This window comes from Streptomyces sp. NPDC053076 (genome assembly GCF_044546845.1).
In the GTDB taxonomy this organism is placed as follows: Bacteria; Actinomycetota; Actinomycetes; order Streptomycetales; family Streptomycetaceae; genus Streptomyces.
Genome location: NZ_JBITZL010000004.1, coordinates 782,649 through 838,061 on the forward strand (window position 1 = coordinate 782,649; position 55,413 = coordinate 838,061).

55 protein-coding genes and 2 pseudogenes (2 of these 57 running past the window's edge) are annotated in these 55,413 nt (G+C 70.5%); 26 read left to right on the forward strand and 31 right to left on the reverse strand.

All coding sequences use genetic code 11. The annotated features are described in order from the left end of the window. The 3 genes in view from ACIGYR_RS20775 to ACIGYR_RS20785 are tightly spaced (at most 3 nt apart) and all read right to left on the reverse strand, a layout consistent with a single transcriptional unit that may run on beyond the window. Positions 1-4,650: the 5' portion of a putative T7SS-secreted protein gene (locus tag ACIGYR_RS20775; RefSeq protein WP_399597468.1), read on the reverse strand. Its footprint begins 57 nt before the window's first position; the window shows 4,650 of its 4,707 coding nt (coding positions 1-4,650); the start codon lies at positions 4,648-4,650; its stop codon lies off the left edge, out of view. Between the two features lie 3 nt (positions 4,651-4,653). After that, a complete protein-coding gene (locus ACIGYR_RS20780) occupies positions 4,654-5,310 on the reverse strand; it encodes a hypothetical protein (protein WP_399597465.1) in 657 nt (218 codons plus the stop codon). Continuing rightward, complete coding sequence (locus ACIGYR_RS20785) at positions 5,310-5,828, reverse strand: hypothetical protein (protein WP_399597463.1); 519 nt, start codon at positions 5,826-5,828, stop codon at positions 5,310-5,312. Before ACIGYR_RS20785 ends, ACIGYR_RS20780 begins: the two co-directional genes overlap by 1 nt. Before the next feature lie 236 nt (positions 5,829-6,064). On the opposite strand from ACIGYR_RS20785, the gene ACIGYR_RS20790 reads away from it, so the two are divergent. Beyond that, positions 6,065-6,328 carry a type II toxin-antitoxin system RelE/ParE family toxin gene (locus ACIGYR_RS20790; RefSeq protein WP_399597460.1) on the forward strand — a complete coding sequence of 88 codons (264 nt, stop codon included), beginning with the start codon at positions 6,065-6,067 and terminating at the stop codon, positions 6,326-6,328. A 114-nt stretch (positions 6,329-6,442) separates the two neighbouring features. After that, positions 6,443-6,667: pseudogene (locus ACIGYR_RS20795) on the forward strand (hypothetical protein); the annotation flags it as partial. Between the two features lie 435 nt (positions 6,668-7,102). Here the strand turns inward: ACIGYR_RS20795 and ACIGYR_RS20800 are convergent. Continuing rightward, positions 7,103-7,633, reverse strand: coding sequence for an NUDIX domain-containing protein (locus ACIGYR_RS20800; RefSeq protein WP_399597458.1), 531 nt, complete (start codon positions 7,631-7,633; stop codon positions 7,103-7,105). Position 7,634: 1 nt separating this feature from the next. Next, the gene (locus ACIGYR_RS20805) at positions 7,635-7,763 is read right to left on the reverse strand and encodes a hypothetical protein (protein WP_399598681.1); all 129 of its coding nucleotides are present in this window, start codon (positions 7,761-7,763) and stop codon (positions 7,635-7,637) included. Here ACIGYR_RS20805 and ACIGYR_RS20810 point away from each other — a divergent pair. The 6 genes and pseudogenes from ACIGYR_RS20810 to ACIGYR_RS20835 all read left to right on the forward strand — a co-directional run. Continuing rightward, positions 7,759-8,025 (forward strand): annotated as a pseudogene (locus ACIGYR_RS20810) (SAM-dependent methyltransferase); the annotation flags it as partial. The gene ACIGYR_RS20805 and the pseudogene ACIGYR_RS20810 sit on opposite strands and share 5 nt — an antisense overlap. Before the next feature lie 31 nt (positions 8,026-8,056). Further along, positions 8,057-8,602 (forward strand): HAD domain-containing protein, encoded by a 546-nt coding sequence (locus ACIGYR_RS20815; RefSeq protein WP_399597455.1) that lies wholly within the window; start codon positions 8,057-8,059, stop codon positions 8,600-8,602. 288 nt (positions 8,603-8,890) lie between these two features. Next, on the forward strand, positions 8,891-9,160 hold the full coding sequence (locus ACIGYR_RS20820) for a type II toxin-antitoxin system Phd/YefM family antitoxin (protein ID WP_019434848.1): 270 nt from the start codon (positions 8,891-8,893) through the stop codon (positions 9,158-9,160). Further along, positions 9,153-9,416: a type II toxin-antitoxin system RelE/ParE family toxin gene (locus tag ACIGYR_RS20825; protein WP_399597452.1), complete on the forward strand. Its 264-nt coding sequence runs from the start codon at positions 9,153-9,155 to the stop codon at positions 9,414-9,416. The genes ACIGYR_RS20820 and ACIGYR_RS20825 overlap by 8 nt, the downstream gene beginning before the upstream one ends. A 90-nt stretch (positions 9,417-9,506) precedes the next feature. Then, positions 9,507-9,719, forward strand: coding sequence for a hypothetical protein (locus tag ACIGYR_RS20830; protein WP_399597449.1), 213 nt, complete (start codon positions 9,507-9,509; stop codon positions 9,717-9,719). 78 nt (positions 9,720-9,797) lie between these two features. Then, positions 9,798-10,379, forward strand: a complete 582-nt coding sequence (locus ACIGYR_RS20835; RefSeq protein WP_399597446.1) for a Uma2 family endonuclease — start codon at positions 9,798-9,800, stop codon at positions 10,377-10,379. Positions 10,380-10,480: 101 nt separating this feature from the next. On the opposite strand, the gene ychF is transcribed toward ACIGYR_RS20835, so the two are convergent. Next, positions 10,481-11,569 (reverse strand): redox-regulated ATPase YchF, encoded by a 1,089-nt coding sequence (gene ychF, locus ACIGYR_RS20840; protein WP_399597443.1) that lies wholly within the window; start codon positions 11,567-11,569, stop codon positions 10,481-10,483. A 500-nt stretch (positions 11,570-12,069) separates the two neighbouring features. Between ychF and ACIGYR_RS20845 the strand changes: the two genes are divergently transcribed. Continuing rightward, positions 12,070-12,486 carry a DUF6542 domain-containing protein gene (locus ACIGYR_RS20845; protein WP_399597440.1) on the forward strand — a complete coding sequence of 139 codons (417 nt, stop codon included), beginning with the start codon at positions 12,070-12,072 and terminating at the stop codon, positions 12,484-12,486. 259 nt (positions 12,487-12,745) lie between these two features. Here ACIGYR_RS20845 and ppgK read toward each other — a convergent pair whose 3' ends face one another. Beyond that, positions 12,746-13,492, reverse strand: a complete 747-nt coding sequence (gene ppgK / locus ACIGYR_RS20850) for a polyphosphate--glucose phosphotransferase (protein WP_399597437.1) — start codon at positions 13,490-13,492, stop codon at positions 12,746-12,748. 29 nt (positions 13,493-13,521) lie between these two features. Beyond that, on the reverse strand, positions 13,522-14,538 hold the full coding sequence (locus tag ACIGYR_RS20855) for a 4-hydroxy-3-methylbut-2-enyl diphosphate reductase (protein WP_391840293.1): 1,017 nt from the start codon (positions 14,536-14,538) through the stop codon (positions 13,522-13,524). 224 nt (positions 14,539-14,762) lie between these two features. Between ACIGYR_RS20855 and ACIGYR_RS20860 the strand changes: the two genes are divergently transcribed. The 4 genes from ACIGYR_RS20860 to ACIGYR_RS20875 all read left to right on the forward strand — a co-directional run bounded on the left by ACIGYR_RS20860 (position 14,763) and on the right by ACIGYR_RS20875 (position 17,542). Then, complete coding sequence (locus ACIGYR_RS20860) at positions 14,763-15,305, forward strand: MOSC domain-containing protein (RefSeq protein WP_399598625.1); 543 nt, start codon at positions 14,763-14,765, stop codon at positions 15,303-15,305. A gap of 62 nt (positions 15,306-15,367) precedes the next feature. Next, positions 15,368-16,576, forward strand: coding sequence for an exodeoxyribonuclease VII large subunit (gene xseA / locus ACIGYR_RS20865; RefSeq protein WP_391840287.1), 1,209 nt, complete (start codon positions 15,368-15,370; stop codon positions 16,574-16,576). Continuing rightward, entirely contained in the window at positions 16,573-16,809 is a 237-nt protein-coding gene (locus ACIGYR_RS20870; protein WP_391840286.1) for an exodeoxyribonuclease VII small subunit, read from the forward strand. Before xseA ends, ACIGYR_RS20870 begins: the two co-directional genes overlap by 4 nt. A gap of 142 nt (positions 16,810-16,951) precedes the next feature. Then, complete coding sequence (locus ACIGYR_RS20875) at positions 16,952-17,542, forward strand: malonic semialdehyde reductase (RefSeq protein WP_391840284.1); 591 nt, start codon at positions 16,952-16,954, stop codon at positions 17,540-17,542. A gap of 74 nt (positions 17,543-17,616) precedes the next feature. Here the strand turns inward: ACIGYR_RS20875 and ACIGYR_RS20880 are convergent, their stop codons facing one another. Beyond that, positions 17,617-18,144 carry a DUF4245 domain-containing protein gene (locus ACIGYR_RS20880; RefSeq protein WP_391840282.1) on the reverse strand — a complete coding sequence of 176 codons (528 nt, stop codon included), beginning with the start codon at positions 18,142-18,144 and terminating at the stop codon, positions 17,617-17,619. A 128-nt stretch (positions 18,145-18,272) separates the two neighbouring features. On the opposite strand from ACIGYR_RS20880, the gene glpX reads away from it, so the two are divergent. Continuing rightward, complete coding sequence (gene glpX, locus ACIGYR_RS20885; RefSeq protein ID WP_391840280.1) at positions 18,273-19,307, forward strand: class II fructose-bisphosphatase; 1,035 nt, start codon at positions 18,273-18,275, stop codon at positions 19,305-19,307. 296 nt (positions 19,308-19,603) lie between these two features. Here glpX and ACIGYR_RS20890 read toward each other — a convergent pair whose 3' ends face one another. Then, complete coding sequence (locus ACIGYR_RS20890; RefSeq protein ID WP_391840278.1) at positions 19,604-19,978, reverse strand: WhiB family transcriptional regulator; 375 nt, start codon at positions 19,976-19,978, stop codon at positions 19,604-19,606. A gap of 182 nt (positions 19,979-20,160) precedes the next feature. Further along, positions 20,161-20,850 (reverse strand): DUF1707 domain-containing protein, encoded by a 690-nt coding sequence (locus ACIGYR_RS20895; protein ID WP_391840276.1) that lies wholly within the window; start codon positions 20,848-20,850, stop codon positions 20,161-20,163. A gap of 320 nt (positions 20,851-21,170) precedes the next feature. On the opposite strand from ACIGYR_RS20895, the gene ACIGYR_RS20900 reads away from it, so the two are divergent. The 4 genes from ACIGYR_RS20900 (at position 21,171) to ACIGYR_RS20915 (ending at position 27,661) form a co-directional block, all read left to right on the forward strand. Next, the gene (locus ACIGYR_RS20900) at positions 21,171-22,841 is read left to right on the forward strand and encodes a fumarate hydratase (protein WP_391840274.1); all 1,671 of its coding nucleotides are present in this window, start codon (positions 21,171-21,173) and stop codon (positions 22,839-22,841) included. A gap of 251 nt (positions 22,842-23,092) precedes the next feature. Continuing rightward, complete coding sequence (locus ACIGYR_RS20905) at positions 23,093-24,490, forward strand: class II fumarate hydratase (RefSeq protein WP_399597428.1); 1,398 nt, start codon at positions 23,093-23,095, stop codon at positions 24,488-24,490. Between the two features lie 84 nt (positions 24,491-24,574). Next, entirely contained in the window at positions 24,575-25,264 is a 690-nt protein-coding gene (locus ACIGYR_RS20910; RefSeq protein ID WP_399597425.1) for a DUF402 domain-containing protein, read from the forward strand. Between the two features lie 288 nt (positions 25,265-25,552). After that, positions 25,553-27,661 carry a SpoIIE family protein phosphatase gene (locus tag ACIGYR_RS20915; protein ID WP_391840268.1) on the forward strand — a complete coding sequence of 703 codons (2,109 nt, stop codon included), beginning with the start codon at positions 25,553-25,555 and terminating at the stop codon, positions 27,659-27,661. A gap of 66 nt (positions 27,662-27,727) precedes the next feature. Here ACIGYR_RS20915 and ACIGYR_RS20920 read toward each other — a convergent pair whose 3' ends face one another. Next, entirely contained in the window at positions 27,728-30,118 is a 2,391-nt protein-coding gene (locus ACIGYR_RS20920; RefSeq protein WP_399597422.1) for a transglycosylase domain-containing protein, read from the reverse strand. A gap of 213 nt (positions 30,119-30,331) precedes the next feature. Between ACIGYR_RS20920 and ACIGYR_RS20925 the strand changes: the two genes are divergently transcribed. The 5 genes from ACIGYR_RS20925 (at position 30,332) to ACIGYR_RS20945 (ending at position 35,180) form a co-directional block, all read left to right on the forward strand. Continuing rightward, a complete protein-coding gene (locus tag ACIGYR_RS20925) occupies positions 30,332-31,267 on the forward strand; it encodes an SPFH domain-containing protein (protein WP_391840265.1) in 936 nt (311 codons plus the stop codon). After that, positions 31,264-31,515: a hypothetical protein gene (locus ACIGYR_RS20930; RefSeq protein ID WP_391840263.1), complete on the forward strand. Its 252-nt coding sequence runs from the start codon at positions 31,264-31,266 to the stop codon at positions 31,513-31,515. Before ACIGYR_RS20925 ends, ACIGYR_RS20930 begins: the two co-directional genes overlap by 4 nt. 115 nt (positions 31,516-31,630) lie before the next feature. After that, a complete protein-coding gene (locus tag ACIGYR_RS20935; RefSeq protein ID WP_391840261.1) occupies positions 31,631-32,155 on the forward strand; it encodes a PadR family transcriptional regulator in 525 nt (174 codons plus the stop codon). Then, the gene (locus tag ACIGYR_RS20940) at positions 32,152-32,841 is read left to right on the forward strand and encodes an ABC transporter ATP-binding protein (protein ID WP_391840259.1); all 690 of its coding nucleotides are present in this window, start codon (positions 32,152-32,154) and stop codon (positions 32,839-32,841) included. The genes ACIGYR_RS20935 and ACIGYR_RS20940 overlap by 4 nt, the downstream gene beginning before the upstream one ends. After that, positions 32,838-35,180: an ABC transporter permease gene (locus tag ACIGYR_RS20945; RefSeq protein ID WP_399597416.1), complete on the forward strand. Its 2,343-nt coding sequence runs from the start codon at positions 32,838-32,840 to the stop codon at positions 35,178-35,180. The genes ACIGYR_RS20940 and ACIGYR_RS20945 overlap by 4 nt, the downstream gene beginning before the upstream one ends. 140 nt (positions 35,181-35,320) lie before the next feature. Here ACIGYR_RS20945 and ACIGYR_RS20950 read toward each other — a convergent pair whose 3' ends face one another. Continuing rightward, complete coding sequence (locus ACIGYR_RS20950) at positions 35,321-36,268, reverse strand: LysR substrate-binding domain-containing protein (protein WP_391840255.1); 948 nt, start codon at positions 36,266-36,268, stop codon at positions 35,321-35,323. A gap of 138 nt (positions 36,269-36,406) precedes the next feature. Between ACIGYR_RS20950 and ACIGYR_RS20955 the strand changes: the two genes are divergently transcribed. Then, positions 36,407-36,961, forward strand: coding sequence for a peroxiredoxin (locus tag ACIGYR_RS20955; RefSeq protein ID WP_391840253.1), 555 nt, complete (start codon positions 36,407-36,409; stop codon positions 36,959-36,961). A gap of 3 nt (positions 36,962-36,964) precedes the next feature. Continuing rightward, positions 36,965-37,498: an alkyl hydroperoxide reductase gene (locus ACIGYR_RS20960; protein WP_391840251.1), complete on the forward strand. Its 534-nt coding sequence runs from the start codon at positions 36,965-36,967 to the stop codon at positions 37,496-37,498. A 22-nt stretch (positions 37,499-37,520) separates the two neighbouring features. On the opposite strand, the gene ACIGYR_RS20965 is transcribed toward ACIGYR_RS20960, so the two are convergent. The 6 genes from ACIGYR_RS20965 to ACIGYR_RS20990 form a co-directional block, all read right to left on the reverse strand. Further along, on the reverse strand, positions 37,521-38,846 hold the full coding sequence (locus ACIGYR_RS20965; RefSeq protein WP_399597411.1) for an AI-2E family transporter: 1,326 nt from the start codon (positions 38,844-38,846) through the stop codon (positions 37,521-37,523). Positions 38,847-39,063: 217 nt separating this feature from the next. Beyond that, the gene (locus ACIGYR_RS20970; RefSeq protein WP_391840247.1) at positions 39,064-39,783 is read right to left on the reverse strand and encodes a transglycosylase SLT domain-containing protein; all 720 of its coding nucleotides are present in this window, start codon (positions 39,781-39,783) and stop codon (positions 39,064-39,066) included. 384 nt (positions 39,784-40,167) lie between these two features. Further along, positions 40,168-41,493, reverse strand: a complete 1,326-nt coding sequence (locus ACIGYR_RS20975) for a PhoH family protein (RefSeq protein ID WP_399597409.1) — start codon at positions 41,491-41,493, stop codon at positions 40,168-40,170. A gap of 349 nt (positions 41,494-41,842) precedes the next feature. Continuing rightward, entirely contained in the window at positions 41,843-42,616 is a 774-nt protein-coding gene (locus ACIGYR_RS20980) for an isoprenyl transferase (RefSeq protein ID WP_391840243.1), read from the reverse strand. Between the two features lie 831 nt (positions 42,617-43,447). Beyond that, a complete protein-coding gene (locus tag ACIGYR_RS20985; RefSeq protein ID WP_399597404.1) occupies positions 43,448-44,233 on the reverse strand; it encodes a class I SAM-dependent methyltransferase in 786 nt (261 codons plus the stop codon). 312 nt (positions 44,234-44,545) lie between these two features. After that, complete coding sequence (locus tag ACIGYR_RS20990) at positions 44,546-45,418, reverse strand: LLM class flavin-dependent oxidoreductase (RefSeq protein WP_391840239.1); 873 nt, start codon at positions 45,416-45,418, stop codon at positions 44,546-44,548. Between the two features lie 86 nt (positions 45,419-45,504). Here ACIGYR_RS20990 and ACIGYR_RS20995 point away from each other — a divergent pair, with 86 nt between their 5' ends. Beyond that, on the forward strand, positions 45,505-45,882 hold the full coding sequence (locus ACIGYR_RS20995) for a DUF192 domain-containing protein (RefSeq protein WP_399597400.1): 378 nt from the start codon (positions 45,505-45,507) through the stop codon (positions 45,880-45,882). Positions 45,883-46,018: 136 nt separating this feature from the next. Here the strand turns inward: ACIGYR_RS20995 and ACIGYR_RS21000 are convergent, their stop codons facing one another. The 12 genes from ACIGYR_RS21000 to ACIGYR_RS21055 all read right to left on the reverse strand — a co-directional run. Further along, positions 46,019-46,639 (reverse strand): OmpA family protein, encoded by a 621-nt coding sequence (locus ACIGYR_RS21000; protein ID WP_399597398.1) that lies wholly within the window; start codon positions 46,637-46,639, stop codon positions 46,019-46,021. Between the two features lie 7 nt (positions 46,640-46,646). Beyond that, entirely contained in the window at positions 46,647-47,228 is a 582-nt protein-coding gene (locus tag ACIGYR_RS21005) for a hypothetical protein (RefSeq protein ID WP_399597396.1), read from the reverse strand. A gap of 16 nt (positions 47,229-47,244) precedes the next feature. Continuing rightward, a complete protein-coding gene (locus ACIGYR_RS21010) occupies positions 47,245-47,859 on the reverse strand; it encodes a pilus assembly protein TadG-related protein (protein WP_399598623.1) in 615 nt (204 codons plus the stop codon). Beyond that, positions 47,856-48,053: a Flp family type IVb pilin gene (locus ACIGYR_RS21015; RefSeq protein ID WP_399597393.1), complete on the reverse strand. Its 198-nt coding sequence runs from the start codon at positions 48,051-48,053 to the stop codon at positions 47,856-47,858. Before ACIGYR_RS21015 ends, ACIGYR_RS21010 begins: the two co-directional genes overlap by 4 nt. 113 nt (positions 48,054-48,166) lie before the next feature. Beyond that, positions 48,167-48,931, reverse strand: a complete 765-nt coding sequence (locus ACIGYR_RS21020; RefSeq protein WP_399597390.1) for a response regulator — start codon at positions 48,929-48,931, stop codon at positions 48,167-48,169. Positions 48,932-48,942: 11 nt separating this feature from the next. After that, positions 48,943-50,163, reverse strand: coding sequence for a sensor histidine kinase (locus ACIGYR_RS21025; protein ID WP_399597387.1), 1,221 nt, complete (start codon positions 50,161-50,163; stop codon positions 48,943-48,945). A 443-nt stretch (positions 50,164-50,606) separates the two neighbouring features. Continuing rightward, on the reverse strand, positions 50,607-51,494 hold the full coding sequence (locus ACIGYR_RS21030; RefSeq protein ID WP_399597384.1) for a DUF5936 domain-containing protein: 888 nt from the start codon (positions 51,492-51,494) through the stop codon (positions 50,607-50,609). 13 nt (positions 51,495-51,507) lie between these two features. Then, on the reverse strand, positions 51,508-52,452 hold the full coding sequence (locus tag ACIGYR_RS21035) for a type II secretion system F family protein (protein WP_399597382.1): 945 nt from the start codon (positions 52,450-52,452) through the stop codon (positions 51,508-51,510). 8 nt (positions 52,453-52,460) lie between these two features. Then, complete coding sequence (locus tag ACIGYR_RS21040; protein ID WP_391840224.1) at positions 52,461-53,798, reverse strand: CpaF family protein; 1,338 nt, start codon at positions 53,796-53,798, stop codon at positions 52,461-52,463. Between the two features lie 18 nt (positions 53,799-53,816). Further along, positions 53,817-54,161 (reverse strand): TadE/TadG family type IV pilus assembly protein, encoded by a 345-nt coding sequence (locus ACIGYR_RS21045; protein ID WP_399597379.1) that lies wholly within the window; start codon positions 54,159-54,161, stop codon positions 53,817-53,819. Position 54,162: 1 nt separating this feature from the next. Beyond that, positions 54,163-54,543, reverse strand: a complete 381-nt coding sequence (locus tag ACIGYR_RS21050; RefSeq protein WP_391840221.1) for a TadE family protein — start codon at positions 54,541-54,543, stop codon at positions 54,163-54,165. 7 nt (positions 54,544-54,550) lie between these two features. Further along, positions 54,551-55,413, reverse strand: the 3' portion of a protein-coding gene (locus ACIGYR_RS21055; RefSeq protein ID WP_399597376.1) for a CpaE family protein. Its footprint extends 382 nt past the window's final position; only the last 863 of its 1,245 coding nucleotides appear in the window; its start codon lies off the right edge, out of view; it ends in the stop codon at positions 54,551-54,553.

A 55,413-nucleotide genomic window follows, 5' to 3' on the forward strand; every position in this document is an offset into this window, starting at 1 on the left:
CCGGAGCTTATCGATCACGCCTGGTCCGGGCGGTCCGTCGAACTGGAAGTACGGCGTGCGGCCACTTTGGATCGCCGCCTCGAACGTGGCTTGCGCCTGCTTGCGGAACTTCTTGTTCAAGGTGAAGTCCGCGGGCTTCGCCTGGGCCACGTACTCGTCGCTGATCGCGTCGAACTCGCGTCCGTCCGGGTCGTTCGCGAACCTCCTGCGGGGCTCTCCGCCGAGCTTCTCGGCCAGCTTGTCGGCGTCGGCGTCGGGTTTGTTGACCTCGTGGAGTTCGCCGAGCCCCCCGTTGTCCTCGTACGGCGCGAGGCCCAGCGGATCGCTGAACCGGTGCGGGTTGTGCACGTACGCCGTCGGGTTGGGCGCGGGCGCGAGGCCCAGCGGGTCGGGCGTGATGTACCGGGCGGTCTGCGGGTCGTAGTAGCGGTGGTGGTTGTAGTGGAGGCCGGTCTCCGGGTCGAAGTACTGGCCGGGGAAGCGCAGCGGTGTGTACGCGGACGCGTCGGCGTTCCACGTCGTGACACCCCACAGCGTGGTGCGGCTCTGCCAGGCGATGCGCCCGTCCTCGCCGATGAGCTCGGTCGGGGTGCCGATGAGGTCGGTCGCGATCGCGAAGAACCGGGCGTCGATCTCCCGCCGGGTGGCCGCGTCGGTGAGCCGTTCGGTCTGGGCGACAGGGGTCAGGCCCTCGTGGTCCCAGCTCAGCGTGGTGTGGTGGGACAGCTCGCCGGGGATCTCCGTGGTCTGCTCCGCGAGCACGGGACCGTCCCAGACGAAGCGCGTGCGCTCGGCCACCGCTCGGCCGTCGGCCGTCATGCGCTCCTTGGCGATGCGCCGGCCGAGCGGGTCGTACCGGTAGCGCCACAGGGTGCCGTCCGGGGTCGTGACGCCGGTGAGCCGGTCCTCGGCGTCGTACGCGTACGTCCACACGTCACGCTTCTTCGACAGCCGGGTCTTCGAGCGGCGGATCAGCCGGCCGGCGTCGTCGTACACGTAGCGGTTCGCCCCGGCCTCCAGGACCCGGGTGCCGGTGTAGGAGCGCTCACCGCGCGCGTCGCCGCTGGCGTGGCGGTCCGGCCAGGCGGCGGAGATGTTGTTGCCGCCGCTGTCGTACGCGTAGGACTCGCTCCACCGGTCGGCCGTGACCGCGGTGACCCGGCCCGTCGCGTCCAGGCCGAAGCGGCGCGGGCCACGCAGGGTGTCGTCGACCGCGATGAGATGGCCGTCCTCGCGGTACGCGTACGTCCGCAGGTTCAGCCGGTGGCCACCGCGCGCGATCTCCTGGGCGGTGAGCCGGCCCGCGGCGTTCCAGTCCGACGTCAGCGTCAGCGTGTCCCCGACGCTGCGGGTCAGCTCGCGCCCCGCGGCGTCACGCGTGAACACGAGGTCGTGGCCCGCGACGGTCAGCGTGGCGGCACGGCCCCCGCCGTCGTGCGTGTACGAGGTGACATGGCCGCTCGGGGTGACGCGCCGGGTGCGGCGCCCGGCCGCGTCGTACCGGAACGACAGCGCACGCCCGTCGACGAGTTCGGTCTTGACGTGGCCCCGGTGGTCGTACGCGTACGTCAGTTCCGCGTCGGGCCCGATGGCCCGCAGCAGCCGGCCCGCGGGGTCGTACTCGTACGTCGTCACGGCGCCGCCGGCGTCCTTGCGGACGACCTGGCCGAGCACGTCCCGCTCGTAGTGGACGGCCGTGCCGAGCGGGCTGGTACGGGTCAGCACCCGGCCGAGCGGATCGACGTCGTAGGTGATGGTGCGGCCGTCGAAGTCGGTCTCGGCGACGAGGTTGCCGGCCGGGTCGTAGGTGTAGCTCCACCGCAGGCCCAGGGGGTTGCGGACCTCGGTGAGCCGCAATTCGGTGTCGTGCGTGAACTCGTGGCGGGTGCCGTCGGGGTCGGTGCGGGCCGTGAGCAGGTCGAAGTGGGTGTACTCGAAGGTCGTGGTGCGGCCCCCGGGGTCGGTGTGGCTGAGGCAGTTGCCCTCGCCGTCGTACGTCCACCGCTCCACCGCGCCGTCCGGGCCCGTGAACCGCGCGAGCCGGCCCTCAGGGGTCCACTCGAAGCGGGCGGTGCCGCCGCTCGGGCCGGTACGCTCGGTGATCCGGCCGAAGGCGTCCCGCACGTACGACGTCGTACCGCCGTCCGGAGCCGTCTGGGCCATAAGGAGGCCCGCGGCATTGTGGCGCAGCAGGGTCGTCGCGCCCGGGGGTCCCCCCGCTCGCGGGGCAGGGCCGGTGACCGAGGTGACGTGGCCGAGCGCGTCGTGGGTGTAGCGGGTGGTGCGCCCGGCGGGGTTGGTGACCGCGACCCGGTTGCCGCGTTCGTCGAACTCCTGCGTCCAGCGCAGCCCGCCCGGCTGGACCAGCTCGACCGGGCGGCCGTCGCTGCCGTAGGCCGCCGTCTGCACGCTGCCGTCGGGGCGGGTCGTCGAGACGAGACGGCCCTCGTCGTCCCAGCGGAACTCGGTGCGCCCGCCTGGGCGTCCCCCCGCTCGCGGGGCAGGGTCGGTACGGGACAACAGCCGGTCGTCGCGGTCGTAGGCGTAGCGGATCGTCGCGCCCGTGGGCCAGGTCTCGGCGACGACCTGGAGGTGGCTGTTGACCGTGTAGCGCCAGGTGTGGCCGAGGGAGTCGGTGACCGTGGTGGTGGTCAGGCCGGTGTCGGGGTGCGGGTCGCTGTAGTGGAACTCCGAGCGCAGGTGCCCCTCGGCACCGGTCTGGGACACGCACCGGTCCCCGTCGTCGTACACGAAGCTGTAGCTGGAGCCGTTGGTGTCGGTCCAGGCGACGATGCGGCCTTCGCTGTCGTAGGCGAACCGGGTGGGGACGCCGGAGGACCTGGTGACCTCGGTGAGATGGCCTTCCTCGCTGTATCCGTATCCGGCGATCCGGGTGCCGCCGAGGCTCAGCGAGGTGATCCGGCGGTTCTCCGTGGTGAAGGTGAGGCGGTAGCCCCCCGAGTGGGTGAGGGCGAGCGGGGCGCCCTCCTCGTCGTACTCGGCGGTGATCGTGCGCCCGTTGCGGTCGGCGATCTCGGCGAGCGGCGCGGAGCCGTTGTCTCCCGGTTCGGCGCCGGGCGGGGCGAGGAAGTGCCGGACGATGCCCGTGTCCGGGTCGGTGAGCGTGTAACTGCCGTCGGTGTGCCGTTCCAGCGGCCAGCGCGGCCCCGCCTCGGGGAGCACCGGCGTGCCGGGAGCGGGGTGCGGATACGCGACGAGCAGGTTGTCCTCACCGTGGAAGACGACACCGATCGGGTCCACGGTCAGGCGCTGGTCGATCGTCGATGACCAGCTCTCGCCGAACCAGCGGCCCGCCCGGTACGACGACTCGAAGTCCCGGCGGAACAGCAGCGGCAGGCTGCCCGGCAGCAGCACGTCCTCCTGCGGCAGGAACATGCGGCCGGTCGCGAAGTCGACGGGCTCACGGCCGCACCGCTTGCCGTCGGGCCTGCGGACGGTCTCCCTGAGCCTGCGGGCGCGGCGCGCCCTGGCGGCGTCCGCGAGCTCCTCCGTGAGCCTCGCGCCCTTCCCGGCGGCTCCGGCGCCACCCGTCGCGACGGTGAGGATCACGTCCGGCACGAACGTGCCGAGCCCTTCCGCCGGGTCCTTCATGAAGTCGTCCAGCATCTGCTTGCCGCTGCCCCAGGGGTCGTTGGCGACCTGGACGAGTCCGGCGACGGTGCTGTTGAGATGGGTGACGTAGTCGGCGGGATGCGTGAGGTTGTACGGGTCCATCGGGTCGAGGCCCCGGACGAAGTTCACGATGCCCGCGGTGCCCTTGACCGCGCCCATGGTGAAGTGGGTCTTCATCAGTTCGACCTCGTCGAGCCCCTCCTTCAGCTGTTCGCCGTAGGAGGGCTTGCGCGGGGCCGCGTCCCGGGCCTTCTGCACGGCTGTGCGGGCGGTCTCAGCGGCGGAGTTCCGCTGCTTGCGCGCCTCGGCGAGGATGTCCTGCGCCTCCTGCATCCTCGCCTTGCCCGGGTCGGAGAACTCACCGGGTTCCGCCGGCAGTGTGGCGGGGTCACGCTTGTCGGCGGGCGTCGCCTTGTACTTTTCGACGGCTTTTCTGTAGCCGTCGACCTTCTGCTTGTGCGCGTCCAGGGCGTCCGCCGAAGCCTTCGTGCCCTCCTTCCACTTGTCGATCGCGGACTGCGCCTGGTCCTGCGCCCAGGTCACCGTGTACGCGAACGACTCCAGCGCCTTCGCCGCTTCCTCGAACGCGTCCGCGCCCTTGTACCACTTGGGCGGCTCCAGTTTCACCGTCCCGCGGAACGCGTCCGCCGCCTGCCCCCGCAGGGAGTCCGAGTCCAGCCCCTCGATGCCGAGCCCGACGTCGTTGAACGACTCCGTGAAGGCCCGCAGGTGGGACGCGGTGGAGCGCAGCTTGCCCGGCGAACCGTAGACGAGCTTGGTCTTGTCCTCGGTCTGCCCGAGGTCCATCTCGTCGACCTCGGCACCCATCCGGTTCGCCAGTGAGCGCGACTGCTCGCGCACCCAGTCCGCACCGGACTTCCAGCCGACGTCGTCGAGCCGGTCCGCCGTCCAGTTGCCGGCGTCCTCGACCCGGTTGCCGACCCACTCGACGCCGTCCTCGACCGCGTCCTCGACGACGTCCGGCGTGATGTCACTGACGAGATCCCCGATGCCCATACGTCAGTTCCCCCCACGGTTGTCCTGCTGCTGTTGCTGCTGGGCGCGCTCATCGGGCGACGGCCCGAAGGTGTCGTCGACGGCCTTGTCGAACTGTTCCTGGTCGATGCCGAGGAGGTCGTTGAGCATCCGCGACCGCTCGCCGCCCTGTCCCTCGGTGAGCACCGCGCGCCCGGTGTCCTTCCAGGTCTGGGTGATCTCGTCACCGGCGCGGTCCCATGACGCGACGCTGTAGTCCGGGTGCAGCGCGTCCGGTGTGAACACCTCGCCCCAGCTCTGCTTGGCGATGTCCTCCTCGGAGGCGTACGGGCTGCCGCCGGCGACCGAGTTGACGCCGAACTTCAGCGCGGTCTCGACGTACTGGTCCTCCTCCCACAGCACGCCCGCGGCCAGGCCGAGATTCGCCGCGATGGTGTTGGCGTCATGGATCAGCGCTCGCACGCCCCACTCCCACCGCTCGCAGAAGTCCTCGAAGTCCACGGACAGGCCGTGGTGCCCGGCTTCCATGCCGGTCATCGCCAGTTCGGAGAAGCCCTTGCCGAGCACCGCTCCGGTGCCCGTACCGATCTCCTTCAGCTCACCGACCGCGTTGCGCAGGCCCTGGGTGAGCCGCTGGACGGTGTAGTCGTCGACACCGAGATCCTTCGCCTCGTCGCCCATCAGGCGGCACCCCCTGCGCTCCGGTCGGTCCTGTGGGGCGCGTCGGTCGCATCGGTCCCGCGGACGCGCTTGTCCGGCGTGCCGACGGCGACTTCGTCCGGCACGATGCCCACGGCGGGCGGGAACAGCATGGACCCGTCAGGGTCCGCGACGTCGACGGCGATGCCCGCGGGCTCGCCCATCGCCGGGATGATCTCGTCGAGCAGCCGGGCGCCGAGCAGTTCGGCGAACTCCCAGGACCGCGCGGTGTCCTGACCGCTGCCGGAACCCCAGGACCGCGCGGTGTCCTGACCGCTGCCGGACTCCCGCGCCCGCGACTGAGCGAAGCGGGCGAGGGCCTCCTCGCCGGTGAACGCGAACACCCAGCGCACACCGCCGAAATGTCCCGTCCACAGCCCGCCGCGGTCCAGCGGTACGAGCATCCGGGCCCGCCTCAGCTCCCCGAGGAGCGCCCGCGGATCGCCCGTCCCGGCCCGCCGCTCAGCGATCTGCTCGGCGAGCGCTGTCCCATGACGCACTTCCTTACCCCCCGACATCGACGATGACGCGCTTCCCAGAAAACCACGCCCACACCCATCCGACGGTTCCCGGCCACTGCCTCATACCGTTCCGGGCCGGGAGAGGGGATACGCGGGACGCACATCCGGTGTGGACCTGGGCCGGTCACGGGCCGAGGTCGTGTCATCGACGCGCATGACCGACCGGGCACCCGGCATCCCGATCGAGGACATCATGAGGGAGACGCTGGCGCGCGGTGAGTGAGTACCGAACCGTCTTCCGCCCCGAGGCACAGGCCGGACTTCGGAAGATCCCCCGCGACATGGCACTGCGCATCCTGGCCAAGCTGACCGAGCCGGCAACCGACCCCCTCGGCTTCAACACCACCGCACTCGCGTCCCAGCCCGAGCGACGCCGCCTGCGCGTCGGCAACCACCGCGTCGTCTACACGATCGACAACGGGGAACTGGTGGTCTGGGTCGTTCACGTGGGACACCGGTCCACCGTTTATGAGACCTGATCCCACTGACCCACCGTCAGAATATCCGGCACCCATCCAGCACGGTGACGACGAGGGGGTCGGACTCAACGGCGTCTCCGCTACGACCAGCCCGCGGCTCTCGGCGCCCTCCTCCGCCTTGACGCCCACCTCAGCACCCACCATGCGGACCGCTTCACCCCACCTTGGTCTCTGGGACCAGTGGGTCAATGCCCTGACCCACCTCCGCGGCGACCCCGCTTACGTCCCCGTCGAGCGGCGCCGCTCGACGGACCTCGAGTGCAAGTTCGCCAACGGCTGGCGACGCCTGTAGGTCGCGGTGCAATCACCGGCCCCAGGCCCCTAGTTCCCACCAGGTGAGGGCGTGAACAAACCAAACACACACCAGAAATTCGGTTCTGCCCGACGATGGAGATGCGGAAGACCGCCGACAGGCGGAGACAGGGGGAACCATACGCATCGACGTACGGGTAGGGGCAGAGGCTGACGAGCTGCGTTCACTGCACCAGTGGCTGGGGGCAGACAGGACTACTACTCACCACTAGAGAACAAAGAGTCCTCGGACAAGAACGATCGCGCTCGATCTTTCTGCGAACGTCACGTGACCGCCGAGGATCTCAGAGGGTTGGCCGCGTTCAAGGATTCAGATGAATGCGAATTTGAGGCGATCTTCGAATCCCTCTTCAGAGCAACGCCATCCGGCGACCGTGCGCAGCACTTTCTCCCTAAGCAAGCAGAATCAGATTGGATCACCCACACCTCTCAATAGACTGGGAAAACGCTCCCTTCCTTCACTCAGCGCCATCCATCGAGCGAGACCTGGGACCTGCCAGATAGATATCCGTGGAGGGCACTCGCTGTGGTGTCGACAAATGCTTCCGGAATGTCGCTGGCGTCGACCCAGCGGACCTGGGAGTGCTTACGGGGTTCGCGGTTTTCGGGTTCGCCGGTCCATTCGTGGGCGGCGAAGACGACGGTGAGGAAGCCGTTGGGGGCCTCAACGCCCCAGGCACCGTGGATGATGTGGGCGACCTTGAGGGACTCGGGCTTCACCGTGAGGCCGGTCTCCTCGTAGAGCTCGCGAACCGCAGTCTCGGTGATGGGCTCGCCCGGCTCGCTCTTGCCGACGGGGAGGTCCCACATTCCCTGGGCGAACTTCGCGTTCTCGCTGCGTTGGAGAAGGACCACGCGGTTGGCGGCCTTGTCGTGGACGATGACGGCGGCGACCAGCAGGGTCATGGATTCGAGCGCCGGCTTCAGGGCCTTCGGCTGATCGTCGGTCTGCTGGGCCACGGTGTTCCCTTCTTCGGGCGGATTGTTGGGCATGTTAGGCGAGGGCCTCGCGGGCGCGGCGAGCGAGATCGGCGGCGCCGGGGACACGGCGGCGCTGGTAGACCGCGAGAGTGAAGCGGACCGAGGTGATCGCCTTGCGGGTGCGGTCGGAGGTCACCCTCACGCCTGGACGGGTGCTCGCCTTCTCCGTCCCCCACCCGCAGCGCGGCGGCCGAAGCCCTTCGGGCGACGACCGACCCCGCCGCGACCACGTCACCCTCCCCGACCGCACCCGGCTCCCCATCGCCCGCTGGGAGTTCTCCACGGACCGCTGGGAGAGGCACCTCAGCCGAGCGGGTTTGTGGCTCACCTCGGCCCAGGAGTTCAACGACCCCCGCATGGGCCACTGGCCCACCACCCTGCTGATCCGCGCCCGCAAGCTCTGACAGCCGCGTTCATCCGGCCTATGGAGGACCGATGCGCCCGCCCTACCTGCTCCTCGACATCGACGGCGTCCTCATACCCTTCCCCGACGCGGACGGCTCGACCCCGGCCACGCACGCCCGCCACGACGTCGTCCCCGCCGGCCGGAGCGCCGACAACCCAGTCACCGTCTGGCTCAACCCCGACCACAGCCGCCTTCTCATGGACGTCATCCGCACCGGCCTGGTCACCCCGGTCTGGTGCACCAGCTGGCGCCAGGACGCCACCACCCTCATCGGGCCCCTTCTGGGCCTCACGACTCTGCCGTACATCGACCTGCCGCGCCCCCAGATCACCACCAGCCACCCCGACGGCTACCTGTGGAAGCGCGACCACGTCGACGACTGGCTGGCAGACGCCCCCGCCGTCTGGATCGACGACGACTTCACCAGCCTTGACCACGCCTGGGCGGCGGAGCGCACCGCCAAGGGAACGCCGACCCTCCTCGTCCAACCCAATCCACACCTCGGTCTACAGCCCGAGCACCTGACCGAGGTCATGACGTGGGTCGCGCAGTTACCCGTAGCCCGAGCCGCCTGACGAATGATGCCCTCGCTGCCTCGGACAGCGAGGGCATCAGGGTGCGCCGGGGGCGCCGCCTGCCTGGACGCGTTCAGCTTCTGAACGGGAGGGCAGCGTGATGGGGACTCTTGGAAACGAATCTGACCGGAGTTCCGTGAAGCGCTGATGAGGTTTCGCGAAAACGCGGTTTCCGTCGCTCTCGTCCAGCACCGATCCAGCACGGTGCGAGTTCATCGAGCGCGAGCGATGGACCGCCATGGACTCCAGCCATTGTGTACACATGGGACACTCGGTACCCTTGAGCGCATGACGCAGCCACTGCCCATAGAGTCCATCCGCGACGTGCGCGCGCACTTGGCGGAGGTCGTGGAGCGCGCGGACCGCGACGACGTACCCACGGTGATCACGCGCCGGGGCAAGGAAGTCGCCGCCGTGGTCTCCATCGAGGTGCTGCGCAAGTACCAGGAATGGGAAGAGCGCGAGATCAACCGGATCATCGACGAGCGCATGGCCAACCCTGCTCCCGGCATCCCGATCGAGGACATCATGAGGGAGACGCTGGCGCGCGGTGAGTGAGTACCGAACCGTCTTCCGCCCCGAGGCGCAGGCCGAGCTTCGGAAGATCCCTCGCGACATGGCGCTGCGCATCCTGGCCAAGCTGACCGAGCTGGAAACCGACCCCCTCGGCTTCAACACCACCGCACTCGTGTCCCAGCCCGAGCGACGCCGCCTGCGCGTCGGCAACCACCGCGTCGTCTACACGATCGACAACGGGGAACTGGTGGTCTGGGTCGTTCATGTGGGACACCGGTCCACCGCTTATGAGACCTGATCGCCGCTGACCCACCGTCAGAATTTCCGGCACCCATCCAGCACGGTGCGACGAAGGGGGCTGACTCGATAGAGTCCGCAAATCGGCCGAATGACCGCCGTGATCGCGGAGACCTCGTCGGCAACCTCGCTGAGTTGCCGTTCCGTTCTGATGAGCATGCGGCCGGAGATAGTAGACGGTTCATCCAACCCGCATCCGCTTCCGCGCTACGAGGCCCACGACGGTGCCGCCGCAGAGATCAACATCATGGTGATCGGGACCGCCGAGCAGATCATGGCCGGATATCAGGCGCCTTGCCGGTAACGGCTCGGCAAGTCGCCAGCGCTCCACTCGCCGTGCCATTCGCTCCTCGGCTTGAGCCGCAGGCGCTACCGTGAAGCCATGACCGCACTGCCCGACTGGATGCGCCCGCCGCGCGCGGAAGGCTGGTTCGCGGAGGACCTCGACCGTCTCCCCGAGGCACCCCGCCACACCGAGTTGATCGATGGAGCCCTCGTCTTCATGATGTCGCCCCAGCGGTCCTGGCATGGCCGCCTCGTCACCGCCCTGACCACCACGCTCATGGCGCAGGCACCAGCCGGATTCGAGGTCGAGCGGGAAATGACGATCCGCCTCGATGCCCGCAACCGCCCCGAGCCGGACCTCTTGCTGACGGACCTGCCCTACGATCCCGACCGCACCTGGTACGCACCGGAGGACGTGAAGCTCGTCATCGAGGCCGTATCCCCGGAGTCCGCCCATCGCGATCGCACAGTAAAGCTCCGCAAGTACGCAGAGGCCGGCATCCCGCACTACTGGTGCATCGAGGACGAGGACGGAGCACCCGTCGTCCACGTCTACGAGCTCGACGAACCCACCGGCGCCTACGCTCCCGCCGGGATCTTCCGGGGCACCCTTCAACGCCCCGTGCCCTTCGAGGTCAACCTGAACCTCGACAGGCTCACGCCGCCCCGAAGCAGCTGAAAAGTCAGCACGGGAATGTAGAAGGGGTCGGACTCGTCAGAGTCCGACCCCTTCTGAACTGCACGTTTGACGAAACTAGGTAACATGCAGTAACGAGACGATTACACGTTGAAGCGGAACTCCACCACGTCCCCGTCCTGCATGACGTAGTCCTTGCCCTCCATGCGGGCCTTGCCCTTGGCGCGGGCCTCGGCCACCGAACCGGTCTCGACCAGGTCGCCGAAGGAGATGACCTCGGCCTTGATGAAGCCCTTCTGGAAGTCGGTGTGGATGACACCGGCCGCCTCGGGGGCCGTGGCACCCTTCTTGATCGTCCAGGCGCGGGACTCCTTGGGGCCGGCCGTCAGGTACGTCTGGAGCCCCAGGGTGTTGAAGCCGACGCGGGCGAGGGTGGCGAGGCCGGGCTCGTCCTGGCCGACGGACTGGAGCAGCTCCAAGGCCTCCTCCTCGTCCAGCTCGGCGAGGTCCGCCTCCAGCTTCGCGTTCAGGAAGATCGCCTCGGCGGGGGCGACCAGGGCGCGCTGCTCGTTCTTGAACTCCTCGTCGACCAGCTCGTCCTCATCGACGTTGAAGACGTAGAGGAACGGCTTGGTGGTCAGCAGGTGCAGGTCGTGCAGGAGCTCGTTGCGCTCGGTGCCCTGGACGATGCCGTGCGCGAAGAGCGTGTCGCCCTTCTCCAGGATCTCCTTGGCCTCCTCGACGGCCTTGACCTTGGGAGCGATGTCCTTCTTGATCCGGGACTCCTTCTGGAGGCGCGGAAGGACCTTCTCGATCGTCTGGAGGTCGGCGAGGATCAGCTCGGTGTTGATCGTCTCGATGTCGTCCTTCGGCGAGACCTTGCCGTCGACGTGGACGACGTTCTCGTCCTTGAAGGCGCGGATGACCTGGCAGATCGCGTCGGACTCGCGGATGTTCGCGAGGAACTTGTTGCCCAGGCCCTCGCCCTCGGAGGCACCGCGCACGATGCCGGCGATGTCGACGAAGTCGACCGTGGCCGGAAGGATGCGCTCCGACTTGAAGATCGAGGCCAGCTTGGCGAGGCGGCCGTCGGGCACGCCGACCACGCCGACGTTGGGCTCGATCGTGGCGAACGGGTAGTTGGCCGCCAGCACGTCGTTCTTGGTCAGGGCGTTGAACAGGGTCGACTTGCCGACGTTGGGCAGGCCGACGATTCCGATCGTGAGCGACACGTTGCGACTTCCCGTAATTGAGTGGGCCAGGGGCTGCCAGGGGCCAGAGACCGACACTGGCCGATCCACCAGTTTACGGCGTCCGGCGCGCCCGCCTCGCGGGAGCGTCGAATGCCCGGCCAAGCTCGTCGCCCCGGCGTGTCCCGGGGCGGATTCTGCACATAAACAGACCTAGGTTGGTCCCTGTGGAGCAACACGGAAGGCGACCCCCGAACGACGGACCGCGACGCGGCATGCCGCCGCACACCCCACTGCCGCCGCAGGCGGGGCACCGGCCGGGCAACGGACGCGGGGCCGGCGCCGGGGCCGGCAGCGCGAGCGGAGCCGACGGCGCGCGCGGAGCCGGTGGTGGACGCGGGGCCGGTGGTGGACGCGGGGCCGGTGGTGGACGCGGGCCCGGTGGTGGACGCGGGCCCGGTGGTGGAGGCGGGGCCGGCGCCGGGCGCGGGCTCGCGCCGGGTGCCGCACGGAGCGCGTGGCAGGAGGGGGGCGCCCGGCAGGTGCGGGAGGAACGGCCCGGTCCGGCGGGCCCGCGGCTGCCGAACCCCCGGCTGACCGGACTCGGCAGCGGGCTGTTCTGCGCCGGGGCGATGTTCCTGCTCGGCTGTCTGGACCAACTGCTGTTCGGGGCGTCCCCGACGGTGTACGGCGTGCTGTTCCTGCCGGTGTGCGTGCTGACCGCGCTGTGGGTGCGGGACGGGGACGTGCTGTCGGCGCCGGTGGTCCTGCCGATCGCGTTCGCCGTGGGGCTGCTGCCCGTCGCCGACGGCGGCGGGGGGCTGTTCGGCCGTCTGATGGGGCTGGTCACCGGGCTCGCCACCCAGGCCGGGTGGCTGTACGGGGGAACACTCGTCGCAGGAGTGCTCGTGCTCGCCCGCCGGGTGCTGTGGGTGCGGGGCCGCCGGGGGCACGGCTGAGCACGGCCGGCCCGTGAGCCGGGCCCATGCCGTCGGGGGCGACGGCATGGGCCGGAGCGGCTCCAGGGTCTTTCGTTGGGGTCACGGCGGATCAGGGAGCGGGGCTCTGGTGGTGGGGGCACCTCCCGCTCCGTTCAGGCGGTGGGGGAGCATCGCAAGGCGGAGGAGGGTGCCATGACGGAGCCCGGGCAACCGGCTTCAACGCGGCGAGGCGCGGTGCCAGACCCCGCCGAGCCCGGCATGATCCGAACGAGCGGCTCTAGGCGTGCTCGGCCGCTCTCATCGCCGCGCCCACGATTCCCGCGTTGTTCTGGAGTTGCGCGGGGACGATCTCGGCCTTGATGTCCTCGATGAGGTGCAGGAACTTGTCCGCCTTGCGGCTGACCCCGCCGCCGATGATGAACAGGTCCGGCGAGAACAGCATCTCCACGTGCGCCAGATAGTGCTGCACGCGGTGCGCCCACCGTTCCCAGCTGAGGTCGTGGTCCTCCTTGGCCTTGCTGGAGGCACGCTTCTCGGCGTCGTGGCCGTTCAGCTCCAGGTGGCCCAGCTCGGTGTTCGGGACCAGGGCGCCGTCCACGAAGAGGGCGCTGCCGATTCCGGTGCCGAAGGTGAGCAGGATGACCGTGCCCCGGCGGCCCCGTCCGGCGCCGAAGTCCATCTCGGCGACGCCCGCCGCGTCCGCGTCGTTGACCACGGTCACCGGGAGTCCGCCGAGTCTGCCGCTGAACAACGCGCGCGCGTCCGTGTCGATCCAGCTCTTGTCCACGTTCGCGGCCGTACGGACCGTGGCGCCCCCCGTGACCACCCCGGGGAAGGTCAGGCCGACCGGCCCGGTCCAGCCGAAGTGGTCCACGACCTCCTTGACCCCGTCGGCGACGCCCTCGGGCGTCGCCGGGTGCGGGGTGAGCACCTTGCAGCGCTCCTGGGTCAGGTCGCCCCGGTCGAGATCCACAGGGGCGCCCTTGATCCCGGATCCGCCGATGTCCACACCGAAGATCTGCATGGCACCACGTTACGACGGACCACTGACGGTCACGCCTCGGAGGTGCCGCTTCCTCCGCGCTCGGCGACCAGGGCGGCGGCCTCCTCACGCAGGTCGCGGCGGAGCTCCTTGGGCAGCGAGAAGGTGATGGACTCCTCGGCGGCCTTGACCAGCTCCACGTCCGCGAAGCCGCGCTCGGCGAGCCACTCCAGTACCTGCTCGACCAGTACCTCGGGGACGGACGCCCCGGAGGTGACACCGATCGTCGTCACGCCCTCCAGCCAGGTCTCGTCGATCTCGTCGGCGAAGTCCACCAGATACGCCTCGCGGGAACCGGCGAGCTTGGCGACCTCGACCAGCCGCTTGGAGTTGGAGGAGTTGCGCGAGCCCACGACGATGACCAGTTCGGCCTCGGCACCCATCTGCTTCACGGCGAGCTGGCGGTTCTGCGTGGCGTAGCAGATGTCGTCGCTGGGCGGGGAGACCAGCCCCGGGAACTTCGTCTGCAGCGCGTCGACGGTCTCCATGGTCTCGTCGACGGAGAGGGTGGTCTGGGAGAGCCAGACGACCTTCGACGGGTCGCGGACCTCCACCTTGGCGACGTCCTCGGGGCCGTCGACCAGCTGGATGTGGTCGGGGGCCTCGCCGGAGGTGCCGATGACCTCCTCGTGGCCCTCGTGGCCGATCAGCAGGATGTCGTAGTCGTCATTGGCGTACCGGACGGCTTCCTTGTGGACCTTGGTGACCAGGGGGCAGGTGGCGTCGATGGTGGCGAGGCGGCCCTGCCTGGCCTCCTCGTGCACGACGGGGGCGACGCCGTGCGCCGAGAACATGACGATGTTGCCGGCCGGTACCTCCTCCGTGCGCTCGACGAAGACGGCGCCCTTCTTCTCCAGGGTCTGCACGACGTACTTGTTGTGGACGATCTCGTGCCGGACGTAGATCGGGGCCCCGTACTGCTCCAGGGCTTTCTCGACGGCGATCACGGCGCGGTCCACGCCGGCGCAGTAGCCCCGGGGGGCGGCGAGCAGGACACGGCGGCCAGACGAAGCGGTCATGCGTCCCATCGTAAGGCCGCGTCCGGCGGCGCAGAGATCGCGTGCCCGCGGTCCGGCGGGGAGGACCGGTGCGCATGTCCGACACCGGAACGACAGCCTCCAGGGTGGATTCGGACCGCTCGTTGCGGCGCGGGCCGGGCTTGCGGGATCTCGTGGTGTACGGGCTGCCGTTCCCGGAGGTCCGAGGGTTAGGGTCGTGGGTGGTCGTTGTCACTGAGGAGGGGGCTTCGGGGATGAGCGGGATAGTGACGGCAGTCAGCAGCAACAGCGAGTACTCGTTCACCAAGCCGAACCGGGACAGCATCACGCTGCTCGCCGGGCTCGGTGTGGAGGGTGACGTCCATGCCGGCGTGACGGTCAAGCACCGCTCGCGCGTCGCGCAGGACCCCACCCAGCCGAACCTGCGCCAGGTCCACCTCATCCATGAAGAGCTCTTCGCCGAGGTCGCTGCGGAGGGATTCAAGGTGGTGGCCGGTGACCTCGGCGAGAACATCACCACCCGTGGCATCGATCTGCTGGGCCTGCCGGTCGGCACGCTGCTGCGGATCGGCGACGACGCGGTGCTGGAGGTGACCGGCCTGCGCAATCCCTGCGTGCAGATCGACAACTTCCAGGACGGGCTGCTGAAGCGGGTTGTCGGCCGCGATGAGGCCGGCAACCTCGTACGCAAGACCGGAATCATGAGCATCGTGAAGAAGGGCGGCGCGGTGCGCCCGGGCGACACGATCAAAACGGAGCTTCCCAGCGGGCCGCACCTGCCCCTGGAACGGGTCTGACGTCTGTCCACCCCCTGACGGCGCGTGGCCGGACTGTCGGTCCCGGCCGTTAGGCTCGCCGCATGGCTGTCAACACGTCCCCGCAGTCCCCCCTGCCCGTAGGCGAGGTGTCGCGGCTCATCGGGGGCTGGATCGACCGGCTCGGCGCGGTGTGGGTCGAGGGGCAGATCACGCAGTTGTCGCGCCGCCCCGGTGCCGGCGTCGTGTTCCTCACGCTGCGCGACCCGTCGTACGACATCTCCGTCAGCGTGACCTGCTATCGCCAGGTGTTCGACGCGGTAGCGGACGTCGTCGGCGAGGGCGCCCGTGTGGTCGTCCTGGCCAAGCCGGAGTGGTACGCGCCCCGGGGCCAGCTGTCGCTGCGCGCCGCGGAGATAAAGCCGGTCGGCGTCGGCGAGCTGCTGGCCCGGCTGGAGCAGCTGAAGAAGGCGCTCGCCGCCGAGGGCCTGTTCGCGCCGGAGCGCAAGAAGCCGCTGCCGTTCCTGCCGCAGCTGATCGGGCTGGTGTGCGGCCGGGCCTCCGCCGCGGAGCGGGACGTGCTGGAGAACGCCCGGCACCGCTGGCCCGCCGTCCGCTTCGAGGTGCGCAACGTCCCCGTGCAGGGCGTGCACGCCGTCCCGCAGGTCGTGCAGGCCGTCAAGGAGCTCGACGCGATCGACGAGGTCGACGTGATCATCGTCGCGCGCGGCGGCGGCAGCGTCGAGGACCTGCTGCCCTTCTCCGACGAGCAGCTGGTGCGGGCCGTGGCCGAGTGCCGGACGCCCGTCGTGTCGGCGATCGGGCACGAGCCGGACAATCCGCTGCTGGACCACGTCGCCGATCTGCGCGCCTCCACGCCGACGGACGCGGCCAAGAAGGTCGTCCCGGACGTCGGCGAGGAGCTGGAGCGGGTGCGGATGCTGCGGGACCGGGCGCGGCGCTGCATGGCGGCGTTCGTGGAGCGGGAGGAACGCGGGCTGGCGCACGCGCTGGCGCGGCCCTCGATGGAGGATCCGCACCGGATGCTCGACGAGCGCGCGGACCACGTCTCCTCGCTGCTCGACCGCGGCCGGCGGACCCTCGGGCACCTGCTGGACCGCGCGGACTCGGAGCTGACGCACACGCACGCGCGCGTGGTGGCCCTGTCCCCCGCGGCGACGCTCCGGCGCGGTTACGCGGTGCTGCAACGGACGGACGGGCACGTGGTGCGCGATCCGGCCGAGGTGACGGCGGGCGAGGCGCTGCGGGCCCGCGTCGCCGACGGTGAATTCACAGTGAAGGTGGGCGAATGACGAGCAAGGTGGACGAGGCTCTCTCGTACGAGCAGGCGCGGGACGAGCTGATCGAGGTCGTACGACGCCTGGAGGCGGGCGGTACGTCGCTGGAGGAGTCCCTCGCGCTGTGGGAGCGCGGCGAGGAGCTGGCCAAGGTGTGCCGGCGCTGGCTGGAGGGGGCCCGGGCCCGGCTGGACGCGGCACTGGCCGAGGAGGACGCGGAGGAAGCGGCCGAGGAGGACGGCGAGTAGGCCGGGGTACCGGAACACGGAGCCTGTGAAGCGGATCACCACACCCCGGTTTTAGTTGAAACTTAAACCTAGCGTGGCGTACGGTCGGTGCAGTCAGCCGGTCCGGACACCCGGGCCGGACGCGCGTCCGAGGAAGTCACGCATGTCTCTCGTTCTTGACCCCGCCGCCCAGGACCTGCTGTTCCGCGAGGCCCGTACCGCGAACACCTTCACCGACGAGCCGGTGACCGAGGAGCAGGTCCAGGCGATCTACGACCTGGTCAAGTACGGCCCCACCGCCTTCAACCAGACCCCGCTGCGCATCACCCTGGTCCGCTCCCCCGAGGCCCGCGAGCGCCTGGTCGGTCACCTGGCCGAGGGCAACCGGGCCAAGACCGCCGCCGCCCCGCTGGTCGCGATCCTCTCCGCGGACAACGAGTTCCACGAGGAGCTGCCCGCCCTGTTCCCGGCGTTCCCGCAGGCCAAGGACCTCTTCTTCGCCGAGCGCCCGGCCCGTGAGGGCTCCGCCGCGCTGAACGCGGCCCTTCAGGCCGCCTACTTCATCGTCGGCGTCCGCGCCGCCGGCCTGGCCGCCGGCCCGATGACCGGCTTCGACTTCGAGGGCGTCCGCAAGGAGTTCCTCGACGACGACCACACCCCCCTGATGGTCGTCAACATCGGCCGCCCGGGCCCGGACGCCTGGTACCCGCGCTCGCCGCGCCTGGCGTACGAGGACGTCGTCACGACCGTCTGACGGCGCGGACACCCCGCACACACCAAGAGGCCCCCAGCACCGCCGGGGGCCTCTTCGTGTGTGCCGCGCGCGGATCACCGCATCTTCAGCGCCGCCACCATCTTCGTCAGCTCCTCGAAGGAGCCGGTGCCGGCCACCACCGTCGTGGAGCCGGGAGTGTCCCGCAGGACCAGGGCGTCGTACCGCCCGCCGGTGCAGCGGGTCCAGGTACGGCCGTCGATCCGCTCGGTGCGCTTCGTCTCCGACCCGCCCTGGCTGGCCTGGTCGATGAAGTCGGCGCGCTTCTGCCTGGACTGCTCGACCTGCACGTACTGGCCGTCCGGGGTCTGGAAGCCCAGGTGCCAGCGGTCGGACTTCTCCCCCTGGAAGCGCACGGAGGTCGCCTTCCAGGTACTCGGCAGACCCTCGGGGGCGGCCACCGGATAGCTCGCCGCGCGCCGGGCCGTGAGCAGCTCGACCCGGTAGTCGACCCGCTTGAGGTCGGGGGCGTGATCGTCGCGCGGGATGCTGAGGAAATAGACGACCGCCGCCGCGATGCCGATCAGGGCCAGGGAGAGGATCATGTCCCGGGCCGTCTTCTGCTTGCCGTTCGAACCTGCCACGCCCTCTATCGTCGCAGGTGCCCCAGGTGCTCATCCGTGGGGTCCCCTGCTCATTTTGTCTGCCTAACGATAGAGTCAGGGTCCTAGACCCTCATCCGGCCGTCGTCGTATCAGAAAGGTGCGCTCCGATGACCGAAAATCATCACCTGCCGTCCGAGCTCGATGTTCCCTCCGAGGCTCCCGACCGCAACCTCGCCCTGGAACTCGTCCGGGTGACCGAAGCCGCCGCGATGGCCGCGGGCCGCTGGGTGGGGCGCGGCGACAAGAACGGCGCCGACGGCGCCGCGGTGCGTGCCATGCGGACCCTCGTCTCCACCGTGTCGATGAACGGCGTGGTCGTCATCGGCGAGGGCGAGAAGGACGAGGCCCCGATGCTCTTCAACGGGGAGCGCGTGGGCGACGGCACCGGCCCCGAGGTCGACATCGCCGTCGACCCGATCGACGGCACCACGCTGACGGCCAAGGGCATGCCGAACGCGATCGCCGTCCTCGCCGCCGCCGAGCGTGGCGCGATGTTCGACCCGTCCGCCGTGTTCTACATGGACAAGCTGGTCACCGGTCCCGAGGCGGCCGACTTCGTCGACATCGACGCGCCCGTGGCCGTGAACATCAAGCGGATCGCCAAGGCGAAGAAGGTCACGCCGGAGGACGTCACCGTCGTCATCCTCGACCGGCCGCGGCACGAGGGTCTGATCCGGGAGGTCCGGGAGGCCGGTGCGCGCATCAAGCTGATCTCCGACGGCGACGTCGCCGGCTCGGTGTACGCGCTGCGCGAGGGCACCGGCGTCGACCTGCTGCTCGGCATCGGCGGCACCCCCGAGGGCATCATCTCGGCCTGCGCCGTGAAGTGCCTGGGCGGAACCATCCAGGGCAAGCTGTGGCCGAAGGACGACGAGGAGCGGCAGCGGGCGATCGACGCCGGGCACGATCTGGACCGGGTGCTCACCACGGACGACCTGGTGTCCGGGGAGAACGTGTTCTTCGTGGCGACCGGCATCACCGACGGCGAGCTGCTGCGGGGTGTCCGGTACCGGCCCGAGAAGGCGCTGACCGAGTCGATCGTGATGCGGTCGAAGTCGGGGACGGTGCGCAGGATCGACTCCGAGCACCGGCTGAGCAAGCTGCGGGCCTACAGCGCGATCGATTTCGACCGGGCCAAGTAGCGCCCGTCACCGGGGGGCGGCGGAGTCCGTCCGGCGAGCGGGGGTCCGCCGCAACCCGTCGGGCCGCCCGGCGAAGTGCCGGGACCGCCCGAGGACCTGTCGGGAGCGAAGTGTCGGGTCCGCCCGGCGACTGTCGGGGCCGAGCGGCAAAGCGTCGGGACCGCGCGGCGAAGTGTCGGGACCGCGCGGCGAAGTGTTGGCTCGGCCCGCCCGGCGAAGGCGAATGCCGGACGCGGCCCCCGCGTCCCGTTGGCCGGCAGGCGCCCCAGGTGCGGAGGGGGCGCCCGCCTCCCGTACTAACCCGCCATGCGGTTCGCCGCCGCCCGCGCCGTCTTCTTCAGCTCCATCTCCCGCCGGCGGCGCCTCGCCAGGACCACCCGGCGTTCGGCCGCCGTGAGGCCGCCCCAGACGCCGTAGGGCTCGGGCTGGAGGAGCGCGTGTTCGCGGCACTCGACCATGACCGGGCAGCCGGAGCAGACGCGCTTGGCCGCCTCCTCGCGGGACAGGCGGGCGGCGGTCGGCTCCTTCGACGGGGCGAAGAACAGGCCGGCCTCGTCGCGCCGGCACACGGCTTCGGTGTGCCAGGGTGCGTCTTGGTCCCTGTCTCGCGCTGGCACCCGCGGGGCTGGAACGGCAGCTACCTGCAGGGACGAATGCGGCGATTGCAGCACGGTCTACTCCTGACGACGGCTTCGCGAGCGAGAGACGATGCAGCAAGCCCTACCCGCTGTGCGCGCGCCTATGCACAGAGTTTCCCTTCGCAGGCGCGCGGCGGCTCGCGCACTCCCCCCGCCCCGGTGTCACCGCAGGGACAGGCCGCTCCGGTCTCCGGCCACCGTCCGATGCGCGACCGTCAATGGCCCAGGTGTTTGCGCAGCTTCCGGTCGACCTTGTCCTGGACGCGATCCAGGATGTCCGCCACGACCTTGCCGCGCTTGGGCCGTGCCTCGACGTTGCCGAGGACGGCCCAGCCGTCGACGTAGACGACCGGCGCGTCGGAGTCCACCGAGTCCAGCGGGCTCACCTCGAAGTTGCCGAGCACACCGCCCCCGGTGCCGCGCAGCGATATGTTCTCCGGGACGCGGATCTGCACGTCACCGAAGACGGAGACCGCCTTGATCACCACCTGCTGGTACTCGAAGATCGCCTCGCTGAGGTCGATCTCGACACTGCCGAAGATCGCGTACGCGTGCAGCCGGCGCCCGGCACGCCAGCGGCCCCGGCGCATCGCGCTGCTGAACACCGCGACCACGTTGGCGTCGGCCTCCGCCGGGATCGCGCCCGGGTCGGGGCGAGGCGGGGCGGGCGTGTAGGCGGAGGCGGCGGCGCGCCGGTGGGCCGCGGGCAGGTCCCGGACGAAGACCTCCAGTTCACCCACCGTCTTGGCGTTCAGGACCCCGTCCACGCGCTCGGCGTGCTCGTCGGCGGTCAGCCGGCCCTCGGCCAGGGCCTCACGGAGGATGTCGGCGACCCGGTCACGGTCGGCGTCCGAGGCGCGCAGCTCGTGCGCGGGTGTGGGTGCGGTCTGCTTCTGAAGGTCCACGGCAGCAGCGTACCCAAACACGATAGATCGCGACACCCCCGCCGCCGAGGCGACGCGAGGTTCCCCCGGACCGAGCCTTGCCTCCGCCGCCGTGATGACACGGTTCCCGGGCCGGTCCTTGCCTCGTCCCGCCGCCGCGCCGCCGCGCCGCCGTGGTAGCGCGGTCCCCGGGCCGATCTATACCTCGTCCCGCCGCCGTGGTGACGCGGTTGCCCGGACTGAGCCTTACCTCACAGGTTCGCCGCCGACGGCAGGTTCTACGCTGGTGAGGCCCGCCAGCGTCGGCGGGCAGCCGTCCGTAGAGTGAGGAATGGGCTGCGATGCCTGAGTTCGCGTACACCGATCTGCTCCCCCAGGGAGAGGACACCACCCCCTACCGGCTGGTGACCTCCGAGGGCGTCTCCACGGTCGAGGGACCGGACGGCCGGACGTTCCTCAAGGTGGAGCCGGAGGCGCTGCGCAAGCTGGCGGAGGAGGCCATCCACGACATCCAGCACTACCTGCGCCCCGCCCACCTCGCGCAGCTGCGCCGGATCATCGACGACCCGGAGGCGTCGGGCAACGACAAGTTCGTCGCGCTGGACCTGCTGAAGAACGCGAACATCGCGGCGGCCGGTGTGCTGCCGATGTGCCAGGACACCGGCACCGCGATCGTCATGGGCAAGCGCGGGCAGAACGTCCTCACCGAGGGCGGGGACGAGAAGCACCTCTCGCACGGCATCTACGACGCCTACACCAGGCTCAACCTGCGCTACTCGCAGATGGCTCCGCTCACCATGTGGGAGGAGAAGAACACCGGCTCCAACCTGCCGGCCCAGATCGAGCTGTACGCCACCGACGGCGGCGCCTACAAGTTCCTGTTCATGGCGAAGGGCGGCGGCTCGGCCAACAAGTCGTTCCTGTACCAGGAGACGAAGGCCGTCCTGAACGAGTCCTCCATGATGAAGTTCCTGGAGGAGAAGATCCGCTCGCTCGGTACGGCCGCCTGCCCGCCGTACCACCTGGCGATCGTCGTCGGCGGCACGAGCGCCGAGTACGCGCTGAAGACCGCGAAGTACGCCTCCGCGCACTACCTGGACGAGATCCCGGCGGAGGGCTCGGAACTCGGCCACGGCTTCCGGGACAAGGACCTGGAGCAGAAGGTCTTCGAGCTGACCCAGAAGATCGGCATCGGCGCGCAGTTCGGTGGCAAGTACTTCTGCCACGACGTCCGTGTGGTCCGCCTCCCCCGCCACGGCGCCTCCTGCCCGGTCGCCATCGCCGTCTCCTGCTCCGCCGACCGGCAGGCCGTCGCCAAGATCACCGCCGAGGGTGTCTTCCTGGAGCAGCTGGAGACGGACCCGGCGCGCTTCCTGCCGGAGACGACGGAGGAGCACCTGGACGAGTCCTCGGACGTCGTCAGGATCGACCTGAACCAGCCGATGGACACGATCCTCGCCGAGCTGACGAAGTACCCGGTCAAGACCCGGCTGTCGCTGACCGGCCCGCTGGTCGTGGCCCGGGACATCGCGCACGCCAAGATCAAGGAGCGGCTGGACGCGGGCGAGGAGATGCCGCAGTACCTGAAGGACCACCCGGTGTACTACGCCGGCCCGGCGAAGACCCCCGAGGGCTACGCGTCCGGTTCCTTCGGCCCGACGACGGCCGGCCGCATGGACTCCTACGTGGAGCAGTTCCAGGCCGCGGGCGGCTCCAAGGTGATGCTCGCCAAGGGCAACCGCAGCAAGCAGGTCACCGACGCGTGCGACGCCCACGGCGGCTTCTACCTCGGCTCCATCGGCGGCCCGGCCGCCCGTCTCGCCCAGGACTGCATCAAGAAGGTGGAGGTCCTGGAGTACGAGGAGCTGGGCATGGAGGCCGTCTGGAAGATCGAGGTCGAGGACTTCCCGGCGTTCATCGTGGTGGACGACAAGGGCAACGACTTCTTCCAGGACCCGGCCCCGCAGCCGACGTTCACGTCCATTCCGGTGCGGGGCCCCGGCCTCGCCTGACCCGCCGTCCCCTTGAAGCCCTCCGGGCCCCTCGGCACGCGCCGGGGGGCCCTCCTTCTTCCCGCCCGGCACGTGGATCCGGCGACCTCACCGACCGGTCCGGATCCGGAGCCGCCGGACGAGCCCGCGGCGCCCCGACACGCTGCACGTCACCTCCCCGCGGCTGGTGGCACCCGCGGTGTGTACTGACGGGTGGTCAGACGGGGAATACGCGTGCCGCGACACCCGCTCACGTTTTCGGAGGTACGACGATGACGACCGAAGAGCCGCAGTACCGGATCGAGCACGACTCGATGGGCGAGGTCCGGGTGCCGGCCCATGCCAAATGGCGGGCGCAGACGCAGCGTGCCGTCGAGAACTTCCCGGTCTCCGGGCAGCGCATCGAGCGGGCGCACATCCAGGCCCTCGCCCGCGTCAAGGCGGCGGCGGCGAAGGTGAACGCCGAGCTGGGTGTGCTGGACAAGGAGGTCGCGGAGGCGATCCAGGAGGCGGCCGGCGAGGTCGCCGCGGGGAAGTGGGACGAGCACTTCCCGGTGGACGTGTTCCAGACGGGCTCCGGGACGTCGTCCAACATGAACACCAACGAGGTCGTCGCGACGCTGGCCACCGAGCGGCTCGGCCGTGACGTGCACCCCAACGACCATGTGAACGCCTCGCAGTCGTCCAACGACGTCTTCCCGTCCTCCATCCACATCGCGGCGACCGCGGCCGTCACCCACGACCTGATCCCGGCCCTGGAGCACCTCGCCGTGTCCCTGGAGCGCAAGTCCGAGGAGTTCACCGACGTGGTGAAGTCCGGGCGTACGCACCTGATGGACGCCACGCCGGTCACGCTGGGCCAGGAGTTCGGCGGGTACGCGGCCCAGGTGCGGTACGGCGTCGAGCGGCTGCGCGCCTCGCTGCCCCGGCTGGCCGAGCTGCCGCTGGGCGGCACGGCGGTCGGCACCGGCATCAACACCCCGCCCGGATTCTCCGCCGCCGTCATCGAGGAGGTCGCCCGGGTCACCGGTCTGCCGCTGACCGAGGCCCGTGACCACTTCGAGGCACAGGGCGCCCGGGACGGCATCGTGGAGACCAGCGGTCAGCTGCGGACCATCGCGGTCGGCCTGACGAAGATCGCCAACGATCTGCGCTGGATGTCGTCCGGGCCGCGCACCGGCCTGGCCGAGATCCGGCTGCCCGACCTCCAGCCCGGCTCCTCGATCATGCCGGGCAAGGTCAACCCGGTCGTCCCCGAGGCCGTACTGATGGTCGCCGCCCAGGTCATCGGCAACGACGCCACCATCACCACGGCCGGTGCCGCCGGAAACTTCGAGCTGAACGTCATGCTCCCGGTCATCGCCAAGAACGTCCTGGAATCGATCCGGCTGCTCGCCAACGTGTCGCGGCTGCTGGCCGACCGGACGGTGGACGGCATCACCGCCGACCGCGAACGCACCCGCGAGTACGCCGAGTCGTCCCCGTCCGTGGTGACCCCGCTGAACAAGTACATCGGCTACGAGGAGGCCGCGAAGGTCGCCAAGAAGTCCCTCGCCGAGCGGAAGACGATCCGTGAAGTCGTCCTGGAGGGCGGCTACGTGGAGCGCGGCGATCTGACGCCGGAACAGCTCGACGAGGCGCTGGATGTCCTGCGGATGACACACCCGTAACCGGGAGCGAACCTTTCCGGCCACCCCCGGGACGCCGTGACACACACCGCAGCGTCGTATGCCCGTGGCACCTAATATCTGTGCATGGCGGACGACGGAGCGATGACACGAGTGGCGGCGGGGCGCGCGACGCACTGGACCCCCGGGACACCCATCCTGTGGCGCTACCGGGAGAACGGGGGCGCGCACTACCACATCGCCCGGCCCGTCACCGTCGTACGCGACGACGCCGAGCTGCTGGCGGTGTGGCTGGCCCCCGGCACCGAGTGCGTGAGACCGGTCCTGGCCGACGGCACGCCCGTGCACCAGGAACCGCTGGAGTCCCGCTACACCAAGCCGCGCACGGTCGCGCGGGACCGCTGGTTCGGCACGGGCGTGCTGAAGCTGGCCCGGCCCGGCCGGCCCTGGTCGGTGTGGCTGTTCTGGGATCCGGGCTGGCAGTTCAAGAACTGGTACGTGAACCTGGAACAGCCGCTGGCCCGCTGGGCGGCCGGCGTGGACTCCGAGGACCACTTCCTGGACATCTCCGTCCACCCGGACCGCAGTTGGCACTGGCGCGACGAGGACGAGTTCGCGCAGGCCCAGCGGGACGGGCTGATGGACGCGGCGACCGCCCGCCGGGTGCGGGCGGCAGGCCAGGAGGCGGTGGAGGAGATCCGCGCGTGGGGGCCGCCGTTCTGCGACGGCTGGCAGCACTGGCGCCCGGACCCGTCCTGGGCGGTACCTTCTCTCCCCGGGGACTGGGACCGCACACCCGCGCACATGTCCTCATGAGACCCTTGATGCGCCCCAGGGCATGAAACGTAGGATCGTCCTCCGCAAGGGGCGTTAGCGCAACTCCCGGCGCACCTGCCGGGCTTGACCGATCGTCACCGAGGGGCGGCAGGACGTGAGCGAGGGGTACGAGGGCGGCACCACCGCGAAGAGCGGCGGCTGCGCGAACGGCAGCGGAACAACCTCCGACCCCGCGGGAATTCCGTTCCTGGGGCACGTATTGCGGGTATCGGGACTTCGGCGGGACCAACTGTGCGCCCGGCGCACCCGGCGCACAGCCCCGGACGGATGGATGCGACACGCGTGACGGAGCAGCCCACCTCCTTCGAACGCCCCCAGCCGGGCGTCGACCCCGCGGACGCCCGCGGGGCGCTCCTGCATACCTCCAAGCAGCTCGGCAGCCCGGCCTTACCCGTGCAGGCCCGGGCCGACACGACGCCCTCGGGCCCGGGCACGGCCACGCCTCGTGGCAAGGGAAAGGACGGCATGGGGAAGGAGCACCCGGTGGGCGGCCCCGAGCACGCCCAGCCCGCCACCACCGAACCCGGCGCCCATCGCCCGCGCCCCGCGCCGGAGGGCATCCCGGCGCAGCCCGGCGCCGAGCAGGAGCGCACGCCCAGCGCTGAGGAGCGCCGTACCGGGCGCGGACTCCCGCCCGGGCGTCCGATGCCCATGCGGCGGGACGGGGACCGGCTCAGGTTCGTGGGCGCGGCCACCCGGCGGATCGCCCGCGGGATCGACCTGGACGAGATCGTGATGGGGCTCTGCCGGGCCACCGTGCCGACGTTCTCGGACGCGATCCTGGTCTATCTGCGCGACCCGCTGCCGGTCGGCGACGAGCGGCCCACCGGCCCGGTGGTGCTGCGGCTGCGCCGCACCGACCGGATCCCGGAGGAGCGGGACACCGAGGGGGTGCTGCTGCCGGCGGCGTTCGAGCCGGATGCGGAACCGTCCGCGCTGGCCGATCTTTCGACGCTCACCACGGAGCTGTGCGAGGTGCGGCCGGGCGGCGCGCTGAACGAGGTGCTGCGCGGGGTGCGGCCGGTGTTCGCCGACGCGCCCGCCGCCCGGGCCGCGCTGCCCGAACTGCTCGGCGAGGGCGGCGAGGCCGTCGTACCGGACGGGCAGCACGCCATCCTCGCCCCGCTGCGCGGCCGACGCCGGGTGATCGGCGCGGCCCTCTTCCTGCGCCGCCCGGAGCGGCTCGCGTTCGAGGCGGACGACCTGCTGGTGGCCGCCCAGCTGGCCACGCACAGCGCGCTCGGCATCGACAAGGCGGTGCTGTACGGCCGGGAGGCGTACATCGCCGACGAGCTTCAGCGCACCATGCTCCCCGAGACCCTGCCGCGGCCGACCGGTGTCCGGCTGGCCTCCCGGTACCTGCCGGCCGCGGAGACCGCGCGGGTCGGCGGCGACTGGTACGACGCGATCCCGCTGCCCGGCAGCCGGGTCGCGCTGGTGGTCGGGGATGTCATGGGCCACTCCATGACCTCGGCGGCGATCATGGGCCAGCTGCGCACCACCGCGCAGACGCTGGCCGGACTCGATCTGCCGCCGCAGGAGGTGCTGCACCATCTGGATGAGCAGGCGCAGCGCCTGGGCACCGACCGCATGGCGACCTGTCTGTACGCCGTCTACGACCCGGTCACGCACCGCATCACGATCGCCAACGCCGGGCATCCGCCGCCCGTGCTGCTGCATCTGGGCGGGCGGGCCGAGGTGCTCCGGGTGCCGCCCGGCGCGCCGATCGGGGTCGGCGGGGTCGACTTCGAGGCGGTGGAGCTGGACGCGCCCGCCGGGGCCACCCTGCTGCTGTACACCGACGGGCTGGTGGAGTCCCGGCTGCGGGACGTGTGGACCGGCATAGAGCAGTTGCGGGAGAAGCTCGCCGCGACCGCCCAGCTGACCGGCCCCGACCATCCGCCGCCGCTGGAGGCGCTGTGCGACGAGGTGCTGGACATGCTCGGGCCGGGCGACCGGGACGACGACATCGCGCTGCTCGCGGCCCGGTTCGACGGGATCGCGCCGAGCGATGTCGCGTACTGGACGCTGGAGCCGGAGGAGACGGCCCCCGGCCAGGCCCGCCGGCTGGCCCGGCGGGCGCTCGCCCGCTGGAACCTGGAGGAGCTGTCTGACTCGGTGGAGCTGCTGGTCAGCGAGGTCGTGACGAACGCCGTGCGGTACGCGTCGCGGCCGGTGACGCTGCGGCTGCTGCGCACGGACGTGCTGCGCTGCGAGGTCGGCGACGACGTGCCGCAGCTGCCGCGGCTGCGGCAGGCCCGGGCCACGGACGAGGGCGGGCGCGGCCTGTACCTGGTCAACAGGCTGGCCCGGCGCTGGGGTGCGACCCGGCTGAGCACCGGCAAGGTGGTCTGGTTCGAGCTGAACCGGGGCTGAGTCCGGTCACCTGACGACGCCGGAAGGGGCGCCCGGATCACTCCGGGCGCCCCTTGCGGTGTGCCCCTACTGGTCCTGCCCCAACTGGCCGAAGTCGTCCTCGGGGTCGAGCGGGTCCTCCGTGCCGGGGGACGTCGGCGGCTCGCTGGAAGGCGTCTGGGACGGCGTCTGCGAGGGGCTCTGCGACGGCGGCGTCTGGGACGGCGTCCGGGACGGCGTCTGCGACGGAGTGTGCGAGGTCGGCGGCTCGCTGCTCGGGGTCTGTGACGGCGTCTGGCTCGGGGTGTGCGTCCACGTCGGCGTCTCGGTCGGTTCGACGGCAGCGCCCTGCGTGGTGTTCAGGTCGAACTCCGCCCGGTCCGTCACACCGAAGGTGTAACCGGCCCAGATCTCCGCCGGGTAGCCGCCGCCGTTGATCCGGCCGGGCGGCTTGATCAGGCCGGTCGCGCCCTTCATGGACACATGGGCCCTGGTCTTGGGGTCCTCGCCGAACAGGCCGACGGAGGTGACCAAGTCGGGGGTGTAGCCGGTGAACCAGGCCGACTTGTTCTCGTCGGAGGTGCCGGTCTTGCCCGCCACCTGCTGGCCGTCGCGCAGCGGGTTGCTGGCCACCGAGAGCTTGGCCGTACCGTCGTCCACCACACCGGTGAGCACCGAGGTGACCGTGTCGGCGGCCGTGCGGCTGATCACCTGGCCGCCGATCGGGTCCGGGATGTCCGCCGTGCCGTCCTTCTTCTCCGCCGACTTGAGGATGCTCGGGGTCACCTTGGCGCCGTGGTTGGCGAAGGTGGCGTAGATCCCGGCCATCTCCAGCGGGCTGGCCCCCATCGAGCCCAGCGTCTGGGCGGGCACCGCCTGCATGCCCTTGGTGTCCATGCCGAGCTTGCCGGCCGTGCTCATCACCTTGTCCATGCCCACGTCCACACCCATCTGCGCGAAGACGGAGTTGACGGACTTGTTCATGGCCTGCTGCACGGTGATGTCGTCGTAGTCGACGTCGTCCTCGTTCGGCGGGGCGAAGCCGACCTTGGTGCCGTGGTCCAGGACCTGGCGGCGGCTGGTGCCGTCGTAGAGCGTGTCGGCCGCGATCGGCTTGCCGTCCTGCGTGGTGGCGTTCTGTTCCAGCGCGGCGGCGAGGATGACCGGCTTGAACGTCGAGGCCGGCTGGTAGTCCTTGCGGGTGGCGTTGTTGTAGTAGTGCTCGTAGTAGTTCTGACCGCCGTAGAGCGCGAGGATCTTCCCGGTCCTGGGGTCGACGGAGACCGCTCCGGGCTGGATGGCACCGTCGACCTTGCGCTTCTTCTTGTCGAGCTTGCCGGTCAGCTCGGTCTTGACGGCCTTCTCCAGCGCCGCCTGCTTCTTCCGGTCGATGTTGAGGGTGATGGTCCAGCCGTTCTCGACGACCGCGCTCTCGGCCTGCGACTGCGTCAGGCCCTGCTGCGCCATGAGCTGTTGTTCCAGCTGCTGGTTGGCGAGATCGACGAGGTAGCCCTTCTGCCCGTCGAGGCCCGGGGCGCCCTTGGGTTCCTTCGGCTTCGGGAACTTCATGGCGTCGCGCTTGGCCTTGGGCAGCCAGCCCTCCTCGACCATGTTGTCCAGGACGTAGTTCCAGCGTGCCGTGACCAGCCGCTTGCCGGTGTCGGTGGCGACGGCCCAGTCGTACTGGCTGGGTGCCTGGAGGAGGGAGGCGAGGTAGGCGCCCTGCTGGACCGTGAGGTCCTCGGCGTCGACGTGGTAATACGCCTGGGCGGCGGCCTGGATGCCGTAGGCGTTGCGGCCGTAGTAGCTGGTGTTGATGTAGCCGGCGAGGATGTCGTCCTTGGACGTCTCGCGGTCCACCTTCAACGAGATGACCAGCTCCTTCAGCTTGCGCGTGACGGTCTGGTCCTGGTTCAGGTAGTAGTTCTTGACGTACTGCTGGGTGATCGTCGAACCACCCTGCTTGCCCTTGCCGGCGAGCGTGTTGAGGATGCCGCGGGCCGTGCCTTTGAAGTCGACGCCGGAGTCGTGGTAGAAGCTCTTGTTCTCCGCCGCGACGAAGGTCAGCTGGACCTTGCGGGGCACCTTGGAGAGGTCGACGATCTCGCGGTTGACCTTGCCGTCGCGGGCCAGGATCGTTCCGTCACTGAACTTGTAGATGTTGCTCTGCCGCTGGGCGGCGGCGTTGCCCTCGGGGACGTCCACGTACAGGTACAGGCCGATGAAGCCCAGGATGCCCAGCAGACACACTCCGAAGAAGGTCCCGAGGATCTTCTTCCAGCTGAATATCCGGCGTACGAGACTCTTGGCCGGCTTACCACCGGCCGCGGGCTTACCACCGGCCGCGGGCCTGCCGCCGGCGGTCGCCGCGCTGCCTGCCATCGGCGCGCTCCCGGCCTCGGGGGCGGAGCGGGGGCGCCTGGGCGCCGCGCGGTGGCCACCGCGCTGCCGCGCTCGTCTCTCTTCCGCTCGTCCCATGGGTCCCTACGCTCGCTTCCGTCTTGGGGTCAGCTCCGAAAGCTAACACCCGTCTATATGACAAAGGGCGTCCGATCCGCTCTTTTACGGACGTGACAATCAGCACCCGCCCCATCGGAACCGACGACTGACACTGGCGCGGGGTTGCTCGACCGCTTAAAGTGATATCACTTAGCTAGAACTGAGCTAAGCACTTCCACACGGGGGGTCCCTATGTCCACATCCGAGCCGGCCGCCACCGCCGACGTCCCCGAGATGCCCGCCCCGCGGGTCAGGGAGTTCACCGCCCACAGCATCGGCGGCGGGCTCGCCCTGCTGCTCGGCCTGATCGGGATCGGCGCCGCCGTCGCACTGTTCGTCGCCGCCGGGACGGTCACCGCCGGTGGGGCCAAGGCCGGCCTCGCCGTCGCCGGTGTCGTCGTCCTCCTCGCCGCCGTGATCGCGATGCGCGGCCTGAACACGGTCGCCCCGGGCGAGGCCAGAGTCGTCCAGCTCTTCGGGCGCTACCGGGGCACGATCCGGCAGGACGGCCTGCGCTGGGTGAACCCCTTCACCTCCCGCTCCCGGATCTCCACCCGGGTACGCAACCACGAGACCGCCGTCCTGAAGGTCAACGACGCCTACGGCAACCCGATCGAGCTGGCCGCGGTCGTGGTGTGGAAGGTCCAGGACACCGCGCAGGCCACGTTCGAGGTGGACGACTTCGCCGAGTTCGTCGCCACGCAGACCGAGACGGCCGTGCGGCACATCGCCATCGAGTACCCGTACGACGCCCATGACGAGGACGGCCTGTCGCTGCGCGGCAACGCCGAGGAGATCACCGAGAAGCTGGCCGTCGAACTGCAGGCGCGGGTGGAGGCGGCCGGGGTGCGGGTCATCGAGTCGCGCTTCACCCACCTCGCGTACGCTCCCGAGATCGCCTCGGCGATGCTCCAGCGGCAGCAGGCGGGGGCGGTCGTCGCGGCACGGCGGCAGATCGTCGACGGCGCCGTGGGCATGGTCGAGGCGGCGCTGGCACGGATCGCGGAGGCGGACATCGTGGAGCTGGACGACGAGCGGAAGGCGGCGATGGTGTCGAACCTGATGGTCGTGCTGTGCGGGGACCGCGCCCCGCAGCCGGTCCTCAACACAGGAACCCTCTACCAGTGACGGATTCCGCGGAGACTCCGCGGCGCGGGCCGCAGCAGCGCAAGCAGGTGCTGCTGCGGCTGGACCCGTCGGTGTACGAGGCGCTGGCCCGGTGGGCCGGGGACGAGTTGCGGTCGGCCAACGCGCAGATCGAGTTCGTGCTGCGCAAGGCGCTGGCGGAGGCGGGACGGCTGCCGCGGGAGACGGGCCCGCTGCCGCGCCGGGGACGGCCCCCCAAAGACTCCGCCACCGAACCCCCGCCGGCCTGAACGGCTCGTTACCGAACCAAGACAATCGGCCCCCACCTGCGCGGTCCCACCGCTCGCCAGCACGTGCGCACTCAGCGTATACACGCCGCGTATACACCGTGTGTAGAGTGCTCCCATGTCCATCGGTCACACCCTTCTAGGGCTCCTGGAGTCCGGCCCGCGCCACGGTTACGACCTCAAGCGGGCCTTCGACGAGAAGTTCGGTCACGACCGGCCGCTGCACTACGGCCAGGTCTACTCCACGATGTCCCGGCTGCTGAAGCACGGACTCGTGGAAGTCGACGGGATCGAGGCGGGCGGCGGCCCCGAGCGCAAGCGGTACGCCATCACCGACGCCGGCATCACCGACGTCGAGCGCTGGCTCGCCACCCCGGAGAAGCCGGAGGAGTACCTCCAGTCGACCCTCTACACCAAGGTCGTCCTCGCGCTCCTCACCCACCGCGACGCGGCCGACATCCTCGACACCCAGCGGGCCGAGCACCTGCGGAGCATGCGGATCCTGACCGACCGCAAGCGCAAGGGCGACCTCGCGGACCAGCTGATCTGCGACCACGCCCTGTTCCATCTGGAGGCCGACCTGCGCTGGCTCGAGCTGACCGCGGCCCGCCTCGGCAAACTCCGTGAGGCGGTGGCCGCGTGACTCCTCCCCCCGGCTCCCTGCTGTCCGCGGAAGACCTGCGCAAGTCCTACGGCCCCACGGCTGCGCTCGACGGCGCCGAGTTCTCCATCCACGCCGGCGAGGTCGTCGCCGTGATGGGCCCCTCCGGCTCCGGCAAGTCGACGCTGCTGCACTGCCTCGCCGGCATCGTGCCGCCCGACTCCGGGTCCATCACGTACGACGGCCGCGAACTGGCCGGCATGAGCGACGCCCACCGCAGCGCGCTGCGCCGCAGCGATTTCGGGTTCGTCTTCCAGTTCGGGCAGCTGGTCCCGGAGCTGACCTGTGTGGAGAACGTGGCCCTGCCGCTCCGGCTGAACGGCACCTCCCGCAAGGAGGCCGAGCGGACCGCGCTCGCCTGGATGGAGCGCCTGGAGGTGGACGACCTCAAGGGCAAGCGGCCCGGCGAGGTCTCCGGCGGCCAGGGCCAGCGGGTCGCGGTGGCGCGGGCCCTGGTCACCAGCCCCCGGGTGGTGTTCGCCGACGAGCCGACCGGCGCGCTCGACTCCCTCAACGGCGAGCGCGTGATGGAGCTGCTGACCGACGCCGCCCGCTCCACCAACGCGGCCGTCGTCCTGGTCACGCACGAGGCCCGGGTGGCCGCCTACTCCGATCGCGAGATCGTCGTACGCGACGGCAGGTCCCGGGACATGGAGCGGGCCATATGAGCGCGCGGCAGTGGTCCAGGGATCTCGGTCTCGGCGCCCGGTTCGCCTTCACCGGCGGGCGCGAGGGCTGGATCCGGATGCTGCTGACCGCGGTCGGTGTCGGCCTCGGAGTGGCACTGCTGCTGCTGACGACCGCGATCCCGAACGCGATGGCGGTACGGCACGACCGCGACCAGGCCCGCCTGGACTACACCTACGGTCCCGGCCGGCCGAAAGCCGCCGACACCCTGGTGATCTCCGACGCCGACACGACGTTCCACGGCGGCGACATCCGCGGCCGGCTGGTGGAGCCGGAAGGACCGCGGGCGCCGGTCGCCCCGGGCCTGGCGAAGTACCCGGCACCGGGCGACATGGTCGTCTCCCCCGCGCTGAAGGAACTCCTCGGCTCCCCGGACGGGAAGCTGCTGCGCGAACGGCTGCCGTACCGCGTCGTCGGGACGATCGGTGAGAGCGGCCTCATCGGCTCGCACGAACTCGCCTACTACGCCGGGGCCACGAACCTCGCCCCGCGGATCGACGGCTGGCAGACGGCCCGGATCACCGAGTTCGGTCCGCTGAAGCCGACGGAGGCGAGGGGACTGGACCCGGTCCTGCTGCTGCTGGTGCTGGTCGTCTTCGTGGTGCTGTTGATGCCGGTCGCCGTGTTCATCGCCGCCGCCGTACGGTTCGGCGGCGAGCGGCGTGACCGCAGACTGGCCGCGCTGCGGCTGGTGGGCGCCGACAGCCGGTCGACCCGGCGGATCGCGGCGGGCGAGGCTCTCGCCGGCTCGCTGGTCGGACTGCTCTTCGGCACCGTCTTCTTCCTGCTCGGCCGGCAGCTCGCGGGCTCGGTCGAGGTCATGGGCATCAGCGTGTTCCCCAGCTATCTCAACCCCGCGCCCGCACTGGCCGCCCTGGTCGCGGTGGCCGTTCCGGCGGCGGCGGTGCTGGTCACCCTGTTCGCGCTGCGCGGGGTGGTCATCGAGCCGCTGGGCGTGGTCCGCACGGCCAAGCCCAGGCGCCGCCGGTTGTGGTGGCGGCTGCTGGTGCCGCTGGGCGGCCTCGCGATGCTCGCCCCGATGATCGGGCAGGGCCGGGAAGCCTACTTCGACGAGTACCTGGTGATCGGCGGTGTCGTGCTGCTGCTCGTCGGTGTGACGACGCTGCTGCCGTGGATCGTCGAGGCGGTGGTGGCCCGGCTGGGCCACGGCGGAGTGGCCTGGCAACTGGCCGTACGACGGCTGCAGTTGAGCAGCGGCTCGGCGGCCCGCATGGTGAACGGCATCGCGGTCGCGGTGGCCGGGGCGATCGCGATGCAGATGCTGTTCGCGGGCGTCCAGAGCGACTACACCAAGGTCACCGGCCAGGACACCGCCCGGATCCAGATGCAGGTCAACCTGTCCCGGGGCGTCCCCTTCACCCCGGCCGCCGGCGAGTTCGCCGCCACCAAGGGCGTCCGCAAGGCCGTCGCACTGGCCACCGCGGAAGTCGGCGACCGGAGCTGGCGCGGCAAGGGGCCCGGCGCCTCCACCGGTGTCACGGTCGGCGACTGCGCCGCACTGCGCGAAGTCGCACGGCTGTCCAGCTGCCATGACGGGGACGTCTTCGTGGCCACCGGGTCCGACAGCGTCTCGGACGCCGACACGGCGAAGCTGGCCGAGCCGGGCCGCCGGCTCTGGCTCGACATGAACTTCGGCGTCGGACAGCACCCGGAGACCGGCTGGACCGTACCGGGCGGCCTGAAGCAGGTCCGCGCGATCACCTCCCCGAACGGGAACAAGTACGGCGGCTTCCTGCTGACCCCGGCCGCCGCGCCGGCTCACGGAGCGAAGGCGTTCAGCTCGTCGGTGTACGTGACGATCGACCAGTCGGTGCGGGACGTGCACGAGTACGTGCGCAACACGGCGGCTGCGGTCGACCCGCTGGCGGACGTGATGCTGTGGTCGTCCACCGAGGAGTCCGACAAGTTCACCTCCATCCGCACCGGAACGTTCGTCGGCGCCATCTGTGTGCTGGCGCTGATCGGCATCAGCCTGCTGGTGTCCCAGCTGGAGCAGTTGCGCGAACGCAGGAAGCTGCTGTCGTCGCTGGTCGCCTTCGGTACCCGGCGGCGCACCCTGAGCATGTCGGTGCTGTGGCAGACGACGATCCCGATCGCCCTGGGGCTGCTGCTCGCCTCGGCCGTCGGACTGACGCTCGGCACGGTGCTGCTGAAGATGATGCAGGCGACGGTGTCCGTGGACTGGATGAGCGTGCTCTCGATGACCGGCGCCGGCGCGGCGGTGGTCCTCGCGGTCACCCTGCTGAGCCTGCCGCCGTTGCTGCGGATGATGCGGCCGGAGGGACTGCGGACGGAGTAGGCCGGCGCCGCGGAGGAGTGCGGGGAAGGGGCGCCGCGAAGAGGCTCGGGGAAGGGGCGCGGGGAACTGTGCCGGGGCCGGTGCGGGAAGCCCGCGCCGGCCCGCGGCGCCGCGCACCCGGTGCCGCCCGCTCGGGAACGTCAGTCGGCCGCGTCGAGCACCCGTACGGGCAAGGCGCGGAGCGCCCCCCGCAGGGCCGCGGCGAGTTCCTCGTACTCGGCGGCCCGGGCCGCGCCCGCGCGCATGGCGAAGGCGACCCGGCGGCTCGGCGCGGGCTCGGCGAAGTAGCCGGTCAGCAGCTGGGTGCTGCGGGTCGTCTCCAGCCGCAGGGCCGTGCGCGGGAGCAGGGTGCAGCCGAGACCGCCCGCGACGAGCTGGACCAGCGTCGACAGTCCGGCGGCCGTGGTGGTGACCGGCGCGTCCTCCCGGCCGGCCTCCCGGCAGATGTCCAGGGCCTGGTCGCGCAGGCAGTGCCCCTCGTCCAGGAGCAGCAGGTTCAGCTCCCGCAGCGCCTCACGCGGGATGCCCTCCCGGCCGCCGAGCCAGTGGTCGAGCGGGGTGACGAGCACGAAGTCCTCGTCGAAGAGGGGGAGTTCGACGACGCCGGGTACGCCGAGCGGCACCGCCAGCAGCAACAGGTCGAGCCGGCCGGAGTTCAGGCCGTCGATCAGGTTGGCGGTCTGCTCCTCGTGCACCTGAAGGTCGAGGTCCGGATAGCGCTCGTGGACGAGCCGCAGCACGGCCGGCAGCAGATACGGCGCGACGGTGGGGATCACCCCGAGCCGCAGCACGCCCGTGAAGGGCGCCCGGACCGCCTCGGCCTCCTCCAGCAGCGCGCCGACCGCGTCCAGCACCGCCTTGGCGCGTACGGCCAGCCGCTCCCCCGCGGGCGAGAGCAGCACCTTGCGCGTCGTACGCTCGAGGAGGGTCACGCCGAGGGTCTCCTCCAGCGCCGAGACCGCGCCGGACAGGGCGGGCTGGCTCATTCCGATGGCCGCCGCCGCGTCCCGGAAGTGCAGATGCTCGGCCACCGCGGCGAACGCCCGCAGCTGCGCCAGGCTCGGCTGCCTGCGTTTCCCGTTACCCATGGTCACTGATAACTACCTCCGATCAACGCAACCGAGTGTAGCTATTTCCCTAATCAATGCACCCTGTGCCAACATCGACAGCGTCCAACCCATGAGAAACACCCCAAAAGGGAAGTTTCTTCGCTGCAAGGAGAGCGTGTGCTCACTGTCGGTGACAAGTTCCCCGAGTTCGAACTGACCGCCTGCGTCTCGCTGGAGAAGGGCAAGGAGTTCGAGCAGGTCCACCACAAGTCCTACGAGGGCAAGTGGCTCGTGGTCTTCGCGTGGCCCAAGGACTTCACGTTCGTGTGCCCGACCGAGATCGCCGCGTTCGGGAAGCTGAACGACGAGTTCGCCGACCGCGACGCCCAGATCCTCGGTTTCTCCGGTGACTCCGAGTTCGTCCACCACGCCTGGCGCAAGGACCACCCGGACCTGACCGACCTGCCGTTCCCGATGATGGCCGACTCCAAGCACGAGCTGATGCGCGACCTCGGCATCGAGGGCGAGGACGGCTTCGCGCAGCGCGCCGTCTTCGTCGTCGACCCGAACCGCGAGATCCAGTTCACCATGGTGACCGCCGGTTCCGTGGGCCGTAACCCCAAGGAGGTCCTGCGGGTTCTCGACGCCCTGCAGACCGACGAGCTGTGCCCGTGCAACTGGAGCAAGGGCGAGGAGACCCTCGACGCGGTCGCGCTGCTGGCTGGTGAGTGACCCATGTCACTCGACTCCCTGAAGTCCCTCGTTCCGGACTACGCCAAGGACCTCAAGCTCAACCTGGGCTCGGTCATCGGCAACTCGGAGCTGCCGGCGCAGCAGCTGTGGGGCACGGTGCTGGCGACCGCCATCGCCTCCCGCTCCCCGATCGTGCTGCGTGAGCTGGCGCCGGAGGCGAAGGCGAACCTCTCGCCGGAGGCGTACCAGGCCGCCAAGTCGGCCGCCGCCATCATGGCGATGAACAACGTCTTCTACCGGACCCGGCACCTGCTGTCCGACCACGAGTACGGCACCCTGCGCGCGGGCCTGCGGATGAACGTCATCGGCAACCCGGGCGTGGAGAAGGTCGACTTCGAGCTGTGGTCGTTCGCGGTCTCCGCGATCAACGGCTGCGGCATGTGCCTGGACTCGCACGAGCAGGTCCTGCGCAAGGCCGGTGTGGAGCGCGAGACCGTCCAGGAGGCGTTCAAGATCGCCTCCGTGGTCCAGGCGGTCGGCGCCACGCTGGAGGCCGAGGCCGTGCTGGCCGAGTAGGTCACACCCCTGAGGACCCCGCTCACCCCTGGTGGGCGGGGTCTTCCGCGTTCTCCCGCGCCACCGGCACGTCCGCGGACCCGGCGGACTCCCGCTGCCCCATGTCCAGCGAGTACTGCCGCAGGTACCCGACCACCGTGTTCGTCACCGCGACCAGCGGTACGGCCACCACCGCGCCGCCGATGCCGGCCACCATGCCGCCGGCGGCCACGGTCAGGACGACCGCCAGCGGGTGGACCCGGACCGCGCGGCCGAGGATGAACGGCTGGAGCACGTGCCCCTCGATCTGCTGGACCGCGAGGACCACCACCAGGGTCATCAGGGCCGTGAACACGCCCTGGGTGACCAGCGCCACGATCACCGCGAGCGCGCCGGAGGCGACCGCGCCGACCAGCGGGATGAACGAGAACAGGAAGATGAACACGGCGAGCGGCACGGCCATCGGCACGTCGAGGAAGTAGATGCCGATGCCGATGAAGACGGCGTCGATGAGGGCGACCAGGACCGTGCCGCGGACGTAGGCGGTCAGGGTGCGCCAGGCGCGCGGGCCGGCACCGGCCACGCCCGGACGGGCCGCGGCGGGCACCAGCTTCAGGAACCACTCCCAGATGCGCTTGCCGTCGTAGAGCAGGAACAGCGTCGAGAAGAACACCAGCAGGATGCCGGTGAGGGCCTCGACGATGACCTGGACGCCCTCCAGGCCCGCGGACGTTATCTGGTCGGCGTTGGCGCCGATCGCCTCGCGGAGGTTCTGGGCGATCTGGTTGATCTGCTTGTCGGTGACGTGGAAGGGGCTCTTCAGCAGCCAGTTGCGCAGGTCGTCGATGCCGCTCTGGATCTGGGTGGAGAGCGTGTCGATGTTCTCCATGACCTGCCAGGTCACGAACCAGCCCATGAGGCCGATGACGACGAAGCCACTGATGGCGGTGAGCGCGGTGGCCGGACCACGCGGCACCCCGCGACGGGTGAGGCGGGCGACCGTCGGCTGGAGCAGGGCGGTGACCAGCAGGGCGATGACGAAGGCGAACACCACCAGCTGGACGGCGCTGATGACCCGCATCAGCACCCAGACGGTGCCGGCCAGCACCAGCAGCCGCCAGCCCGCCTCGGCGGCGACCCGGACACCCCAGGGCACGACCGCGGCGGGGTCGGGACGGGGGCCGGCCGGCGGCACGGTCCGGCGGACGGGCGGGGCCGCCTCCGTGGGCGTGTCGGCCGGTTCGGGACCGGCGGAGTCGGCCGGTTCCGAGTGGTCCTTCTCCACCTCCGCGCGGCGCTCGTCGAGGCGCTCGCTCATCTCGGTGAGGCCGGCCCCGAGCCGGCCGAGCCACCCTGGCACTCGCGACATGATCCGTCCTCTTCCCCCGCGTCCCCGGGTGTCGGCCACCACTCGCCCCTGGAGTCGTTCGGGTACGACCGTACCGTGCGAAAGCCCCTCCCCTGAGGACGGGGAGGGGCTGCGCGAGATCGAGAGGGCCGCTGCGCGCCCCCGAAGGGGCGCGGGGCACCGTGCGACCAGCCGCGTCCGGCCCGCTCATGCCCGGCGGCCGAACCCAGCGGGGTGCCTAGTACCAGTGGTTGGCCGACCAGAACGACCACGCCTGGCAGGGGCTGCCGTAGCGCTCGTTCATGTAGTTGAGGCCCCACTTGATCTGGGTCGCCGGGTTGGTCTGCCAGTCGGCACCGGCCGAGGCGTACTTGCCGGCGGGCAGGGCCTGGAAGAGACCGTAGGCACCGGAGGAGGCGTTGACCGCGTGGTAGTTCCAGCTGGACTCGTGGTCCACGATGTTGCTGAAGCACTGGAACTGGTCGCCGGCCACCATCTGACGCGCCATCGCCTGGATCTGCGCCACGGAGTAGTTGCTCTGGACCGGGAAGCTGGAGGAGTCGCGGACGTCGCTGCGGCTGGCGACCTCGGCCGACTTCGCCTCGGCGCGCTCCTTGGCCTCCTTGGCCGCCTTCTCCGCCTCGGCCTTCTTCGCGACGGCCGTCTCGGCGGCGGCCTTGCGGGCCGCTTCCTCGGCGTCCTTCTTGGCGCTCACGTCCGCGGCGATGGCCTGTGCGTCGGCCTGCTGCGTGAGGGACGCGGTCTGCACCTGCGCCTGCTGACCCGCGGGTATGTCCGCGAGGAGCGTGGTGTCGGCTGCCGTCGCCTCTGCGTCGTTGGGCTGCGCGGTGCTGCCCGAGGCAACGCCCACGACGCTTCCGACGGCGGTGACCGCGGTGGCCGAGGCCACTGCGAGTCCCCGGACCGAAATCCGGCTCACACGGTTTCCTTCCAGCATCGCCCGCTTCGGTGACCCTGGCGGACGCAATCGTGCCCCCTGACACTGGCCTCCCAACTGCGGGGTCACGGGAGGCACGGGCCCGGTGGGCAACTCCCCCGAGGGGAGCGCCGCGTGAAGCTCGGGCGGCATACGACGACTCTATGGAGTTGGAGGCGTTACTTCTGTGGTGCCGTACCGCTGGGGGTACAGGTGTGTCGTATGCGGGGCCTGACAGGAGTGAGACTCTGCCGTAACCGGACGCCGCGTGGCAATTCTGTGTTGCGTGTGAAAGCTCACATCTCGTTTGGCCCCCGGGATTTCAGGAAAGCTCCACGCGCCAAGGCGCCGCCCGGCTAGGCTCATGCCCTTTGCCGGACGGCGCCAACAGCCGTCTGCTCGCCGTCAGATGTGGCCGTCCTCCAGCATTTCGGTCACAAGCGCCGCGATCTGGGACCTCTCGGACCGAGTCAGCGTGACATGGGCGAAGAGGGGATGTCCCTTCAGTTTCTCCACGACGGCGACGACTCCGTCATAACGGCCTACGCGCAGATTGTCCCGCTGTGCCACGTCATGGGTGAGCACCACCCGGGAGTTGGCACCGATCCGGGACAGAACGGTCAGCAGGACGTTCCGTTCCAGCGACTGCGCCTCGTCGACGATCACGAACGCGTCGTGCAGCGAGCGTCCGCGGATGTGGGTGAGCGGAAGCACCTCCAGCATCCCGCGCGCGGTGACCTCCTCGATGACCTCGCGGCTGGTGACCGCGGAGAGGGTGTCGAAGACGGCCTGCGCCCACGGGCTCATCTTCTCCGCCTCGGAGCCGGGCAGATAACCCAGCTCCTGCCCGCCGACCGCGTACAGCGGCCGGAAGACCATCACCTTCTGGTGCTGGCGTCGCTCCAGGACCGCCTCCAGGCCGGCGCACAGCGCCAGCGCCGACTTGCCGGTGCCGGCCCGGCCGCCCATCGAGACGATGCCGACGTCCGGATCGAGCAGCAGATCGAGCGCGATGCGCTGCTCGGCGCTGCGGCCCTTGATGCCGAACGCCTCCCGGTCGCCCCGCACCAGGCGGACGTTGCCCTCGGCGGTGACCCGGCCGAGCGCCTTGCCGCGCTCGGACTGGATGGTCAGCCCGGTGTGCACGGGCAGGTCGGACGCCTCCGGGACGTACACGTGTCCTTCCTCGAACAGGATGTCCACTTGCTCACCCGACAGGGTGAGTTCGGACATCCCCGTCCAGCCGGAGCTGTCCGTGATGGCGAGCTCGGCCCGGTACTCCTCGGCGAGGAGGCCGACCGAGGACGCCTTGATCCTCAGCGGCAGGTCCTTCGACACGACGGTGACGTCGAACCCCTCGGCCTGCAGGTTGCGGGCCACCGCCAGGATGCGGGAGTCGTTGTCCCCCAGGCGGTAGCCGGTGGGCAGCACGCTGGGGTCCGAGTGGTTGAGCTCGACCCGGACCGTCCCGCCGAGTTCCCCGGTCGGGATGGGGGCGTCGAGGCGACCGTTCTTCACCCGGTAGTCGTCCAGCAGGCGCAGGGCCTGGCGGGCGAAGTAGCCGAGTTCGGGATGGTGCCGCTTGGCCTCCAGCTCCGTGACCACGACGATCGGGAGCACGACCTCGTGCTCGTCGAAGCGGGTCAGGGCATTCGGGTCGGCCAGCAGGACGCTGGTGTCGAGAACATAGGTGCGCCGGTCGGGCTTGTGGCGCTTTGTGCTGGTCACCACGGAAGGACGTACCCCCTCGGATGAGGTCGGGGAGCGACGAAGTGATGCTGGACCGGTGTCTGGCCCCGCGCACGGCGGGCCGCGAACCGGCCCCCCCGCGGCTGTTTCCGTGCCGTGACCGCACGGTCGGGCTGGTGCAAAGGGCCTCCCGGGCGGACGGCCCCGTGCCGTCCGCTGAGATCCGACGCCCGTGGTTCGGGTGTCGACCTGTTTCGTTTATGCCCTCGAACATGCGCCACCATGCAAATGCGGCCAACAGCGTGCTGGTGAACTCCTTGTTACATATCCGCGAACCGGGGTATGCGACACCGCCCCGTCACCGGGCGGCGACGGGGCGGTGGGGGGCGGTTCAGCCGCCGTAACGGCGGTGACGTGCGGCGTAGTCGCGCAGGGCGCGCAGGAAGTCGACCTTGCGGAAGGCCGGCCAGAAGACCTCGCAGAAGTAGTACTCCGAGTGGGCGGTCTGCCAGAGCATGAATCCGGACAGCCGCTGTTCGCCGCTGGTGCGGATCACGAGGTCCGGATCGGGCTGGGCGCCGGTGTAGAGGTGACGGCCGATCATGTCGACGTCGACGGACTCGGCGAGGTCCTCCATCGACACGCCCCTGTCGTGCGCGTCGTGCAGCATGGAGCGCACGGCGTCGGCGATCTCCTGCCGGCCGCCGTAGCCGATGGCGACGTTGACGACTATCCCGTCGATGTGGGCGGTGGCCTCCTCGGCCTCCTTCAGCGCCGTCTGCATCTGGGAGGGCAGCAGGTCCGGCGTGCCGACGTGGTGCACGCGCCAGCGGCCGTCGGCGGCGAGGGTGCGGACGACGTCCTCGATGATGCCGAGCAGGGGGACGAGCTCGTCCTGCGGACGGTCGAAGTTGTCGGTGGACAGCAGCCACAGGGTGACGACCTCGACGTCCGTCTCGGTGCACCAGCCGAGGAACTCCTCGATCTTCTCGGCACCGGCCCGGTGACCGTGGACCGTGGTGGAGCCGGACGCCTTCGCCCAGCGACGGTTGCCGTCCATGATGACGCCGATGTGCTTGGGCACCTGAGCGTGGTCCAGGTGGCCTTCCACCCGGCGTGCGTAGAGCCTGACGAGCAGGCCGCGCAACTTGTCGCGCAGGTTCACGTGACCCTCCGGGGGTTGGGCGCGGGGTATGGGTGCCGGAGCCGTTGAGCCTACCGCTGCCGGAGGGCTGCTTCCGGCCCGGGTTTCGGCTCTTGGTCCGTACGGTTCACCTTCGGGGGCGGCCGTGGGGGCCGGTTCGGGTGCCGTGGGGCCCGCGGCGCCCGGTGCGGTGCCGTGGGCCGGTCGCGTCCACCCGGCTCAGCCGCGCCCACGCGACCAGCCGCACCCCGGGCACGGTCCCCCGCCCGGGGCGGGGACGTCGGTGCCCGGCCGGAGGTTCCCGACCCGCTCAAGAAAAAACGGGCCGGTCCGTGGGGGGGAGACGGACCGGCCCGAGGGGGGGTTTCCACCATAACCCTTCGTGAGGGATGGTGGGTGCATCGGCGTGCCACAACTACTCTCCGGAATCGCCCGGCAACGCCCCGATGGCCGCGGAATGCGGGGTTCAGAGGATATTCCGGGCCGATTCACAGCGGAATCCCAGGGAATTCGGCCGCATACGAATGGATTCGTAAGGATTACGCCATCTTGGGGGCACATCGGCGCGTTGCCCCGGAGCCCCTCCGATGGGCTACCCGACCGGCGAACGGTGACTTGACCATTCCGCTCCCGCGCCGGACGGCGATCACACGGCCTCACGGCACCGCGCAGCCCCCTCCACTGCGCGGTACCGGCCCGCGCAGCTTTGCTGACGCGAATTACCTTGGTCTGAACCTACGTGACAGGTGAGGCGCAAGTGAACCGCGGTGGATAACGATGTGGAAACCCTGAGAAAACTCCCGGGGAAACTCCGGGCGAGTCACACCGCTTTCCCCCTGTCCGCCGGTTTCGTCAGCGGCCGGGCTTGCGTACGTCGAAGAGGTGCCGGGCGCTGTGGGCGACGAACGGGCCCTCCTCCTCGATCCGTTCGTGCAGCGCCCGCAGCTGCGGCTCGTACGCCTCGACCGTGAAGCCCGGGACCATCCAAACGACCTTGCGCAGAAAGTGGACGACGGCGGCGATGTCATGGAACTCCATCCGCAGCCGCTCCGCCCTCAGCCCGGCGATCTCCAGCCCCGCCGCCTCGGCGTCGGCCCGCTCCCCCTCGGGGTCGCGACCGCGGCGCACCTCCTCCGGCTGCGGCCCGAGGAAGTACTCGACCAGTTCGAAGACGCTGCCGGGCCCCACGTGCTGGGCGAAATAGGTGCCGCCCGGCCGCAGCACCCGCGCGATCTCGTCCCAGTGCGGCCGCACCGGGTGCCGGCTGAGGACCAGGTCGAACGCCTCGTCAGCGAACGGCAGCGGCGCGTCGTCCGGGGCGGCGACCACGACGACACCGCGGGGCCGGAGCAGGGCGGTGGCCTTGGCCACGTTCGGCGGCCAGCCCTCGGTCGCCGCGACCAGCACCGGCCGGCCCGGCTCCGCCCGGCTCAGCGAGAAGTCCAGCACCTCCCCGCCCCCGGTCTGGATGTCGAGCACGGCCTCGGCCCCGGCCAGCCGCTCCCCCGCCGACCTGGCATACCCCCACGACGGCCGCGCCTCGCTGGCCCGCCCCTCGAACCACGAGAAGTCCCACCCCTCGGTGGGCACGGCGACCCCCTCGGCCACAAGATCTTCGAAGGAACGGTGCGCAGTCATGGCCCCATGATCGCAGGGGCCCACGAGCGGGGCTGCCGATTTTCCACCCGCAGGAAGACCGCTGCGGTACACGGACGGGCGACCGCTGCGGTGGCGACGTTCGGGGGGTTGAGCAGGAAGTCGTCGGGAGTCGGGCGGGGAGTTCTCGGGGATCGAACGGGGGGTATCGGGGGTCGGGCGGGAGGTGCCGGAGTTGGGCGCGGAGGTATCGGGGGTCGGTACAAGGACCCCTGACCAGCGGCGTCCATGGGCAACAGTTCCCGTCCCTCCCTCAGGACCCCTGCCCGCCGGTGGAAGTCCCGTGGCCGGTTCTCATCGCAGCAGGGGCCGGACCTCCTCCGCGGTGAAGCGCAGGAAGCCCTCCAGGTCGGGTTCGTCCGCCGTCGGCTGGAGTACGACCGTGTCCGCGCCGGCCCCGGCCAGTCGCCGCACCGCCTCGGCCACCGCAGCCGCGTCCCCGGCGACACCCACGTCCGGCGCCGACTTCAGCCCCTCGGCCTCGAGTTCGGCGCGCAGCCGGGCGTCGGCGTCGGCCCCCGTGGCGGCCAGGAGATAGACGACGATCCGGTGCGGACCACTGCGTCCGGCCGCCCGCCGCCCCTCCTCGACGAGTTCCCGGGCCCGCCGTACGCCGGCCACCGACGTGGCGGCGGTCAGGAGGGTGCCGTCGGCCTTTTCACCGGAGAGCCGGAGCGTACGGGGACCGGTACCGCCCGCGAGGACGTCGACCGGTTGCCGGGGGGGCCAGTCCAGGGCGACATCGTCCAGTCGGACGTACCGTCCGCGCACCCTGAGCCGCTCCCCGCGCAGCAGGGCGCGCAGGGCGTCGAGGTGCTCGCCGAGGAGGCCGAGCGGTGAGGCGGCCCGGGCGCCGACCTGCCCCATCCAGTCCTGCACCCCGTGCCCCACGGTCAGCACGGCCCGGCCGGGGAACATGCGTTCCAGCGAGGCGGCCTCCATCGCGGTGACGGCCACGTTCCTGAGCGGCACGGGCAGCAGTCCGATCCCGATCCGAACCCGCTCCGTCCAGGCGAGCGCGGCGGCGGCCGTGGACACCCCGCCCTCCAGGAAGCAGTCCTCCCACAACCAGAGCTCTTCGAGGCCCACGTCGTCCGCGAGGCGCGCGACGGACCGAAGCCGCTCGGGAGGAAGCTGGGGGCGGAATACGACACCGAGTCCTGTCATGACGACCTTCCTAGTGGGGAGGACGGGAAAGGACAACGCACATACGCGCGAGGCGAGTTGGCGACGACCGACGGGAAGGGCCGGGCATGGGGCGCTGGCGGGACGGACGAGGACGGCTGATCGTGCGGGCGGCCTCCGGGGAGGTGCCCACCGCCTCCGTTCCGCTGGAGGTCTCGGCCTCCTACCGGGCGCGGACGAAGGGGCTCCTGGGCCGGGACTCGGTGGACGGGGCGATGCTGCTGTCGCCGGCGAGCGGGGTGCACACGTTCGGGATGCGGATCCCGATCGACGTCGCCTACCTCGACCGTCGGCTCACGGTCATCGCCGTCCGCACGATGAGCCCGGGCCGCCTGGGCCTGCCACGGCTAGGGGCACGGCACGTGTTGGAGGCGGAGGCGGGCGCGATGGCGGGGTGGGGCGTGCGGGCGGGGGTACGGGTGGAGGTGGAGGCGGCTTCTCCGTGACCGTGCGGACAGCGGGGCGGGGCGCCGGCCGGGACCCGGGAGGGCCGGTGATCCGGCGATCGCCGCGGACGGCGCCCATCGGATCTGGTCCGAGTGCGAGGTGGAGCACCGGGAGTCGGGGGACTGACCGGTCCGGTCACTGCTGGGTACGGGGGAAGGTCACCTCGACGCGTCGGTTCTTCCGCCGGCCCTCTTCGGTGGAGTTGTCGGCGATGGGGTACTGCTCGCCGTAGCCGCGTACGTCGAAGGTGACGGACGGGGAGTTCAGATCCTGGTCGAGTACGGCCTGTACGGCGTTGGCGCGCTGCTTGGAGAGGGTGTCGCCGTGGGCGGAGGAGCCGAGGTTGTCGGTGAAGCCGAAGACGCGGACCTGGGTCGCGTTCTGCTTCCTGATCTCCTCGGCGATGCCGACGATGCGGGACTTCGCCTCTGCACTGAGCTTGGCGCTGTCCTTGCCGAACAGCACCTCCGCCTGCAGGGCGAAGGTCACGTCGGCGTTGGTGTCCTCGCGTCGCTCGTCCCCACTCTGATCCTCGACGACCGACTTGATGTCCAGCACCTTGGCGTCGGCGAGCGTGGCACCTTCGGGGAGCTTCAGGTCGGGGTCGGTGGGGTCGACTTCGACGGGGGCGGTGGCGGTGGGTTCGGTGCCGGGGGGTTCGCTGGGACCGGTGTCGTCGGCGACCGCCGTGGCGGGCAGGGCCGAGGCGAGCAGAAACACGACGACACTGACGGCAAGCCGGGGTTTGGTGGTCACTTGGGCCTCACCCGGAAACCTTGATGGTGGCGGAGGTGAATGTCGGCAATTGGAAGTCCACCTCGGTCACGCTCGTCGGGGGCGCCGGGAACTGCATGAAGACGGCCAAGGTGGCACCGGCCTTGAGGGTCGAGAAGCCGGTGGTTGTCAGGGGTCGCCCCTCGGTGTCCCGCAGCACGTAGTACCGCTTCTTACCCTGCGGATCGACCAGTGTGGCCCCGCCCAGAGACCTGCCGTTCCTGATGATCTCGGTTTCATTGCCGCTCAGAGCGGAGGGGATCACAGCGGTCTGAGCCCCGTCGTTCTTCAGAATGCCGTTGACCGTGACGAACCCGCCCGCATCCCGTTGAACGGAGGCGATCTGGAGGAGCAGACCGTCCGACCCCTTCAACTCGGCCAGCGGCTGGTCCGACTGCCCTTCCTGAGTACTCGGGTCGGAGCCACTCGCCCTCGAAGCGGACGCTGAACGGTCCGGCTTCTTGTCGTCGCCGCCACTTCCGCCGCAACCGGCCACGCCGACGGCCAAGCCGGCCGCAATGGTCAAGGCGACCATCCCTCTACGGGCCTTCGCAGTGAACCGAATGCTCATCGCTCAGCTTCCTTAGTCATCGATCGTTCGCTCGTGAGTCGGCCAGGTGGACGTCGAAGAGGTCTTCGGGCCTCGGCAGCCCCGTTTTGTCGTCCGGCTTCGGATGCCAGACCTCGTCCCCGCAGTCGAGTTGAGGAAGCGTGTCGTCCTCAGCGCCCTCACCGGGCGGCGTGACGCGGCAGAGCGGTTCGATCACGGCAGTTGCATGCGCCGTCGAGTGCACGTTCTCGGTACCAGGCACAACGGAGCCCCCCACGGACTTGTTCGTCCTGGCGTCGACCACATAACTCAGCGGTGGGTCGAACACGCACTGCGCCGTCGCGTCGTTCTGCGCGGCGAGTTGGTCGGCGCGCCAGCAGAAATCGTCGGCTCCCTCTCCGGTGAAAACGGCCTGCCACTTGGACGGATCGCGTACGTCGTCCACCCACAGGCCCGCGAGCAAACCCGCGAGCTGGTCCCGGGTCTTCTGGGCTGCCGCCAGAGCCGCCGCATCCGCCGCCGTCTGGGCGCCACTCCGGTTCACCGCGGCCTGACCGACGGCGAGGTAGGCCAGCGCAAGAAAGAGCAGGCCCGCCACCACCGTGATGTAGATGGGGAAGGCCTGCCCTGAGTCGCTGTATGGAGGAATCAGCCGCCGGTGACCTCGGCGATCTTGTTCGTGATCGCGTCGTAGATCGACTGGCCGATGCTCGTACCCGTGATGGCCAGGACGATCGCCACGACCACCGCGATGATGCCGAGGTACTCCACCGCGGTCTGCCCCTTGTCGCTGCGCGCGACGCAGGACTGCAGATACGCGACGGTGGTGTTGAACCATTTGCTCACGGTGTTCCCCTCCAGCTTCGCCTCCGGTCCGGGCAACGTACGACCCGACACTCCCGGCATCAAAGGGCCCCAGGGCCCAACCGCGGACCCATTTCCTCCGCCGCGTCTCCATCTCAGGCCACCCCCAGCCACTTGGCCGCGGCCTGAGACCTGGTCGTCGTGTGGAGCTTGGCGAAGATGCGGTTGATGTGGTTCTTGACCGTCTTCTCGCTGATGAAGCAGGCGGCAGCGATCTGCTGGTTGGTCATCCCGGACGCGATGAGGTCCATGATCTCTGCCTCCCTCGTACTCAGCCGGAACCGTGACCGGAACGACTGTCCCATAGGGGGTTGCAGTTGCGAAAGACTTGGAGAGGGGGGATCTGTTGGAAATTCAGGGGAGTTGGGCGCCTCGTGTGCAGGTGCATCTTCCCGCAGGGATGTCAGTAACGCCCTCGCCGCCCCAGGCGTCACATGCGGCCGGCCCTCCCGTACATCCCGCACCGCCCGCACCAACTGCTCGGTCGTGAACTCGCCGTGCACCAGATATCCCCCCGCCCCCAGCCGCAGCGCCTCCCGCACGGTCTCCGCCTCGTGGCTGTAGGTGAGCATCATGACGGGGGCCAGCCGCACCAGGTGGGGCAACGCCGAGATTCCGTCGACTCCGGGCATACGGACATCGAGGAGGATGACATCCGGCCGGTGCCGGACAGCCGCCTCGTACGCCTCTCGGCCGTCCCTCGCCTCCGCCACCACCGTGGTGTCGGAGCGGCCCGACAGCAGTGCCGTCAGACCGGCGCGGACCACGGGATTGTCGTCGGCGACCAGCAGCCGCGACGGCGACGGATCCGGCACCGGCGGTGGGAAGGCGGACCTGGGGGCGCTGTGCGAGGACCGCATGGTGCCTCCTCTCAGGCTTTCGGGGATTCGGGAACGGAGGGAGCGGGTGTCGGCAGGGGTACGTCGAGGCGCACCTCGGTGCCTCCTTCGTGGGCGCCCCTGCCGACGCGGATGCGGGCGCCCGCCTGTGCGGCTCGTTCGACCATGCCGAGCAGGCCGAAGTGGCCGGACTCGCGGAGCTTTTCGAGGGTGGTGCCGGGCGGCAGGCCGGTGCCGTCGTCGTGGATCGTGAGGCTGAGCAGCCGGCCCTCGACCACCGCCCGTACGTCCACGCGGGTCGCCGACGCGTGGCGGTGGGCGTTCTCCAGCGCCTCCGCGACGATGGAGAGGACGTGTCGGGCCACGACGGGCGGGAGAGACGGGAGCGGGGCGGGAGCGGCCCCCGGCCAGTGGCACGTCACCTGGAGCCCGGTGCGGCTCGTGAAGGCCAGCGCCTGGTGGGCCAGTTCCTTCCAGAACAGGGTCCGGTCCGTCGCCCCGGGCTGGTCCCGCCGTAGGTCCGTCAGCAGTTCCCGGGACTCCGCCGCCGCCCTGCGCGCCGAGCGGGACACCAGTTCCGCCTGCTGCCTTATGCGGGCGGGATCCGGGGCGTCGGCCGAGGCGGTCGCCGCCAGGCCGTCCGCCGCCAGGGCCACGCCGTACAAGGTCTTGGCCACGGAGTCGTGCATCTCGCGGGCCAGCCGGGCGCGTTCCGCGCTCACCGCCTCCGTCACCGCGAGGCGGGCCTGCACCGCGGTCAGGGCCTGGGTCGCGGCGCCGAACCGGAGCATCAGATTGCGCAGGGTCGAGCCCATGGCGCCGGCGATGACGCACAGGCCGGGCAGGAGCAGGGCCTCGGCCACGGGGGCGTGCCGGTCGGCCTTCAGGGTGGCGTGGACCAACAACAGGATCAGGGACTGCAGGGAGGCGAAGCAGGCCGCGCCGCGCCAGCTGTAGACCAGGCCGGCCAGGAGGGGGGTGCAGACGCTGACGTAGGCGAGGGTGGTGTCCGGGCCCGCCGAGATCAGCAGGAAGGAGCCGAAGAGTGTGTCGGCGGCCAGCAGGCTGGGGTGGCGCAGCAGGAGGGGGCCGAAGCGTTCCCAGTCACGGAAGAGGACGTAGGACACCATGAAGGTGACGACGACGGCCGCGCCGACCAGGCGGGCGCCCAGGCCGGGCGCCGCGTTGAGCAGTGCGGCGGGGGCCGACACGACGATCATCGCCAGCCGGAAGCCGAAGACCTGGCGGCACATCGCCTGCAGGGCCCGGATCTGGAGCTTCTCGGAGGGTTCGGCCGTGGAGACCCCCTGACGTGAACCCGCCTGACCCGCAAGCCCCCGACCCGCACCCGTCTGACCTGCGTCTGCGTGACCCGCACCCGTCCGACCTGTATCTGCCTTATCTGCAGGCCCCCGACCCGCCCCCTTCTGACTTACAAGCCCCTGACCTACGCCCCCCCGACGTAAAACCCCCTGACGGACGAACCACCCGCCCCGACGGACGAACCACCCTCCCGCCCGCCTCAGCCACACCCCACCACGCGCATCCCCCACCCGCCACCGCCACACCCCATGCCGCGCAACTCCCGTCGGCCTCAACCCCACCCTAGGACGCCCAGCTCCCGCCTTCCTCAGGCACACCACGGGACGCACCGCCGCCTCCCGCCCCGTCAGCCCCGTCACCGTCATGCCCGTCCTCACTTCCCCGTGAGTGAACCGAAGTCCACCCCGGAGCCCAGCAGCAGGCCCGCTCCCAGCAGGAGCATCGTCGCCGGGACCATGAACGTGGTGATCACCAGCGTGGCCTTGGGTACCGCGCGCGCGGCCTTGCGGCGGGCGTTCTGGGCGTCGGTACGGCGCATGTCCTTGGCCAGGGAGACCAGGGTGTCCACGATCGGGGCACCCAGTTCCTCCCCCTGCTGCAGTGCGGTCACGAACATCGCCACCTGTTCCGAGTCGTTCCTCCTCCTCAGCTCCGCGAACGCCTGGCGGCGGCTCATGCCGAGGTCCATCTGGCGGAGTGTGATGCGCAGTTCGTCCGTCCACGGGCCCTCGTAGCGGGTGGCGACCCGGTCCAGGGCCTGGCGGAAGCCGAGGCCGGCGCTGACCACCACCGCCAGTACGTCCAGGAAGTCCGGCAGCGTGCGTTCGATGACGTCCTTGCGGACCCGGATCGCCGACCAGATGCCGACCTCCGTCCAGAACGCCCCGAAGGCGAGCAGGAGCAGCGCCACGAACCACTGGCCGCGCAGCAGGAAGACGAGGAAACCGACGCCGCCGAGGGCGCCGTAGACCGCGCGGCGGGCCGCGTAGCGGTCGATGGTCAGGCCGCCGGGGTTGCCCGCGAGGTCGATCTTCCGGCGGTACTTGGCCACCAGGCGCGGGCCCATCAGGCGCAGCACGGCCGGGGCGTAGCGCATGCCCATGCGGTCGACGACCGAGCCGACCGCGCCGGTGCGGGTGGCGCCGACCTCCAGGGCGACGGCGAGATCGCCGGGGAGCCGGGCGTCCGCGCGGTACATGCGGACGCCGGCGAAGACGCCCCAGACACCGAGGCCCATCAGCAGGGCGAGCAGGAATGCCATCGGGTCGCCTCCCTCACACGTCGATCCGGCTCATGCGGCGGATGAGGACGAAGCCGACGGCGTACATGGCGAACGCGATGATCACGCACGCCTGGCCGACCGGTGAGCCGGTCATGCGGTCGAGCGCGCCGCCCTTCACGCCGTTCATCAGGAACAACGCGCCGATCCCGAGGACGGGGACGGCGTACGACGTCATGGTCACCTGGGAGAGCTGGGTGCGGATCTCGCGCCGGGTCTCCTTGCGCTCCTCCAGGGTCTCGGTCAGGTTGCGCAGCGCCGAGACCACTTGGCCGCCCGCCCGGTTCGACAGCACCAGTGTCGTGACCAGGACGACGAGTTCGCGGGAGGGGAGGCGGTCGGCCAGCTCGCCGAGCGCGTCGTCCAGGGAGTGGCCGATGGCCAGCTGGTCGGCGACCTTGGCCAGTTCCTCGCCGGCCGGGGCCTCCAGTTCCTCCGCGGCCATGCCGATCGCGGTACGCAGGGCGAGCCCGGCCTGGGTGGCGTTGGCCAGGATGCGGGCCAGTTCGGGGAGTTGGCTGATGAAGCGTTCGATGCGTTTCTGCCGCTGCCAGTTGAGGAACTGCACCGCCGCCCAGACCCCGAGGAGCCCGGCGATCGGGCCGAAGAAGGGGGCCAGGGCGGCCTGGCCGATCAGCCAGAGCGCGGCGACCGCGGCGAGCATGTACGCGAAGAACTCGCCCGGTGTGAGGTCCAGGCCGGTCGCCGCCAGACGCAGTTCCAGCCGGCGGCCGAGGCGGGTACGGCGCAGCCTGCGGTCCAGGGTGCGGAAGCGGCGTCTGCGGCCGCCCGCCGGCAGCGAGCCGGTGTGCGCGAGGCGGTCCACGAGGGCGGCGCGCCGGGCCTTGCCGGAGGCGTAGGCGTGCACGCCGGCCACCGCCAGGACGCAGGCCAGCAGCGTCACGCCGGTGGTGAGCTGGACGAGGGTGTGCAGTTCCATGGGCGGGCCTACCTGGCTTCTCGGGTGGCGAGCTGGTCGGCGGTACGGGCGACGCCGAAGTCCTGCGGGACGGGCTGGCTCGCCATGTAGAGGCGGTCGGCGGTGCGGCGCGGCAGCGGGAAGTGCCGGAAGGCGCCGTGGACACGGCCGTCGGCGGTCATGGGCCGGGCTTCGAACCGGGCGACGGTGGCCAGCCGGTACGGCTCCCCGCCGTGGCTGTCGAGCAGTGCGATCTCGGTGATCCGGCGGGCGCCGTCGGCGAACCGGGTGAGCTGGACGATGACGTCGACGGCGCTGTTGATCTGGTCGTGCAGGGCGACGAACGGCACCTCGACGTCGGACATGGAGGCCAGGGTCTGGAGCCGGGTGAGGGCGTCCTCAGCGCTGTTGGCGTGCACGGTGGCCAGCGATCCGTCGTGGCCCGTGGACATCGCCTGGAGCATGTCCAGGGACTCGCCGCCGCGGACCTCACCGACGACGATCCGGTCGGGGCGCATGCGCAGGGAGTTGCGGACCAGGTCGCGGATGGAGACCTGGCCCTTGCCCTCCACGTTCGGCGGGCGCGCCTCCAGCCGGACCACATGGGTCTGCTGGAGCTGGAGTTCGGCCGAGTCCTCGATGGTGATGATGCGCTCGTGCGGCGGGATCAGTCCGGACAGGGCGTTCAGCAGGGTCGTCTTCCCGGTGCCGGTCGCTCCCGAGACGATGATGTTGAACTTCGCCTGCACCAGCCCCGCCAGCAGGTACACCATGGGTTCGTCGAGCGAACCGAAGCCGATCAGTTCCTTGAGGGTGAAGGAACGGGGGAAGCGGCGGATGGTGAGGATCGGGCCCGTCAGGGACAGCGGCGGGATGATGACGTTGACGCGCTCGCCGGACGGGAGGCGGGCGTCCACCATCGGGTTCGACTCGTCGACCCGGCGGTTGACCGTCGACACGATCCGCTCGATCGTCTGCATGAGCTGGTCGGCGGAGACGAACCGGAGCGGCAGCTGCTCGACCCGGCCGCCGCGCTCCACGAAGATCGCGTCGGGGCCGTTCACCATGATCTCGGTGATCGACGCGTCCTCCAGGAGGGGTTCGAGGATGCCGAGGCCGAGCGCCTCGTCCACGACCCGGCGGATCAGCTGGGACCGCTCGACGGTGGAGAGCACCGGTCCCTCACGGCTGATGATGTGCCCGAGCACCCGCTCCAGGCGGGCCCGGCGCTCGGCGGCGGCCAGCGAGCTCATCTCCGCGAGGTCGATCTCCTCCAGCAGTTTGGCCCGGTAGGAGGCGACCAGATGCCCGTCCTCGCCCCGGCTGCCGTGCTCCTCCGGAGTGCTGATGCGTGCCCGCAGGCTCATGGGTCTGCAACTCCTCGGTCAGTGGTCGCGGGGCATGGTGGCGGACTTGGTGGCGTCGCCGAAGCTCCAGAGGATCTTGGGGATGGTGACGTGGGCGGTGACGGTGACCGAGTCGCCGTCGCCTCCGGTGGGCTCGCACTCCACGTGCAGGCCGCCGCTGACGGCCTGCGCGCACGCCTGAGTCGCGCTCTGTCCCAGCGACTGCGCCCGCGCTCCCGCCCGGGCCGCCGTACCGGCCTGCTCGGCGGCGTAGGCGGCGGCCCCGATCTGGAAGCCGGCCAGCCCGACGATCAGCAGGACGGGGACGAAACCCAGGTACTCGATGGCGACTTGGCCTCGGTCGTGCCTTCGACGGATCGGCATCTCAGCGCTTCACCTCCTCCACGGCTCCGGCATGGCCGTGCACGGTGACAGGGAAGGAGATCACACCCGGGAAGAGGACCGGGACCTTGAGGAAGACGTCGGCCGTGACGTAGCCGGACTGGTTGCAGTCCACTTCCGCATCCCCCTTCCAGGCCGCCGAGAGGTGCTTCAGCCCGGCCTCCGCGCACGCGGCTTGGCGCGCGCCCCCTCGCGGCGCCGCCGTTCCCGCCCGCACCGCCTCGTCCGCAGCATTCCCGGCGAGCGTGTAGGTGTACCCCACCAACACGGCCTGCCACATCAGCACCAGCGTCAGGACGATCAGCGGGGTCATCCCGAGGAACTCGACACTCACCTGCCCGCGGTCGCCACCGGGCCGTTTCATGGGCCGCTCACTCCTTCCGCCGCCGAAAGCCCACCGGCCCCCGGCCACCGCCCCGGTGGGAGCCGGAGCCCGCCTCGTCCGCGGCCCTCACCAGTCCCAGTTCTCCGGCGAGCGCCCACAGCGCCTGCTTCACCGTGCTCTTGGCGTCCAGCTCGTGCACCCGCCCCGCGTCCACGACACCCTGCAGCTCCTTGAAGTTGGCGGGGACGGCCGTACGCGCCAGTGCCGTGCCGGTGATGCGCTGCACCAGGGCGGGCTGGATCTCCGTGTTCCGGGTGTGCCGGTTGACGACCACCGTCGTCTCCTCGGCCTTGCGGATCTGCAACCGGTCCCACATCCGTACGGTCCGTTTCGCGGCGCGTACGGCGATCACGTCCGGCGTGGTGACCAGCAGCGCGGTGTCGGCCATCTCGACGGCCGCCGCACCGGCCCCGCCGAGCTGGGCGCCGCAGTCGACGACGACGACCTCGTAGCGGGAGCGCAGGGCGCTGACGAGCTGACGGGCGGCACGGTCGGTGACCTCCTCGCCCCGTTCGCCCTCGCCGGGTGCGAGCAGCAGGGCGAGACCGGTGTCGTGGCGGAAGACGGCGTCGGCCAGGACCCGGGGCGAGATGTCGGTGATGGCGGCCAGGTCGGCCACCGAGCGGCGGAACTGGACGTCCAGGTAGGAGGCGATGTCGCCGGTCTGGAGGTCGAGGTCGACCAGTGCGGTGGCGCGGCCGGACGCCTGGGCGGCGAGGGCCAGCTGGATGGCGGTCAGCGTCGCGCCCACGCCTCCCTTGGCGCCGCTGACCGTGACGACGGTGCCGCCGACCCCGGCGACCACCTCGGCTCCGTGTCCGAGGTGCCGTCGTACCCCCGTCGACCACT

What these genes read in the sequence shown, in the direction of transcription:
- ACIGYR_RS20900 (WP_391840274.1), top strand. Translation starts at nt 21,171, where the DNA reads ATGCCTGAGTTCGCGTACACCGATCTGCTCCCCCAGGGAGAGGACACC.
- ACIGYR_RS21020 (WP_399597390.1), bottom strand. Translation starts at nt 48,931, where the DNA reads ATGCGGTCCTCGCACAGCGCCCCCAGGTCCGCCTTCCCACCGCCGGTG.
- ACIGYR_RS21030 (WP_399597384.1), bottom strand. Translation starts at nt 51,494, where the DNA reads ATGGCATTCCTGCTCGCCCTGCTGATGGGCCTCGGTGTCTGGGGCGTC.
- ACIGYR_RS20875 (WP_391840284.1), top strand. Translation starts at nt 16,952, where the DNA reads ATGTCTCTCGTTCTTGACCCCGCCGCCCAGGACCTGCTGTTCCGCGAG.
- ACIGYR_RS20985 (WP_399597404.1), bottom strand. Translation starts at nt 44,233, where the DNA reads ATGACTGCGCACCGTTCCTTCGAAGATCTTGTGGCCGAGGGGGTCGCC.
- ACIGYR_RS20800 (WP_399597458.1), bottom strand. Translation starts at nt 7,633, where the DNA reads ATGCCCAACAATCCGCCCGAAGAAGGGAACACCGTGGCCCAGCAGACC.
- ACIGYR_RS20830 (WP_399597449.1), top strand. Translation starts at nt 9,507, where the DNA reads ATGACCGCCGTGATCGCGGAGACCTCGTCGGCAACCTCGCTGAGTTGC.
- ACIGYR_RS20870 (WP_391840286.1), top strand. Translation starts at nt 16,573, where the DNA reads ATGACGAGCAAGGTGGACGAGGCTCTCTCGTACGAGCAGGCGCGGGAC.
- ACIGYR_RS20820 (WP_019434848.1), top strand. Translation starts at nt 8,891, where the DNA reads ATGACGCAGCCACTGCCCATAGAGTCCATCCGCGACGTGCGCGCGCAC.
- ACIGYR_RS20970 (WP_391840247.1), bottom strand. Translation starts at nt 39,783, where the DNA reads ATGCTGGAAGGAAACCGTGTGAGCCGGATTTCGGTCCGGGGACTCGCA.
- ACIGYR_RS20835 (WP_399597446.1), top strand. Translation starts at nt 9,798, where the DNA reads ATGACCGCACTGCCCGACTGGATGCGCCCGCCGCGCGCGGAAGGCTGG.
- ACIGYR_RS20945 (WP_399597416.1), top strand. Translation starts at nt 32,838, where the DNA reads ATGAGCGCGCGGCAGTGGTCCAGGGATCTCGGTCTCGGCGCCCGGTTC.
- ACIGYR_RS20855 (WP_391840293.1), bottom strand. Translation starts at nt 14,538, where the DNA reads ATGGGACGCATGACCGCTTCGTCTGGCCGCCGTGTCCTGCTCGCCGCC.
- ACIGYR_RS21045 (WP_399597379.1), bottom strand. Translation starts at nt 54,161, where the DNA reads ATGCCGATCCGTCGAAGGCACGACCGAGGCCAAGTCGCCATCGAGTAC.
- ACIGYR_RS20995 (WP_399597400.1), top strand. Translation starts at nt 45,505, where the DNA reads ATGGGGCGCTGGCGGGACGGACGAGGACGGCTGATCGTGCGGGCGGCC.
- ppgK (WP_399597437.1), bottom strand. Translation starts at nt 13,492, where the DNA reads ATGCAGATCTTCGGTGTGGACATCGGCGGATCCGGGATCAAGGGCGCC.
- xseA (WP_391840287.1), top strand. Translation starts at nt 15,368, where the DNA reads ATGGCTGTCAACACGTCCCCGCAGTCCCCCCTGCCCGTAGGCGAGGTG.
- ACIGYR_RS20780 (WP_399597465.1), bottom strand. Translation starts at nt 5,310, where the DNA reads ATGGGCGACGAGGCGAAGGATCTCGGTGTCGACGACTACACCGTCCAG.
- ACIGYR_RS20860 (WP_399598625.1), top strand. Translation starts at nt 14,763, where the DNA reads ATGAGCGGGATAGTGACGGCAGTCAGCAGCAACAGCGAGTACTCGTTC.
- ACIGYR_RS21050 (WP_391840221.1), bottom strand. Translation starts at nt 54,543, where the DNA reads ATGAAACGGCCCGGTGGCGACCGCGGGCAGGTGAGTGTCGAGTTCCTC.
- ACIGYR_RS20960 (WP_391840251.1), top strand. Translation starts at nt 36,965, where the DNA reads ATGTCACTCGACTCCCTGAAGTCCCTCGTTCCGGACTACGCCAAGGAC.
- ACIGYR_RS20910 (WP_399597425.1), top strand. Translation starts at nt 24,575, where the DNA reads ATGGCGGACGACGGAGCGATGACACGAGTGGCGGCGGGGCGCGCGACG.
- ACIGYR_RS20950 (WP_391840255.1), bottom strand. Translation starts at nt 36,268, where the DNA reads ATGGGTAACGGGAAACGCAGGCAGCCGAGCCTGGCGCAGCTGCGGGCG.
- ACIGYR_RS21025 (WP_399597387.1), bottom strand. Translation starts at nt 50,163, where the DNA reads ATGTGCCGCCAGGTCTTCGGCTTCCGGCTGGCGATGATCGTCGTGTCG.
- ACIGYR_RS20815 (WP_399597455.1), top strand. Translation starts at nt 8,057, where the DNA reads ATGCGCCCGCCCTACCTGCTCCTCGACATCGACGGCGTCCTCATACCC.
- ACIGYR_RS20915 (WP_391840268.1), top strand. Translation starts at nt 25,553, where the DNA reads ATGGATGCGACACGCGTGACGGAGCAGCCCACCTCCTTCGAACGCCCC.
- ACIGYR_RS20925 (WP_391840265.1), top strand. Translation starts at nt 30,332, where the DNA reads ATGTCCACATCCGAGCCGGCCGCCACCGCCGACGTCCCCGAGATGCCC.
- glpX (WP_391840280.1), top strand. Translation starts at nt 18,273, where the DNA reads ATGACCGAAAATCATCACCTGCCGTCCGAGCTCGATGTTCCCTCCGAG.
- ACIGYR_RS20990 (WP_391840239.1), bottom strand. Translation starts at nt 45,418, where the DNA reads ATGACAGGACTCGGTGTCGTATTCCGCCCCCAGCTTCCTCCCGAGCGG.
- ACIGYR_RS21005 (WP_399597396.1), bottom strand. Translation starts at nt 47,228, where the DNA reads ATGAGCATTCGGTTCACTGCGAAGGCCCGTAGAGGGATGGTCGCCTTG.
- ACIGYR_RS21040 (WP_391840224.1), bottom strand. Translation starts at nt 53,798, where the DNA reads ATGAGCCTGCGGGCACGCATCAGCACTCCGGAGGAGCACGGCAGCCGG.
- ACIGYR_RS20935 (WP_391840261.1), top strand. Translation starts at nt 31,631, where the DNA reads ATGTCCATCGGTCACACCCTTCTAGGGCTCCTGGAGTCCGGCCCGCGC.
- ACIGYR_RS20920 (WP_399597422.1), bottom strand. Translation starts at nt 30,118, where the DNA reads ATGGGACGAGCGGAAGAGAGACGAGCGCGGCAGCGCGGTGGCCACCGC.
- ACIGYR_RS20905 (WP_399597428.1), top strand. Translation starts at nt 23,093, where the DNA reads ATGACGACCGAAGAGCCGCAGTACCGGATCGAGCACGACTCGATGGGC.
- ACIGYR_RS20965 (WP_399597411.1), bottom strand. Translation starts at nt 38,846, where the DNA reads ATGTCGCGAGTGCCAGGGTGGCTCGGCCGGCTCGGGGCCGGCCTCACC.
- ACIGYR_RS21035 (WP_399597382.1), bottom strand. Translation starts at nt 52,452, where the DNA reads ATGGAACTGCACACCCTCGTCCAGCTCACCACCGGCGTGACGCTGCTG.